Source organism: Mesorhizobium sp. M0778 (assembly GCF_040320105.1).
Taxonomy (GTDB): Bacteria; Pseudomonadota; Alphaproteobacteria; order Rhizobiales; family Rhizobiaceae; genus Mesorhizobium.
The window spans coordinates 57,672-106,419 of sequence record NZ_JAMYPA010000021.1 but is presented as its reverse complement, the minus strand read 5'-3'; the positions used below and the strand labels follow the sequence as shown (position 1 = coordinate 106,419).

The window sequence follows — 48,748 nt, the reverse complement described above, 5'->3', positions numbered from 1 at the left end:
TACTCGCTACTCGCTACTCGCTACTCGCTACTCGCTACTCGCTACTCGCTACTCGCTACTCGCTACTCGCTACTCGCTACTCGCTACTCGCTACTCGCTACTCGCTACTCACTACTCGCTACTCGCTACTCGCTACTCGCTACTCACCATTCACCATTCACCAGTCACCGCCCCACCATGCTCGAAAACTTCAGCTTCCGCACCATCGTCGAATATCTGCCCCTGTTCGGGCAGGGCCTCGTCATGACGGTGTGGCTGTCTGTCCTCTCCTTTGCCGGCGCGCTCGCCGTCGGCATCGTGCTCGCCGCAATGAACCTGCAGCGTGGCCGGCTGTTCCGCGTCCCGGCCAAGGCCTATATCGACGCGGTGCGCGCCACGCCGCTGCTGGCGCAGCTTTACTTCCTCTATTTCGGCCTGCCGCGGCTCGGCTTCGTCCTGCCCGAGCTCGTCGTCGGCATCCTGGCCCTGTCGCTGAACAGCGGCGCCTATGTCGCCGAGATCATCCGCGCCGGCATCCTGTCGATCCCGCGCGGCCAGGTCGAGGCCGGCGTCGCCTCGGGCATGACCTATGTCCAGCGCATGCGCCTGGTCATCCTGCCGCAGGCGTTTAAGGTGACGATCCCGCCGCTGCTCGGCCAGGCGATCGTGCTGGTCAAGGATTCCGCGCTGTTGTCGCTGATCTCGGTCGCCGAATTGACGCGCGCCGGACAATTGCTCGCTTCCGACCGCTTCATGCCGGCCGAAGGCTTTATCACCATCGCCGCCTTCTACCTGCTGCTCTATTACGGGCTGAAGGGACTGGCGGCACTCTCCGGGCGCTGGCTCGGCCTGGCGGGGGCACGGACATGATCTGGCAGCAACTGCAAAGCATCGCCGGCAGCTATCCCCTCGCCTTGCGCGGCCTCGGCATGACCGTGGTGCTGTCGTTGATCAGCCTGGTGCTGGGCACCTTGCTCGGCTTCGGCCTCGGCATCCTGCGCACAGGCGGCAACCGGCTGATCAGCAGCGCGATCGGCGGCTGGGTCGACCTGATCCGCGGCACTCCGTTCCTGGTGCAGATTTTCCTGATCTTCTTCATCCTGCCGGAACTCGGCATCGAGCTCGACGCCTTCACCGCCGGCATCATCGCGCTGACCAATCTGGCCGCCTGCTTCATCTGCGAGATCGTCGTCGCCGGCATCCGCTCGGTGCCGACCGGCCAGGTCGAGGCGGCGCTGGCGTCCGGCCTGTCGCGCTGGCAGCGCATGCGCCAGGTGGTGCTGCCGCAAGCGATGCGCATCGTGCTGCCGCCGCTGGTCGGGCAATATGTGCTGCTGATCAAGGATTCCTCGGTCGTTTCGGCCATCGGGCTCACCGATCTCACCCGCGTCGGGTGGCTGGTGGTGCAGCGTGTGCCGAACGGCCTGCTCGTCTTCTTCCTCGTCGGCCTCGGTTATTTCATCGTCTGCTACCCCCTGATCATGCTGGCCCGACGGCTGGAACAGCGCATGGGCGCGGCCCATGGCGAGGTGCAGATATGACGAACCTCAGCAGCAAGAATGGTGCCGGCATGATCGAATTTCGCGGCGTCAACAAATGGTTCGGCCAGCTCAACGTGCTCAGGGATATCACGTTGAGCGTCGAGCCGCGCGAAGTGGTCGTCGTCTGCGGCCCGAGCGGCTCGGGCAAGAGCACCTTGATCCGCTGCATCAATGGCCTGGAGACGATCCGCGACGGCGACCTGACGGTCGACGGCCAGCGCCTCGGCGACCCCGCCACCAACATGACGCGACTGCGCACCGAGATCGGCTTCGTCTTCCAGTCGTTCAACCTCTATCCGCACAAGACGGCGCTCGAGAACGTCACCCTGGCGCCGATCCATGTCCGCAAGATCCCGCGGACTGAGGCCGAGAAGGCCGGGCGCGAGCTGCTCGCCAAGGTCGGCCTCGCCGACAAGGTCGATGCCTATCCGGCGCAGCTCTCAGGCGGCCAGCAGCAGCGCGTGGCGATCGCGCGCTGCCTCGGCATGCGCCCCAAGATCATGCTGTTCGACGAGCCGACCTCGGCGCTCGACCCCGAGATGATCTCGGAAGTCCTCGACGTCATGGTTGCGGTGGCCGAGGAAGGCATGACCATGATGGTGGTGACGCACGAGATGGGCTTTGCCCGCAAGGTCGCCCAGCGCGTCGTGTTCATGGACGCAGGCGCCATCGTCGAGAGCGGCACGCCGGACGAGTTCTTCTCCAACCCGAAGACCGACCGCAGCCGCGCCTTTCTGAGCAAGATCCTGCGGCATTAGAGTTCAAACTCAACTCAGCTGGCTGTCGTCGATGGCCGAGATGGATGGAAAGCGGCCCTTCGCTGGACGTTCCCTAATACGACAGATGCGCGCCGGGCTTCCTCTTAGGGCGGCCATTGCCGCACTTCCACCAGGCCGCTTCCCTTATGCGGGCATCAAATCGATGACCCGCATGATCGCGACCGCACTGCTCGTGTTCTGGGTGCCTTCTGTCGTAGCGCCATTAGCGCAGGCCCAAACATCGCCCTTCTTGACTGTGAACTTTTGTTTGTTGTGAACGACCGAAAGTTCTCCCTCAGTCATGTGGCAGAGCATGTCGTTCTTCATCATGTTGTCAGCCGTCTTCGCTCCGGGCTGAATGACAACATCGCGCAGCTTCACCGTTGCATAGGCTGGTATGACCGACTTGCGCTCACCAAGCGCTACAACTCTGACGCCGGGTGAGACCTCCTTGCCCTCATCGGGGCCGTAAGTCTGGGCGGATGCTGGTGTCCCCCAAGCGATCAGAGGCGTTGCGGCCAGTGTAAGACCGAGTGCAAGTGTGGATCTACGATTGACGGCTTCCATTGTTTCCTCCCTGTTCAAAAGTTGGTCGGAAAGGTAGGCCAACAATCAAGGATGGGCCGTTGCGGCGAAGAGTCAACTGACCTTCCGAGTTAGTTCAGTCTCGCTCGCGGCTAGCGAGGTTTCACAAACCACCCGGGTCGCCGAGACGGAGAGGGGGAATTGCGCTGACCATGTCATTGCGTGCGACCTTGTCCCGACATTAAAGACATTTCATTCTTGCGAATGCCCTCGCTGCCAAAGACCCCTCTCCGGCCGCTTTGCGGCCACATCTCCCCCCGCTTGGCGGGGGCGAGGAAGCCAAACCTATTGCATATCGGCGTGGGTGCTCAATTCGGCCCTCTTCTCATCCGAGACGACGGCGAGGTCGAGGACCTTCTGCAATTCGGCAGCATGCCGGAACGACGGTTCGGCCTGGACGCCGTTGCGGACTGCATCGATGAAGCGCTGGTAGTTGGTGGGCACCGTTCCGGCGTCCAGAACTTGCCATTTAGCGTTCTCGACGTCTTCGCCGAGGAAGGCATGACCATGATGGTGGTGACGCACGGGATGGGCTTTGCCCGCAAGGTCGCCCAGCGCGTCGTGTTCATGGACGCCGGCGCCATCGTCGAGAGCGGCACCCCGGACGAGTTCTTCTCCAACCCGAAGACCGACCGCAGCCGCGCTTTCCTGAGCAAGATCCTGCGGCATTAGGAGGGCATTAGGACAAAGCGGACCTCAGACGATGCCGTGCTTTCTCAACAGCGCCTGCTCGTCGTCTGATATCCAGCCGAAAACCTTCGGCTCCGCGTCCAATTTCTGCACGAGGTAGTGGACGTCAAAATCTATCGCCACCTTCGATTGATCCCTGCGGGCATAGGTTGCCGTCCAGGCGACATGGGCCACGCAATGATGTTCGTCTATCGGCGAGAGCCTGAGGTTGCGTATCCGCATTTCCTTCGTACCTATCGCGCGATAGTGCGCATAGCCTTGCGCCATGACCTGCTTGAGTTGCCCATCGTTCTTTCCAGTCATGACCCCGGCGGGCGAAGCCGCTATGAAGTCCGAAGCATACAGCGATGCGACTTCATCCATGTCCATGTCGCCGCCGAGGGACTGGTTGAAAAAGCGCTCATATCTCTCGAATAGCTTCCTTACGCTGGTTTCCATCATTTCATCTCCAGGTGAGGCTATGTTGGGTGGGAGCAGGAAACGCTCCGCCGATCTCCGACATCCGCAATGGCCTCAGCCATGATGACTTCGTCCCGGGGGTGGAGCAAGGAGCGAAGCGACGCGGCGCAGACCCTGGGATGACGAATGCGTGGTGCGACCCGATTGTGCACGACTTCGATGCCACCCTTGTCGCCGCAGACGCAACAAGCGAAGCCCTGTTGCTCGGCCCTCGTGATGGCGAGCGCGCGGCTGTCGGAGGCGCGCTCGACCCATTTCAATTTGGGCGATCGGAGCTATAGCCGCGCCCCTAGTCAAGCACGACCACGGCCTCCACCTCGAAGAGCATCGGGTCGATTGCAAGCTTGGGAACGGGAATTAGAGTCTGCGCCGGCAGCGCCTCGCCGAACATCTCCTTGACGTTCTTGGTCAAGACCCCAAGCTTGGACATATCGTGATCGACCACAAAGACCGTGAGCTTGGCGACCTGATCCGGCCTGGCACCGAGCGCATCGAGGGCGGTGCGCAAATTTGCGTAGGCCTGCGCAACCTGGACAGCGAAGTCGGGCGACAAGGCTCCCGTGCTGTCCTGGCCGCCCTGTCCGGAGATGTAGGCCAGCCGGGCTCCGCGGGGCGGGATCACCGCCGTGCTGTAGCCATTCGGCGATGGGTCATAGAGGTTTTGTGGATTGACGATGGTCAGCTTGAGATCATTCGCTGTGGCAGTGGAAACGCCCATGGTCATCACGATTAACCCTCCGATAAGCAGGCGCCTGGCGCGTGGCATGATTTTCTCTTGGCTCTGCCGACTGCGAGCAAGACACCCTCGCGGCCGGCATGATTGATATCGGCGATCGACTCGTACGCCGCACGAGCCAGTCGCATGGTACGTCGTACGAGTCAATCGTTCAGGATCGACATTCGTCGCGTTGCCGGTCAAAATCGACGGCCCGAACAGCGAGGAAGACGGATGGCAGCCAAACGTAGCGGCGCCCGGAGCACGCGATCTCAGCGGACAAGCGGGTCGCTCCAGCCCGTGCAGGAGCCGCGCAGTGAACCGCCTCTCTCGCGGGAACGTATCGTGGCGACCGCGGTAGAACTGCTGGACGCTCAAGGGGTCGACGGATTGACGATGCGTCGGCTGGCCGATCGCCTCGGCTCGGGCGTGATGAGCCTATATTGGCACGTCGACAACAAAGAGGATGTCTTTGATCTGGCGCTCGATTCGGTGCTCGAATATGGCGGACCGCCGCAACTGGTTGAGCCTCGAGACTGGCGCGGAGAAGTCGTCCATATGCTCGAAGACTGGCGCGCCAGCATGCTGCGCCATCCTTGGTCGGCATCGCTGTTGCCGCGCCGGGCGCTCGGCGCGAACATCCTCAGTCGCCTTGAACTGCTGAGCAAGACCTTGTCCAGGGCCGGTGTGGCGGACGCAGATTTGAACGTCGCGATATGGTCGCTGTGGAACTATGTGATGGGCGCCACCATCAGCCGGGCGAACTTCGACCTCTCGTACGACGGCAGAGCCGACACGCAGCAGCGCCTTACAGGGCTCAGCCAACGCTATCCGACGATCGAACGCTCTCGTCTGCTGTTGGATAACGATTGGGATGGTGCTTTCCGGAAAGGCCTCGGCTTCCTGCTCGATGGCCTCTCTCCAAGACAATGAACTCTGCTTTCAGAGTCGTGACTTCCTGCCGTGAATGGCCGAGATGCAAACTCGGTTTTGTTTTGACCCTGACCGCCCCCGCCCCGCCGCGAGGAACCCAGGCCTATTGCGCATCCGCGTGCGTGCTCAATTCAGCCCGCTTCTCATCCGAGACGACGGCGAGGTCGAGGACCTTCTGCAATTCGGCAGCATGCCGGAACGACGGTTCGGCCTGGACGCCGTTGCGCACTGCATCGACGAAGCGCTGGTAGTTGGTCTGCACCGTTCCGGCGTCCAGAACCTGCCATTTGGCGTTCTCGACATCTTCGCCGATGCAGGCTTTCAGCTCTGAGCCGGTCAGATTGTGCACGACTTCGATGCCGCCCTTGTCGCCGTAGATGCGCAGGCGGAGTTCGTTCAAATGGCCGGTTGCCCAGCGGCTGGCATGGACGACGCCGAAAGCGCCATTGCTGAAATCCAGCGACATGGTGAAACTGTCATTAGCGTCGAGCCCGTACTCGCCGATCCGGTTGCCGGGCGCCTTGTCGAAGGATCTCAGCCGGCAGAACACATGGTCGATGTCGAGCGCCGCGCCATAGCTGGCGAAATCGAGGATATGGATGCCGACGTCGCCCAGCACGCCATTGGAGCCGTGGCCGCGCGACAGCCGCCACAACCATTTCGGATCGGTGCGCCAGTCGCCCCAGAACTTGGACACCAGCCAGCTCTGCAGATAGGACGCCTCGACATGCCTGACCGTGCCGATCTCGCCGGCCAGCACCATGGCGCGCGCTCTCTGCAGCGGCGCGACGTTGCGATAGGTCAGGTTGACCATGTTGATGATGCCGGCCCGCTCGGCGGCATTGGCCATCTCACTGGCCTTCTCGAAATTTTCGGCCAGCGGTTTCTCGCACAGCACCGGCTTGCCTGCCGCGATCAGCATCATGGTGGTCGGATGGTGGATGCGATCCGGCGTCACGTTCGCCACCGCGTCGAACTTGCCCCATGCCAGCGCCTCGTCCAACGACGCGAACCGGTTGGGGATACCGTAGATCTCCGAAAACTTGTCGACACGCGTACGGTCGAGATCGACGGCGCCGATCAGTTCGACGCCCTCGATCTTGCCGAACTGCCTGGCGTGCTCCTCCGCCATCCAACCGGTGCCGAGTATCAAGAGGCGCATGATTCTTATCCTTAGGACAGGGCTTTATCTTCTTGTTCGACCATGGATTTGTGGTCTAGCGAAAGCCGGCTTCGCCGGCGGAATGAAGTTTTCCGCCGCGCTCGACGATCGGCTCGAGCGCCTTTTCCGCCGGCACGTTCGGCGCATCGAGGATGGCCGGATTGGAGCCGAGCGGGTTGTGCGCCCATTTCACCGCATTGCGCAGCACCTTGTGGACGTTGGCATCGTGATAGGTCGGATAGGTCTCGTGGCCGGGCCTGAAATAGAAGATGTTGCCGGCGCCGCGGCGATAGGTCAGCCCCGACCGGAACACTTCGCCGCCCTGGAACCACGAGATGAACACGGTCTCGAGCGGCTCCGGCACGGCGAACTGCTCGCCATACATCTCCTCGTTCTCGAGCTCGAAATACTCGCCGATCCCGGCTGCGATCGGGTGGTTGGGGCTGGTCACCCAAAGCCGCTCGCGCTCGCCCGCCTCGCGCCATTTCAGCGTACAGGGCGTGCCCATCAGCTTCTTGAAAATCTTCGAGAAATGGCCGGAATGGAGAACGATCAGCCCCATGCCCTCCCAGACACGGCGCGCCACGCGCTCGACCACTTCGTCGGCGACGGCGCCATGGTCCTTGTGCCCCCACCACAGCAAGACATCGGTCTCGGCCAGACGGTCGGCCGGCAGCCCATGCTCCGGCTGCTCCAGGGTTGCCCACGACACCGAAATCTCGGGGTCGAGCTTCAGCGCATTGGCAATCGTCGCGTGCATGCCCGCGGGATAGATGCCGGCGACCACCTCATTGGTCCGCTCATGGATATTCTCGCCCCAAACGACAGCGCGTATTGTCATGATGTCCTCTTGATTGTTTGAAGCTGGAGCCGCCCGACCGGTCAGTCATAATATCCCCGGCCGGGAATGAAAACCGTTTCGCGGCCGGCTGCTGACAATCTGTTGGAAATCGGGCGGGAAAGTCCACGCGGCAAAACCAGCGATGCCGGCGCTGTTCCCGCCGACATCTCACATGTTTGCGCTGCCTGCGAATAACCTAAGCGCCGCGGCCCTCTTGGGCGACGCGTGTCAGCGGCTTCGACAGCCGCGGCACCACGACAAGGCGCTTGATCTTGCCTTTCTTGTAGGCGGCGAGGAAGCGGGCATAGTCCTTGAAGACGACGCAGCCATTGGATTCGGCGCGGCCGCCGCGCAGCATGTAGGTGTGGGCGAGCAGGCCGTCGCGGCCATATTTGTTGCTGCCGCTGGCAGGGGTGAGACGCAGTGCCTCGACGCCGTGGAAGCGCGATTCCCGCAGCGTCAGATTGTAGGTGTCGGGCGGCGTCGGACCGACATTCTTCTTGTGAACGTAGCGCGGCTGGTCGACCATCGAACCGTATCCCGAATGTGCCTCCAGCCGCGAGCCGTCGGGCATATAGACGGTCTTGGCCGAGATGTCGTAGACGGCGACGCCGCTGCCCATGCCAGGCGTGGTGAACAGGTTCCTGAAGGCCCCGCCGAGTCCGCCGGAAGGCATGTCGGGCTTGGCATAGGCCAGCATGTCGCCGCCCTGCGTCTTCGACCGTTTGCCCGGCTTGCCCGACACCGCCGGCACTGCCGCTTGTGACGAATTGCGAGGCGACAGGCTGCCGGGTTGCGTCTCGACCGGCGGAGCATCGGCCGTCTGGACCTTGCTCGCCCTGGATGCCTGGGTCTTCGATGCCTGGGCCTTGGATGCCTGGGGCGGCTCCGTTTTTGCTGCCTGATCCTTTGGCGTCCGGTCTTTCGGCGCCCGGTCTTTCGAGGCTTGAGTCTGGGGCGCCGGCTGATCGATGACCGCCCGCGGACGCAGCGTCGGCAGCGGAATGCTGTCGGGCATGTCGTCCTGCGGCGGCAGCGAGGCCAACTGGACCTCAGGTTCTTGCGGCTCTTGTGAAGCCGCGGGCTCGCTTGCCATGACGGCTGCCGGGAGCACGTCGATCATCTGCTCCGGCAACGTATTCGCCAGCGCCAGCGCCAGGCGCGACGAGCGTTCGATCTCCGCCACCGCCGGCCCGAAGCGCACCGATGCCGGGCCGTTCGGGTCGGGTATGCGTACCGGCTCGGCGAACCGGGCATCGGCCGGCAGGCTGGCGAGCATGACGGGTGAGCCGGAGGAGGCACGGGCAAAGGCAGCGGCAAGCTTTTGCGGCGACAGCGCGGCTTTGGCCACCACGTCGTCGAAGCTGGATTGCCGCGATGCATCGGCGACAAGCGGCACGGTATTGCGCTTGAGACGCGCCGATTTTCCCTGGTGAACGAAGTTCGACGCCGACCGGAGGCAGTTGGCATCGCATCCGTGCTGCAGCAACTGGGCCGACAGCGCTGCGTTTGCCGCGGCCCATGTCGGGGCCTGCGCCTTTGCAAGGCTGCGGCGAGGATCGGCGAGCGCGATGGTGCGCGGCGCGAGCAGGCTTTGCGGGAGACCGTTGGAAGCGGCGGTGAGCGAGGTTCCCATCGAATAAAGGCCGGCCAAGGTCGCCACCGACCATAAAGCAATGGCTGCGCCGACGGCCGGAACCGCGACCCAGCGCAGGCCGGGCCTCATCGAAGTCAATCCAGTTGCAGGACTGTCACCCCGGGTTTTCGCACTTACAAACGCCATTCAACCACTCTCAATCGGCCGTTGCCGGCTAGCGGATTTCGCAGCCGTGACATTCACAGTTCGCCTGGTGCCCCCAGCACACTTCGCGTCTGTTGCCGATTGATTCAAAAGATGGACAAAGTTGGTTAACCAATCCCTCTACCGACCGCCGATTGGGCGACGGTCACACCGAAAAACGCCCTCCAAAACCTGCATAGTTGGCAAAACTGCCCTCCAATGATGACTTTGCTGCCCGTTTTTGTCGGCCGAGTCAAGAAAGCGAAATGACTAGACCTTGCTGGGCGGAGTCGGCGACGGCTGCCAAAGTGAAGCCAGGCCGACCGAAATCGCGCCGCCGGCAGCCGCCGCCATCAAGCCCCGGCGATCGGTCGAACTGGCGGTTATCGACCTGCCACTTGTCGACCTGCCACTTGGGCGAATGAACGATTAACGTCTGGGAATTCAGGATAGCGGCAAGACGTTTACTGCTCAGCGCTGGAACGGAATATCCAGCACCTCAAGCAAATTCCAGGAAAAGTGTGAAACGGTTTTCCGCCCGGAAAACGATGAACCGTTCAGACCACAGCCATGATTATGTGAGCCTGGATTTTGGCAGCAACCTCGCCGCTGCCATGCCTGTCTGCAATCGCGGCTGCGGCGTAGTCGGTTGCAGCATCCAGTTTTCCCGCCTCCCTGGCCTCGATTTCGTTGCGAAGCAGAGTGCCCTGGCAATAAGCAACGGCCGGAAGACGCGGCGAGGAGGCACGGCTTTGTTCGGCCCTCGTCTCGATCACCACACCGGAAAAACCTGCGTCCTCCAGTTCGCGACGGATCAGTGCCGTATCGTGGTAGCCATGCGGCGTGCGGGCCAGAAAGCGCGGCGGATCGTTCGGAAAAATCCTTGCGAGAGCATTCGTCACATCGTCGGCAAATACATTCTCCTCGATGCGATCCCATACGCTGAATAGGAAATGTCCGCCAGGCTTCAGAACTCGCCGGGCTTCGCGGTAGGCAGATGAGCGGTTGGGAAAGAACATCGCACCGAACTGACAACAAACGAGATCGAAGGTCGCATTTTCAAACGGCAGCGCCAGAGCATCGGCCTGACGCCATTCGATGCGATCATCGGGAGCTTGCCGCGAAGCGGCGTAGTCGAGCATCGGCTGGTTGAGGTCGGTTACGACATAGCTTGCACTGGGGGCCAGTTTTGGCGCCAATGCGCGGGTGACAACCCCGGTGCCCGCGGCGGTTTCCAGAACGGCCTTGGGCGACAAGGACGCGGCCCGTCGTGCAAGATCTGCGGCGAACGGCTCGAAAATCAACGGCACCATATAGCGGTCGTAGTTTTCCGGAATCGAGCCAGCGAACACCTTGTCCGTTTCCAACATTGCTATCCCCCGCCGTCCGTTTGATGGCTCGCCAGCATAGCATGGAATTGTTTGTTATTCGGTCGCATTCGACCGGGAGGCGGTTCGCTCATGGACCCTCCGAAACGGCGTTCTGCAGTTATCTGCAAATGTGCTAACATAGAGTGGCCATGCACATTGGTGCGTCGCCAACATAATGGTAGGATGCGATGAAAACCATAAATCGCAGGTCTGCAATTGCGCTCGGCGTGACGGCGGCCGCGGTAACGCCTTTGTTCACGCTGGCGGCAGCTGCAAAGGTCAAGAAATACGGCCCGAAGGAAGGCAAGGAAATAGCCCCCGGCGTCAGGGTGGTCGAGGTCGGCACCGGCAATTCCGATATCCCCGCCTACAAGAGCATCTCAATTGTCGATGTGGTCTTTCAGCCGGGAGCAGCCGCTCCCGCAATGGTAATGGACAACGACATGGTATGCACCATTGCCGCCGGTGAATTCACGGTCAAGAAAGCCGACAAGCAATTCAAGCTCAAGGAAGGTGACATGTATACCTGCTCCAAGGGCAAGACCGAGGCGGCAGCCAACACCAGCAAGGTGGTCGGCATCCACCGCATCGCCGTCTTGATGCCTGCCTAGCGCATGCCAACGAAAACCGGCCCGCGTCCTCGTCCGGGACGCGGGCCTTTTTGATGATGTTCGTGGCGGTTTCTCTCTCGGTCCGCTTTGCAAGTGTGCGTTTATATTAGAGATCACGCAAGTTTCTGGATGACTGCCGGCCGGTATGCGGCCTGCATTGGCGGATTAGCAATCCGGCAGCGCGCTGAGCGTTTGGCTTCACGAAACGGCTCGGTGCTCTTCCCGGGCAGCCTCCCAGACCTCGCGCGCCGCGTCTGCATTCAGTGCCGCGATTCCCAGCCCGACGATCAGATCCGGCCATGCCGAGCGCCATAGGAAGGCCGTCACCAGTCCGGCCAGTATGATCGCGATGTTGGCGACGGCGTCGTTGCGGGCCGAGAGGAATGCCGCCCTGGTAAGACTGCCGCTGTGGTGGCGGTAGCGCGCCAGCATGTAGGCGCATGACAGGTTGACCGCCAAGGCGCCCAACCCCGCCAGCGTCAGGGCCGTTGGCTGCGGCGGCACCGGCATGTTGAACTTTTCCCACGCGGTCCACAGCGTCGCCAGGCCCGGCACCAAAAGGATAAGTGCCAGCGCCATGCCGACCCGCGAGCGGGCACGCAGCGACCATCCCATGGCGAGCAGTATCAGGAGATTGACCGAGGCATCTTCCAGAAAATCGACGCTGTCGGCGAACAGCGACACCGAGCCGATCGCCAGCGCCACGGCGAATTCAATGCCGAAATAACCGAGGTTCAGCAGCGCGACGACAAGCACCACCCGGCGAAGGCCGTCCGACGTAATGGCTTGCTGCATGGTCTGTCCCGATGTGATGGTGTTGATGCTCTTACCAGCTGCTCTTCCAGCGCAACAGCCGCATGGCATTGGCTGTCACCAGGACCGTCGCCCCGGTGTCGGCGAGAATGGCCGGCCAAAGGCCGGTGATACCGGTGATCGTCGTCACCAGGAACACTGCCTTCAGCCCCAATGCCATTGTAATGTTCTGTTTGATGTTGGCCATGGTTGCTTGGGACAGCCGGATCATGGCGGCGACGTCACCGACGCGCCCATGCAGCACCGCTGCGTCAGCCGTTTCAAGAGCCACGTCCGTGCCGCCGCCCATGGCGATGCCGACATCGGCCGCGGCAAGTGCCGGCGCATCGTTGATGCCATCGCCGACCTTGGCGATCCTGAACCCCTGCCCCTTCAACTCACCGATAATGCGCTGCTTGTCCTCGGGCAGCAATTCGGCGCGCGCCTCGATGCCGAGATGCTTGCCGATGGCAGCCGCGGTGCGCTTGTTGTCACCGGTCAGCATAACTGTTTTGATGCCCGCATCGGTCAGCGCCTTTAGACCCGCCAATGCGTCCGGCCGTGGTTCGTCGCGCATGGCGATGAAGCCGCCAAGAGCGTCGTCGATGACCAGCACCGACACCGATTTTCCTTCATCGTTGAAGGCCGCGATGCGTGCAGCGTGGTCGGCCGGCAGCGGCGCCTTTTCGCCGGCAGCGGCCGGCGAGCCCAGAAACAGGCTCTTGCCGCCGACGCGACCGACGACGCCCTTGCCGCCAATCGCCCTGGCCTCGGCAGCAGGTGGCACCGGAACCTTGTCAGCATTGGCCCTTTGCAGAATGGCCAGGGCCATCGGATGACTGGAACCGGTCTCGAGCGCTGCCGCCAGGGAAAGAATCTCGCATTCACGGACGCCCACTGCAACGACATCGGTGACCTGCGGCTTGCCGAGCGTCAGCGTGCCGGTCTTGTCGAGCGCCACGGCAGTGATGGTGCCGAGCCCTTCCAGCACCGCGCCGCCCTTCATCAGCAGGCCGCGCCGGGCGCCCGCCGAAAGCGACGCCGCAATTGCCGCCGGCACAGAAATGACCAGCGCGCACGGACAGCCGATGAGCAGCAGCGCCAGACCTTTGTAAATCCATTCGTTCCAATCGCCGCCAAGGAGCAGCGGTGGCATGATCGCGACGAGCGCCGCGACGGCGACCACGCCGGGCATGTACCAGCGTGAGAACCGGTCGATGAAACGCTCGGTGGGCGCCTTGCTTTCCTGCGCCTCCTCGACCAGCTTGACGACTCGTGCGATCGTGTTGTCGGCGGCGGCCGCCGTGACCTTGACGCGCAGCACGCCGTCGCCGTTGATAGTGCCGGCGAAAACCTCGTCGCCAACCTTTTTGCCCACCGGGATGCTTTCACCCGAAACAGGCGATTCATCAATGGCGCTGTCACCCTCGGTGATCTCGCCATCAGCCGGAATCCGATCACCGGGCCGCACCAGAATGATGTCCCCCACGGCCAGGCTTTCGGCCGGCACCTCGCGGCTCCTCCCATCCTCTTCGACCAGCGCGGTCTTGGGAACCAGTGTGGTGAGCGCCTGGATGCTAGAACGTGCCTTCCCAGCGGCCACCCCTTCCAGTAATTCGCCGATCAGGAACAGGAAGACCACTGTCGCCGCTTCCTCGCCGGCGCCGATAATGACGGCGCCGGCGGCCGCCACGGTCATCAGCATTTCGATTGTGAACGGAATGCCGGCGAGTGCGGCCATGACCGCCCGGCGCGCGATCGGCACCAAGCCGAGCAGCGTGGCAGCGATGAAGGCCCATGGGCCAGTCGCGGGCCAGGCGTAATGAACCGCGAAAGCCATCGCCAGGGCAACGCCGCTGGCGATGGTCAGGCGGTCCTTGGCGCCGTTCCACCACGGCCCCGACATCGGCGCATCATCGTTGCCGTGCAACCCCGCTAATTTCTTGTCGTGACTGTGCGTTCTGTGGTCATGGTCGGCCAATTGATCGGAGGCCGGCGCTCCAGACTTGGCGGTCAGCGGAGCAACAGCGTAGCCGAGACCGGTGACTTTCCTCTCGATCGCGTCAAGATTGCTTTCGGAAGTATGAAGGACCGTCAGAGTGCCCGCCGAAATGGACACGTTAACATCCTGCACACCAGGCATCCGCCGCACAGCCGTATCGATTTTGCTGGCACAGCTCGCGCAATCCATGCCTTCAACGCGGTAGCGGGTCTGTTGTTTGGTCGCAGCCAAGGTGAACCTCTTGCATCTTCGATCGCGACGCTACATCCTCTAGTGACTAGAGGAACAAGCGAAAAGATGCCAGCAGGTGTGACCATCGGTGAAGCAGCCCGACGCAAGCGGCGTGAAGGTTCCAACCATCCGCTACTATGAGCAGATCGATTTGCTTCCAGCCCCTGCCCGCAGCGAAGCCAATCGCCGGCATTATGAAGCGGCAGATTTGCGCCGGCTCGCCTTCATCAGGCACGCGCGCGAGCTTGGGTTCGAGATCGAGGCCATCAGGACGCTGCTGACGTTGCAGGATAATCCCCACCAGCCCTGTGGAACCGCCGACGCCATCGCCCAAGCCCGTCTGGCCGAGGTCGTCCAGCGAATACGCAGCCTTGCCGCGTTGAAGATCGAGCTGGAGCTGATGGTTGAGGGCTGCCGGCAAGGGAAAGTCTGCGAATGCCGTGTGATCGAGGTGCTGTCAGATCACGATCAATGTGAGCATCCTCATCATTGATTCGCCAGACCAGAGCTCGCACCAGCGCCGATGTCGCAGCATGCCGAGCTTGCAAAAGCCGCGCTTTGCGGTCAACCTGAGCGGATGATGGCACGTCTGTCACCAAAACACCTCCTGACTATGCTGCTCGCGATGGTCGTGACCGCCGGGTTCAGCCTGTCAGCCGCCCAGGCTGCCGTCATGTCGGCGAGGATGGCGATCGACAGCCGCATGATCATGGCCGCAGATGCCGGCACCACCGACGCCGACATGGCCAAGATGGCCGATGCCAAGGGCGGCGACTGCAGCGCTTGCCTCAAGAGCTCGGCCGACAACGACAAACCGATGCAATGTGCGCCGACCTGCGTCGCACCGGTTCTGGCGGTGCTGCCGGAAGCTCTCCCCGTGACGGGACTGCTGCGGGTAGAGCTGCCGCCGGCGCTTCCCGCCGCGTTCCTGCACGGGCGAAGTCTGTTGCCCGAGCCATTCCCTCCAAGACCCAGCGCTCTCGTCTGACGCCGTTTCTGCCGTTTCCGCGGTTGATTGACGGCGTTTGATCGTCCGGTTGCGCGTACTGCGCAACGGACGCGGCAGCAATTCAATCGATGTCGCGATGTTCGCCGTCGGTTACCGCAGGGGTCACAAGGGTGAATTCCGTTTCAAGTCCGTTCATAACGCGCCGCAAATTCCTGCTTGCGGCGGCAAGCATTGCCGCCTCCGCGCCGATCCGCCCCGCACTGGCGCTGGCTACCGGCGAACACCGGATCAGGGTGGCGCCAGGCCAGGCACGGCTCACCGGCCCCGATGGTCCGCGCACTCCGGTATGGGCCTATGATGGCACGGTCCCCGGCCCGACACTGCGCTTGCGCCAGGGGCGGCCCGCTCGCATCATCGTCGAGAACGGACTGGGCGAGGACACCACGGTTCACTGGCACGGCATCCGGCTGCCGAACGCGATGGACGGCGTGCCGGGATTGACCCAACCGCCGATCAGGCCGGGCGAAAATTTCGTGTACGAGTTCACCCCGCCCGATGCCGGCACCTTCTGGTACCATCCGCATGCCGACAGCCTGGTTCAGCTTGGCCGTGGCCTTGCAGGCGCACTGATCGTCGAGGAAGCCGAACCGGTCGCGGTCGACCGCGAGCTTCTATGGCTGCTGCAGGACTGGCGGCTCACCAAGGATGGGCAAATCGCTGCCGGCTTCGGCAACATGATGGATGCGGCGATGTCGGGCCGCGTCGGCAATGTCGTCACCGTCAACGGTGCACCGCCGGCCGACCTGACCGTGAAGGCCGGCGAGCGCGTCAGGTTGCGGCTGGCCAATGCGTCACTCGCTCGCATCATGGCTTTGCGTTTCGAAGGCCACCGTCCGGTCATCGTCGCCATCGACGGCCAGCCCTGCGACCCGCATGAGCCGGAGGGCGGACGCTTGGTGCTTGCGCCCGCCATGCGCATCGATGTCGTGCTCGACATGCAGGGCGACCCGGGCAAGCGCTACGCGGTGATCGATGAGTTCTACGACGGCCTTGCCTACTCCCTGACCGCGCTCGCCTATGACGCCGGAGCACCGCTGCGCGATCATCCTCTCGATGCGCCGCTTCGCCTGCCGGCCAATCCGCTGCCGGCCCCCGACCTGGCCAAGGCCGAACGGCATGAGATCGTCCTGCAGGGCGGCATGATGGGCGGCGGCAAGCTGGCCGGCGTCGGCGGCATGATGAGCATGGCGATGCCCGGCATGAACGGCGCCGCCGCCTGGGCAATCAACGGCATGTCGATGACCGGCGACGGCCACGCGGGCATGGCGCCACAGTTCACGCTGGAACGCGGCGCCACCTGCCGTCTCACCATGCGCAACGAAACCGCATGGTGGCACCCCATGCACGTTCACGGCTTCAGCCTGTCGGTGCTTTCGCGCAACGGCTCGCCGGTACCGCACCGGCAATGGCAGGACACGGTGCTGCTCGCCCCCAAGGACACGATCGAATGCGCCTTCGTTGCCGACAATCCCGGTGACTGGATGCTGCACTGCCATGTCGCCGATCACCAGATGGCCGGCCTGATGACAGTGTTCCGCGTGACCTGAAAGTTTTGTCCAACCAAGGAGAACTGCAATGAAACTGACCTACCGCCTAGCCGCACTGTCCCTGCTGATCGCAACGCCGCTGCCTGCCTTCGCCGCCACGATCAACGCCGTCATGTACAAGAACCCGCAATGCAGCTGCTGCGAATCCTACGCCAACTATCTCGAGCACAACGGCTTCAAGGTCGACATCAAGCCGGTCAACAATCTCTCTCAGATCAGCAGCGATGCCGGCGTGCCGGCCGACCTCGAAGGCTGCCACACGCTGATGGTCGACGGCTATGTCGTCGATGGCCTGGTGCCGGTCGAAATCGTCAAGAAGCTTTTGACCGAACGCCCTGCCATCACCGGCATAACGCTGGCCGGCATGCCGACGGGCGCTCCAGGCATGGGTGGTGAGAAGCAAGGCCCCTTCGTCGTCTACGCCTTCACCAAGGACGGCAAGGCACCCACCGTCTACGCGACCGAGTGAGGCTATTGTGAGCAAACTGGCCATGGTCCTGATTGGCATGCTGCTAGCATTTTCGCTGCCGGTATCAGCCGCCGAGCCGACGCAGAACTTTGTCGTTCACGAGGCGCCCGCCCCCGTACCGGAAATCAGCTTCGAGGATGGCAATGGCAAGCCGAAAACGCTTGCGGATTTCCACGGCAAGGTCGTGCTGCTCAACATCTGGGCGACATGGTGCGCGCCCTGCCGCAAGGAGATGCCGACGCTCGATCGTCTGCAAGCCAAACTGGGCGGTCCGGATTTCGAGGTCGTCGCGCTGTCCATGGACCGTGCCGGTCCTGAGATTGTGAAGAAGTTCTTTGCCGAGATCGGCATCAAGCACCTCGCCCTCAACATCGATGCCTCGGGCAAGGCCATGTTCGCCATCGGCTCCGTCGGCCTTCCGGCAACCCTGCTGATCAATCGCGACGGCAAGGAGATCGGCCGGCTGATTGGGCCGGCCGAATGGGACGCGCCCGACATGGTCGACTTCATCGGCAGCCGCATCGCTGCCGAGTGAGAAAGGAACAGATATGTCCGGGTTGAAGGCTCGCTGCCTTGCATCGGCTTTGAACGAGTGGAGGTGTTTGCTGCTGGGCGCCATTGCCATTGCGGCGCTGACCGTGGGGTTTTCGTATCGGGCGCAAGCCCACTCGCTCGACGAAATCGACACCATGCTTGAGGGCGACGAGAAATATTTCCAAACGATCGACAAGCCGGCGCTTGAATTCACGCTGCGCACCGCCGATGGGCGTGTCGTGCGAACGGCAGATCTGCGCGGCAAGGTGGTCGTCCTCCACTTCATCTACACATCGTGCCCGGATGTATGCCCCCTGCATGCCGAGAAGATCGCCGAGGTCCAGAAAATGGTGAACGGCACGCCGATGAGAGGCCAGGTCAGCTTTGTGACCATCACCACCGACCCCGCCAGGGACACGCCGGACGTGCTGCGCAGCTACGGGCAGACGCACGGGCTCGATCCCGTCAATTGGCTGTTCCTGACCACGACGGCGGATCAGCCGGAGGATGCGACCCGCAGACTGGCGGAGGCCTTCGGCCACAAGTTCACACTGACGGACGATGGTTATCAGATGCACGGCACCGTCACCCATGTGATCGACAAGGAGGGCCGCTGGCGGGCGAATTTCCATGGCCTGAATTTCGCTGCGGTCAATCTCGTCACCTTCGTCAATGCGCTCACCAACAATGTCGAGCGCCCGCACCATGAGCCGGAAACGGGATGGTGGGCGACGATCAAGGGCATGTTCTGAGGCACCATTCACATGCCGGCGGTCCGGCGAAACAGAGGGAAGGAGAACCCTGTGATCCACAAATCCAATTCATGGCGCGGAGCCATCGGCAAAATGGCCCGTGCCTTCGTCCTGGCCGGTGCGACGGCCTGGCTCGCGCTCGGTATCCACGGTCAGGCGATCGCCGCGGGCGAGATGTCCCAGGACCAGTTCGACCAGCGCATCCACGATTATATCCTCGCGCATCCCGAGGTCGTCATGGAGGCGCTGCAGAGCCTCGATGCCCGCCAGCGCGAGGCCGCGGCAAAAGAGGCGAAGGCTGCCCTGGCGGCCAAGGCCGACGATATCTTCCGGGACCCGGCGAGCCCGGTCGGCGGCAACGCCGAAGGCGACGTCATCATGGTCGAGTTCTTTGACTACAACTGCCCCTATTGCCGCCAGGTTGCGCCGATCCTGGCGCAAGCCGTGGCCGACGATCCGCAGCTCAAAATCGTCTACAAGGAATTCCCGATCCTCAGCACGGATTCCGTATTTGCTTCCAAGGCGGCTCTCGCCGCAATGCGCCAGGGCAAGTACATGGCATTCCACAAGGCCTTGTATGCGGTGAAGACGCGGGTGACCGAAGCGGTCGTGCTGAAGGTTGCTGCCGACGTCGGTCTCGATGTGGCTAAGCTGAAGACCGACATGCAGCGGCCCGATATCCAGGCGTCGATCGACCGGAATACGCAACTGGCACAGGCGCTGAAGATCAGTGGAACGCCAAGCTTCGTCGTTGGCGAGCAGATTTTCCCCGGCGCGACCGACCTCGCAACGATGAAGAAACTGATCGAGCAAGCGAGGAACAGCAAATGAGCCGGATATGCCATCCAACCCGACGGCGGTTGTTCTGGGCAGCGCCTTTGGCGTCGCTGCGGTCGTCGGCTTGCTCAAGGGGCCGGATTTGACGATCGCCGCGGAGGATTCCGATCTGGTGCGCCGCTTCAAATATCTCAGCCAGAACGGCAACAGCACGTGTTCGGCCAAGTTCACGGAGTCGATTGCGACCATGCCGGCGATGTCGCGGATCATGGGCTCGTGCTGCAGCCCAATGGAGACAAAGCGCTATGCCGAGCAGGTGAACGGTTTGGCCAGGTACCGCGAGATCGCGATGATCCCGAACGATCCGTACGATATTCCGGCCGGCATCGCACAGAAGATGATGCCCTACTACGATGTGAAACTCTCCGGCGACGAGCAGCAGGCCTATGACTATGCGATGGCCAATTCCAACGAGAAAGGCCCTTGCTGCTGCCAATGCTGGCGCTGGAAAGTGTATGGCGGATTGGCGAAGTTCCTGATCCGCGAGCAAGGTTTCACCGGCAAGCAGGTCGTCGACGTCTGGGATCTCTCGGACGGCTGCGGCGGAGGTATGTGAGACGGAAAGGGCAGGACACTTCCGGTTGGCGGGACAAGGCGACAGGCGGCCGATCGGTTTCCTGGTCGTCTTGACCGAAGTCCCCGGCGAGCTAATTGCCTTCGCAGTCGCCGATGCTTACCGACGAAGGCGGGCCTTCACTGACCGTAAAGGTGATTGCAATGATGAATGGTCCAATGGATACGTGGATGATGGGCGGCATGGCACTCGTCTGGGTCCTGTGTTCGTCGCCCTCTTGCTCGCGATTGCAGCCTTGGTCAAATACCTGCGAACCTGAAGCCGCGGACGCAGTCAGGTATACGACTATGCGATGACAAATTCCGGGGAGAAGGAGCCAGCTGCTGCCAACTGTGGCGGTGGCATGTAAGGCGACCAGGGCAGCACGACGCCGCGTCACTCGTCAGGCAAAGCCGGGAACCCGCTTGGTCTTGCCGCTCAGTTGCGCGCCCAGTGTCAGTGTCTGCGGGAAATTCCGGACGATCGCCGCCATCAAGGTGGCGCTGCCGGGGCGGAGGGCAATTCCGGCGAGGGCCGCGGCAGCGTAGACCCGTGTCGAAAACAGTCTTTTCCAGGCCGCCTCATAGCGTCTGGCAGCGGCCTCGCGTCCCGCTTGGCCGCTTGGCGCGGATGCGAGTTCGCAAGCCAGCAGCCAGCCGGACTGCAGCGCCATCGAGATACCCTCGGCGATAACAGGATGAGACTCTCCGGCTGCATTGCCGACGCGGAAGATGTCCCCTTCGTAGCACGAGCGAATTCCCGGCCGGATCGGACCCGCGGCAAGCCACGGACCGTCGAGGAGAGCCGGCTCCAGAGCGTCCCTCACGCCCCGGCATGAGTCCATGAGGTGGCGGGAGACCGCATCGGCGGCCGGCACATGGCTCCGGTGTTTCGGGTCATGTTGTTTACGCAACCGCGCCAGCATATCGCGCCGAATGCAGCACGAGATCGACAACCGGCCATGATCGGCCGAGACCATGCCGCCATAGCCGCCGGGGAAGGCCAGCAGCGGCATCAAATCCGGCGCCAGCGACGACCCGGTGAAATGCGCCTTGAAGCCGAGCAGGTCCGACGGCCGGTTGGCCTTTGCGAGCTGGCTGGGCAATGGGCCGGGTTCCCACGAGCCGTGTGCGGCGACAATCACCGGCGCGCGCAACATCGCCGTTTCGTCTCCGGCTTGAATTCGTACCCTTTGCATCTCGCCGTCCCGGTCGATTGCGACGGCGCGGCAGGGCTGGAAGATTTCGACACCCGCCGATCGCGCCGTCTGCAAAAGCAGAGAGTCGAGAATGTCCCGGCCGAGTGCCCGGCCGAAGCCGTCTTTTGCAGGAGGCCCAGCTCCTGCACGTGGCATTGCCGCCTCGACGCAGGTTTCGCCGGAAAACAAACCGACGCGGCGGATTTCGGGGCCGGCATCGGTACGCCAGGCATCGCCGATCTCCAGCTGGTCGAAAAGCGCAAGATTGCTTGCCGAGATGTATTCGCCGCAGACCTTGCGGCGCGGGAACTCGGTCTTTTCCACAATGGCCACGGCCCATCCGCACCGGGCCAGCGTGAGCGCGAGGGATGTGCCCGCCGGGCCGGCGCCGATGACGATCGCGTCATGGGTCGACAATCCGGTCATGGCTCGACTCTGGCGCTGGCGCCGACGAAGATGTGGGAAAACAGGCCGGCGCGCCTTTCCTCGACCGGTTTGCCGTTGGCCGCAAGCCAGAGGCCGGAAAGCTCGCTGCCGCGAAAGCCGGCACGCACGCTTTGCGCCGCGTCGTTTCGTGTGACGTCATTGGCGCCGATTGCCGGCAGAAGACGGGTCGCGGCCAGCGCCAGTTTCGCCCGCAGCGGCTCTGTCGCCAGCAGCAACGGGGCTTTTGGCCTGATCAGCGAAAACAGGCGCACGAGCTGCGCATCGTCGAGATGGTGCAGGAACAGATTGACCGTGACGGCGTCGAACGGCGCGCCCTCGATCTTTCCCGCCCAGTCGAAGACATCGGCGGTGATCCCTTCGGCCTTCCATCCCAACCTGTCGAAATCACCGCGCAATTGCGCAGTGACGAGGTCGACGCGGTCGAGCATTACCAGTTCGACCCCAGGCCAATGCCTGGCCATGCGCCGCGCCACCGCCAGCATGAAGGAGCCATCGCCGGCGCCGATCTCCAGAATGCGGCGTGGCGGCTTTGGCACAAACCTCCTGAGCAACGACGTCATGATCGGCACCTGAAACATCAGCATATTGATGCGCCGAAGGTCGCGGCGCGCGGTCAGCGCTCGTGGATCGTCGGCCGCAAGGCCGTCAAGGATTTCCGGCGCAAGCTGCCGATGCTCCAGGCCGCTCATGACACCGTTCGAAAGAGCATGGTTTCGGCCGTCAGCCCGGGTCCGAACGACATGCCGCAGCCGAGCAGGCCGGCAGGCGCCTTCAGCATCTCTTTCATCACGAACATGACGGTCGCCGACGACATGTTCCCGTATTGGCGCAACACCGCGCGCGATGGTTCCAGCGCGGTGGGCTCCAGTTCCAGAGCCCTTTCGACGGCATCGAGCACCGAACGCCCACCCGGGTGCACGGCCCAAAGGTCGATCGCCTCGGTCGGCCGGCCACCGAGGATGGCGGCCTGGTTGCTCCGCAACGCTTCATGAATCGCTGCCGGCACTTGGCCGGAAAGAACCATTTCGAATCCGTGGTCGCGAATATTCCAGCGCATCAGATCCCGCCGCTCCCTCGCCACCAGGCAGTGAAAGCTATCGAGCTCGATGCCGAGCGGCTCGGAAGTGATGAGCGCAGCCGCACAGCCATCGCCCCAGAGGCAGAACGACAGCAGTTTTTCCAGTTCGGTGGTTTGACGCAGGTGCATCGTGCAGAGCTCGATATTGACCAGCAGGACCTTGGCCTGCGGGTCGGAGCGGACGATGTGACGCGCCAGCTTGAGGCCGTTGATCGCCGCGTAGCAACCCATGAAACCGATCATCGTGCGTTCGACCCCGTCCGGCAGCCCGCAACGCGCAACCAGCTCGAGATCGATGCCCGGCGCCGAAAAACCGGTGCAGGTAGTGACGATAAGATGGGTGATGCGGGAAGCGTCGTCGCCAAGTTGCAATCCGTCGATGCCCTTTTGCGCCAGAACAGGTGCGGCATCGTCGAACATCGCCATTCTCATGGCCGTTCCGGGAAACGCGCCCCGAATGAAGGTCCCGGCCAGGTCGGCGGATGGTCCTTCGGGATCGGACGCCGGCGCAAAGCAGGAATAGCGGTGCTCGATGCCGGCAAGATCGGCCATGCGTTCGAAGATCCTCCGGCGATCGGCCGCGAGCATCGAGGCCGCGAAACGCAGGTAGAATTGATGAACCTCGTGCTCCGGCACCGCTGTCGCGATCCGGTTGATATAGGCCTTGACGGGCATGTTCTATCTCCTCGGCGTCTGCACGGCGTAACGTGCCGCCGGAGGGTCCTTGCTGATCGGTACCTGGTGCCGGGCGCCGAGTTTGAGCGCTGTTCGATAAACGTTTCCGAAAACTGATTTCTTCCCGAAGGTTCAGTATGCGCTGTTGGCAGGCAAACGGTTGGAGCCGGCGGGCGGTTGCGTCGGGCATCCAAAATCGCCACATCATGTTGACCTTCCATCTACTGGAAGGTCTATTTCCTCCGATAAAGGAGATTTCCGATATGAACATCGGCGTCGCATCCGAAAAATCCGGCCTGCCGGCCAAGACGATCCGCTACTACGAGGACATCGGGCTCTTGCACCCGGCCCGGACAGACAATGGCTATCGCGATTACTCGACGGCCGATATTCACCGGCTGCGCTTCCTGCAGCGCTCACGAAGCCTGGGGTTTTCGGTCGACGAATGCCGCCAGTTGCTCTCGCTGTACCAAGACAGGGAACGTGACAGCGCTGACGTGAAGGCGATCGCGAAAGCCAAGTTGGTGGAGATCGACAGGAAGATCGCCGAACTGGTCGGATTGCGCGGCTTGCTTCACCATCTGGTCAGTCACTGCCACGGCGACGAGCGGCCGGAGTGCCCGATCATCGACGAGTTGGCGGGACAAGGCGTGGCCCAGTGAGGCTCGCAGCCGCTCTAACAGTGCTGTCGCTTGCCTGCGTCTCTGTCGTGCTCGCTGCCGCCCATTCGAGCCGTGATGCGGTCATCGAGGCTCGCCAGGCCTCGATGAAGGAAATGGCTGCGGCGGCAAAGGCGATCGCCGGGATGTTCGACGGCAAGCGGGCGTATGACGCCGCGGCTTTCCAAGCGGCGGCCGAGGCCATCCGCGCCCGCACCGGCCCTTCCCTCATTGCCGAATTCCCCAGCGCGACATTGGGTGCGCCTTCAGGCGCCAAGCTGGATATCGACCCTGCCCGCGCGGAGTTCGAAGGGCTGGCTCGCCACATCGGGACGCTGGCCAGCGCCCTGGCCTCCGACGCCGAGCGGGTGCCGCCGCGCATTACCGACGACATGAGAATGGGTTCCGGCCCGGCGATGGGCGGTGGCAGCCTGGTTGGCAAGCGACCGGGGACGGCGGAAGCCGATCCCGCCAAATTGCCGGCGGAGCACCTCCTGCATCTCATCTTGCAGGATTGCTCGAGCTGCCACTCGAAGTTCCGGCAAAAGGTCGAGTGATGGCGTCAGCTCCGCAGCTGCTGATCCGCCATGAAATTGCGCCAGCCGCCGAAATGCGAAATCTCTTCTGCATCGGTAAGGCCGGCACTTTCAACGAGGAAGCCTTTCGGCGAAGTTCCGTCGTCGAGCAGAAGCGTCCCGATGCCGAGCGGCGGCGGGATCGCCGCGACGAAGCGACCGAAGGCTTGCGGCGACAGCCGCCAGACTTCGACCTCGATGGCTGTGCCCTTGCCATTGCAGGTGCGCTCGAGCCCCGGTCTCGACACCGACTGGCCGGCGAGTGCGTAAAGCCGGTAGAGCGGCGCCGTTCTCGCAGCCCGGGCGAAAATCGCGCCGAGCTGCTGCAACTGGCCGTTCAGCGCCATCCCCGATAGATGCGCGCCGACCACGGCCAGCTCGATCGTGCCTTCATCCACGTCCACGCGGATATCGCCACGCGGCGGCAGCGGCCAGCCGGTAGCGCCCAGCGCAAGGCCGCTTGCCGCATGGACATCGCGCGCAAGCGACGCCGTCAGATGGTCCTTGCCCGCCGCGGCAAGCAAGGTGACGCTCATCGGCAAACCGTCGCTGCGGGTTCCGGTCGGCACGGCGATGCCGCACATGTCGAGCAGATTGACGAAGTTGGTGTAGGTGCCGAGCCGGCTGTTGGTGACGATAGGGTCAGCCAACACCGCTTCGACTGTGTAATGCGTCGGCGCGGTCGGCACACAGAAAAGATCGACCGAGGCGATAACCGGCGCAAGCTTGGCCTTGTAGGCCTGCAAGGCATAGAGCCCGTTGAAGGCGTCCGCTGCGGAAAGTTTTCGCGCACCGCCGATGATCTGCCGCGTCACCGGATGCATGGCCGCCTCGTTGGCATCCATGAAGTCCCTGATCGCGGTGTAACGCTCGGCCACCCAGGCGCCCTCGTAAAGCAGATTGGCGGTGGCGTAGAAATCGCCGAACGGGATTTCGACCAGCCTGCAGCCCAGCGTCTCCAGCGAGGCAAGAGCGGCCTCGAAGCCCGCCTGCATCGCCTGGTCGCCGAAGAACGTCCGATCGGCCTTGGCCGGCACGCCAACCGTCAGCACCGGTGGGCGCGCGGCAAGCGGTTGGATGCCGAGGTCACGTGAATAGGGATCGGCGTCGTCCTTCGCCGCCGCGACCTCGAACACGCTGTAGGCGTCGTCGACGTTGAGTGCGAAGACGGAGACGCAGTCGAGCGTGCGGCAGGCCGGCACGACGCCGGCGGCCGACAGCGCGCCGACGCTCGGCTTCAGCCCGACGATGTTGTTGAGGCCGGCGGGTATGCGGCCCGAACCGGCGGTGTCGGTGCCGAGCGCGAACGAGACGATGCCACGCGCCGTCGCCACGGCCGAGCCGCATGAGGAGCCGCCCGGCACCAGTGTCGGGTCGATCGCATTCCTCGGGATTGGATAGGGCGTGCGCACGCCGACCAGGCCGGTAGCGAACTGGTCGAGATTGGTCTTGCCGACGACCAGCGCGCCGGCGGCCTTGAGCCGCGCGACGACGGTGGCGTCGTTCGCCGGCAAGTAGGCATATTCCGCGCAGGCCGCCGTGGTCGGCATGCCGGCAACATCGATGTTGTCCTTGACCGCGAACGGAACGCCCCACAGTGGCTTTGCCAACGGATCGAACGGGCCGAGCTTTTCCGCCTCGGCAAGCATCTCCGCCCTGCTCGCCAGATGGATGAAGATGCCCGGGTCATCGGCCGCCGCGAGCCGCGCATGGACCGTATCGATCATATCGCCAATACTGAGGCCGGCCTGATAGGCGGCGTGCAGGCTCGCTATGTCGAAGCGGATGTCGCTCATTCGGCCTCGCCCTGAATGACGACCGGCAGGTTCCACTGGATGAGTACGACGCAGCCGTCTTTTGTCCACACCGAATGCTCGGTTCCAACCGGGTTCAGGATCACACTGCCCGCTGCATAGTCGCCGTTTTCGTCGCTCTGCGAGCCTTCCAGCACGATGATCGTTTCCAGCCCGGCGTGGCGGTGACGCGGCACGCCGGCGCCCGCCCGGTAGTTGAGAATCGCGACCGACGGTTCCGTCGATCCCCCCTTGAGCAGCCAATGCACCGTGATGCCTTCGCGAAAAGGCTCGAATGGCAGATCACGCCAGCCCCCTTGGATGAGGGCCTGGTATGCAATGTTAGGCATTGGAAATTCCCTCGAGCACGTGGTCCGTTGTCGCCGTCCAGCCGACGATCGCGCCCTGCGCCCTGATCATGGCAAGGGCTGCCGTCTTGAACTCCGGAAAATAGCTCTCCGTCGCATCCTCCGCCAGCAGGCATTCATAGCCGCGGTCGTTGGCCTCGCGCATCGTCGTCTGCACGCAGACCTCCGTCGTCACCCCGGCAAAGACCAGTTGCTGTGCGCCGAGCCGCTTGAGGTCATCGCCGAAGCTGGTGGCATAGAACGCGCCCTTGCCGGGTTTTTCGATGACGATCTCGCCAGGCAATGGTGCAAGTTCATCGAGGATCGCCGTTCCCGGTTCGCCGACGATCAGCACGCGACCCATGGGACCGATATCGCCGATGCGGATCGACGGATTGCCGCGATTGCGCTTGGCCGGCGGCAGATCCGAAAAATCTGCCTTGTGGCACTCCATCGTGTGGATCACCGGCAGGCCAGCGGCGCGAAACCCTTCGAGCAGCCTTTTCACCGTGGGCACGATCGCCGTGATCCGGCTGACGTCGTTGCCGAGGCTGGCGCCGAAGCCGCCGGGCTCGGCGAAATCGCGCTGCATGTCGATGACGACCAGCGCCATCGCCTCAGGCTTGAAGGCAAACGGGAACGGCAGCGCCTCGATCTCCGCCATCAATGATGTCCCGCCATGTGCTCGCCGATCGTCTGCACGCTCGCCTGCGCGATCGGCGTCTCGTAGACCAGCGCGCCATCCGACATGACGAAGATGCGGTCCGAGAGCTCAAGCAGCTCGTCGAGGTCCTCCGACATCAAAAGCACTGCAGCACCGGCATTGCGCGCCTTCATGATGCGGGCGCGTATTTCGGCGACGGCGGAGAAGTCGAGGCCGAAGCAGGGGTTCGACACGATGAGCAAATCGACCTCGCCGGTCAGTTCCCGCGCCAGCACCGCGCGCTGCACATTGCCGCCCGACAATGATGAAATCGGCGAAGCGAGCGAGGCCGTCTTGACCTTGAACTGTTCGACAAGACGGGCCGCGTAGTCCCTGATCGCGCTCATCCTGATCCAGTTGACCGGCTTGCCGGCCTCGTTGAGGTCGAAGGTCCGGAAGGCCATGTTTTCGGCCACCGTCATCCGCGGTGCGCAGGCATTGCGCAATGGCTCCTCCGGAATGAAGCGGACATTGAGCGTGCGCGCCTCGCTGCGGCTGGCACCATAGGGCGAGCCTTTCACCAGAACGTCGCCCGCATTGCGTGCCCGCTGTCCGGCAAGGACTTCGAGAAACTCCTTCTGGCCGTTGCCGGAGATGCCGGCGATGCCGACGATCTCGCCGGACTTCACGTCGAGCTCGCCGATGTCGATGCTTTTCAAGCCGGTGCGGTCAGGCGCCTTCAGCGACTTTACCGTCAGCACCTGCCTGGCGCCGGCCGGCACCGGAGCGCGACTGTCGAGTGCTGCAATCGGTTGGTCGCCGATCATCATCGCCGCCATCTGCTTGTGCGAAAGTTCGGAGACCTTTCCGGTTCCGGTCAGCCTGCCCTTGCGCAACACGGTGATGTCGTCGGCAAAGGCCGTCACCTCGTGGAATTTGTGCGAGATCATCAGCACGGTGAGGTCGCCTGTCCTGGTCATGTCGCGCACCAGGCCAAGCACTTCCTGTGCCTCGCCAGGGGTGAGCACCGAAGTCGGCTCGTCGAGCACCAGGAAACTGCGGCCGAGATAGAGCTGCTTGACGATTTCGAGCTTCTGCTTCTCGCCGGCCGCAAGTTCCGCCACCTTGACGTCGAGCGGCAGCTTGAACGGCATCCGCTGCATGAATTGCGCAAGTGCGGCGCGCTCCTTGCGCCAGTCGATGACGCCCGGCACTTTCTCGCGGGAAATGACCAGGTTTTCCGCACCGGTCAGCGACGGGACGAGGGTAAAATGCTGATAGACCATGCCTAGCCCGAGCGCCGAGGCATCCTTCGGGCTGGCTATCGCGACCTCGCGGGCATCGACCAGCATGTCGCCGGCGGTCGGGCGGTAAAAACCCATCATGCATTTGACCAGCGTCGACTTGCCGGCACCGTTTTCGCCGAGCAGCGCATGGAATGATCCCGCTGGCACCTTGATCCAGACATCGTCCAGCGCGGTGAAGGCGCCGAAGCGCATGGTCATGCCGATAGTCTCGACGCCGACGGCTTTCTTGACGATGGTTCCGCTCAAGATCGCCCCCTCACGGCAGCTGCGCGACGAAGGACGCCGAGCTCGACACCGCGCCGAACACGCCGCCCTGCATCTTGATCATCTTGATCGCGGCGAGATGGTTGCCGTAGTCGGTCGCGCCGCAGCAGTCCTCAAGCATCACGCATTCGAAGCCGCGATCATTGGCCTCGCGCATGGTCGTGTGGACGCAGACATCGGTGGTGATGCCGGTCAGCACGATGTTTTCGATGCCGCGCTGGTGCAGGATCAGCTCCAGATCGGTGGCGCAGAACGAGCCCTTGCCCGGCTTGTCGATGATCGGTTCGCCCGCCGCCGGATAGAGGTCGGGGATGATATCCCAGCCTGGTTCGCCGCGCACCAGGATGCGCCCGCAAGGTCCGGGGTCGCCAATGCCGGCATTGATGCGGCGTGAGCGCCAGCGCTTGTTGGCCGGCAGGTCGGCGAGATCGGGCCGGTGGCCCTCGCGCGTGTGGATGATGGTGTAGCCCTGGGCCCGCATGGCTGCAAGCACCGACTTGATCGGCTCGATCGGCGCCCGCACCAGCGAAAGATCGTAGCCCATATGATCGACATAGCCGCCCGGCCCGCAGAAATCGGTCTGCATATCGATGATGATCAGAGCCGTATTGTCCGACCGCAGCTCGCCATTGTAGGGCCATGGATAAGGGTCGGCGTCGATGTAGCGCTGGGTGATCTCGGCTCTGGCGTTCATCGGGAAAACTCCAGTCATTTGGTGATCGACAACTCGCCCGGCGCGCCGGCAAGCGAGCGGCTCGGCGACGAGGTGGCGATCATGATGATGAGCGTGAGGATGTAAGGTGCGGCGTAGAAGAGATAGTAGCCCTGCGTTACCCCGACCGATTGCAACGCCGGGCCTAGCGCCCCGGCGCCGCCGAACAACAGTGCCGCGGCAAAGCAGCCGAGCGGGTTCCAGCGTGCGAAGATGACCAGCGCCACCGCCATCAGCCCCTGCCCCGACGAGATGCGTTCGGTCCAGCTGCCGGGGTAATAGAGCGACAGATAGGCGCCGCCGATGCCGGCGAGCGCGCCGCCGACGCCTGTCGCAAGCAGGCGCACGGTGTTGGGATTGAGGCCCATGGCGCGCGCCGCATCGGAGCTGTCGCCGACGACGCGTACGATCAGGCCGGCGCGGGTGTTACGGAAGGCCCACCACAGGAACAGCGCAAGTGCGGCCCCGATCAGGAACAGCACGTTGACGTTGAGCGCCGCCTGCACCTGCGGAATATTCGACCAGCCACCGAAGGCGATGGCCGGCAGGTCTGGCGCCGAGGGCTGGATGAACGGCTTGCCGAAGAAGAAGGCGAGACCCGAGCCGAACAGCATCAGCGCGATGCCGATGGCGATGTCGTTAACCCCGCGGAATTTGCAGATCCAGCCATGGAACAGCCCGAAGCAAAGACCGGCACCGGCGGCAGCCAGCACGCCGAGCCATGGCGAGCCGGTCACCACTGCTACCGCATAGGCGGTCATTGCGCCGAAGACCAGCGTGCCTTCGAGGCCGAGATTGATGCGGCCGGAGCGCTCGGTGATGGCTTCGCCGAGCGACACGAAGATGAACGGCGTCGAGACGCGGATGGCGCCGCCGAGAATGGCGAGCGGCACGCCCCACAGGCCGATCTCGGTCGCGTCCATCAGGAGCCCCTCTTCCACAGATCGGGATTGAAAACCTTGAAGCGGCCGTAAAAGGTTTCGCTGAACAGGATGACCACGAAGAGCATGCCTTGCAGCACCAGCACGGTGGCGTCGGGCAGGTCCATGCGGCGCTGGATCAGCCCGCCGGAAGCGCCGATGCCGCCGAGCAGGAAAGCGACCGGGATGATGGCGAGCGGATTGTGGCGGGCGAGGAAGGCGACGAGGATGCCGGTATAGCCGTAGCCGGCGGCGAGCGAGGCGTTGGCGCTGCCTTGCACGGCGCCGACTTCCAGCATGCCGGCCAGCCCGGCAAAGCCGCCGGCGAGCCCGGTAAAGCCGACGATCAGCGGGCCGACGGCAAGCCCTTGCACCTGGGCCGCCCTGACATTGCCGCCGGCAATGCGGGCGGCAAACCCCCAGCGCGTCTTTTCGATCAACAGCCAGGACAGGACGCAGGCGACGATGCCGACGACAAGGCCCCAGTGCACGTCCATGCCTGGAATGTTGCCGATGCGGTAGGCATCCGCCAGCGGCTCGGTCGAGGGTTTGTTGAGCGAGGCCGGATCGCGCAGCGGCCCTTCGACCAGATGGTTCATCAGCGCGATGGCGATATAGGCCATCAGCAGGCTGGATATGGTTTCGTTGACGGCGCGGTAGTGGCGGAGTGCGCCGACGGCACCTATCCAGATGCCGCCGGCGACCACGCCCGCCACGCCCATCAACAGGATGACCACGAAAGCCGGCGCGCCATTCGCCGCGACGCCGATGGCGGCGGCGGCAACGCCGCCCAGCACGATCGCGCCTTCGCCGCCGATGACGACGAGGCCGAGCCGAGCCGGCAGCGCCACGCAGAGCGCTGCCAGCAAAAGCGGTGCGGCCCGCGACAGCGAGTTCTGGATCGAGAACCAGGAGCCGAAGCCGCCGCGCCACATCGTCACGTAGAGTTGCACCGGTGATTTGCCGACCAGCGCGATGAACAGGCTGAACAGCGCCATGCCGACGATCAGCGCCGCGAGCGGTATGACGAAGGCTTCCGCCCGCCGTGCCACCCATTCGAGTGCCGCCGGATAATTCCTGGCGCCAAACAGCGCTGGTGCGCTCGCGGTACTGACCGTGTCTGCCATGGCCCCGTCTCCGATCCGGTTCAGGCGGTCGAACCGACCACGCCCTCGACGAGGTAGTCCATGCTTTCCAGCTCGAGCGCGGTCTCGACGAAGGCCTGGCCTTCGGTCGCGACGACGACGCCCTTGTTGCTCTTCAACGGACCCTTGATGACCGAAAATCCGCCTTTCATCATTTCGGCCAGCGTGCCGTCGAACTGCTTGCGGGCGGCCTCGCCGACGGCGGGGCCGAGCGGGCTCATCTTGACGAAACCGTCGGCCAGGCCGCCGCGCGTGAAATTGGGAAGCGGCGTGCCGGCCACCAGATCGTCGACGAACATCTTGTAGACCTTGGCCCAGTTCCATTCCGCGCCGGTCAGGTATTTCTCCGGCGCCAGCGGGCTCTGGTTGGCATGATAGCCGCAGATGAAGGCGCCACGCCCGGCCGCCGTCTCGACCACCACCTTGGGGCTGTCGACATGACAGGTGATGACGTCGGCGCCCTGGTCGACCAGCGCATTGGTGGCCTCCGCCTCCTTGACCGCCAGCGACCACTCGCCGGTGAAGATCACCTGGCAGGTGATGGTCGGGTCGACCGAGCGCGCGCCGAGCAGGAAGGAATTGATGTTGAGCAGCACCTGCGGGATCGGCTTTGCCGCGACGAAGCCGAGCTTCTTGGTTTTGCTGGTGTGGCCGGCGACGACGCCGTTCAGATACTGGCCCATGCCGATATAGCCGAAATAGGAACCGGCATTCATCGGATGCTTGTCCTTGTTCCACATGCCGCCGCAATGGCGGAACTGCACGTCGGGGAATTTCGCGCACATGGCCAGCATATGCGGATCGAAATAGCCGAACGAGGTCGGGAAGATCAGCGACGCACCGTCGAGATTGATCATCGATTCCATCGTCTTCTGCACGTCGACCGTCTCCGGCACGTTCTCCTCTTCGACGACGGAAATGCCTTCGATCCCCTTCAGCGTGGCGGCGCCTTCGGCATGCGCCTGGTTGTAGCCGTAATCGTCCTTTGGCCCGACATAGATGAAGCCGACGGTTGCGGTCGCGGCGAAGGCTCTGCTGATCGGAAACGATGCGGACGCAAGACCGAGCGCCGCTCCGGCGGCGGAAGTCTTGAGCAGGTCGCGGCGGCTAAGCATGAATCGCTCGGTCATGTGAATGCTCCCTCTATGGGGCCTTTGGGGCCGGTTAACACCTCAATGAAAGAAGTGTATGCAATCAGCGTGCCAGTTTCAGGAATGGGATTTATTCAGCAATATCAACGAGTGTGCCGATGTGGCCTGCACAAAGCCGGAGCAATTGCATACACTTTTTGCCTCTAAAACGGCCAATTTGACATGAAGGCTAAAACATAGGCATACAGAGCTGCGGAGGAATCGAAGCCGGTGCGTGGCTTATGGCTGCGCGAAGAGACTGGACGGAGGAGACGTGTCGGCAAAGCGCAATTTGATCAGGTCGGGCACGACCGTCGATCAGATGGTGAGGGCGATCAGCGACCGGATCGTTACCGGTTTCCTGCGTCCCGGCGAAAAACTCGACGAAGCCTCGCTCGCCGCCCGCTTCGACGTCTCACGCACGCCTATCAGGGAAGCGCTCAGCCGGCTCAGCGCCATGGGACTGGTCGAAAGGCGGCCGAACCGCGGCGCCACCGTCGCGGTGATGACGCAGGAGCACCTCGCCTCGATGTTCGAGAGCATGGCCGAGCTTGAAGCGATCTGCGCGCGCTTCTCGGCCGAGCGCATGACGGCCGGCGAGCGCCGCACGCTGGAGGCCGAGCACCGGGCCTCGGCACGCTTCGTGCAGCTCGGTGCCGAAGAAGAGTATGAGATTTTCAACACCGAATTCCACACCCGGCTCTATCGCGGCGCGCACAGCAAGCACATTTATGAGTTGACCGTCATGACCCGCGGCCGGCTGGCGCCGTTCAGGCGCGCGCAATTCATGCTGCCCGGCCGGCTGGCCCAGTCCTGGCAAGAGCATGACGCCATCGTTACCGCAATCATGCGCGGCGACAGTACGGCCGCCGGAACAGCCGCCAAGGACCATGTCTCGATCGTCAGCGAGGCGAGCGCCGTCTTTGCCATCGGCGACCGCCCTAAAGGCAAGGCCGAGCCGTTTCCGACATCGGCCTCCTAGCCTCAATCGACCAGCACGGCCACCACGGCAGCACAGTCGCCGGCCTTGACCAATCCGGGGAAATGCCGCGCCGCCAACAGACCGGACATCTTGGCCCGGATCTCCTGCGGAGCGCCGCCGGTGCGGCCGATCGAATGGATGCGCGCCAGCACCTGGTTTTCTGCCACCGGCTCGCCGAGATCGATCATGGTTTCGATCATCCCGTCGTCCTCGGCGAACGAGAAGCAATCTCCCGATGGCATGTCGAGCCAGCGGGTCGGCTGCATCTCGACCGCGCCGGCGACGATGCCGGCATGGCGCAGCACATTGAGCACGCCGCGACGCGCGATCCGCACCGTTTCCGCGCGCGAAGTTCCGCCGCCGCCGAGCTCGGTGGTGATGAACAGCTTGCCCATCTCTTCGGCGGCAGTGTCGAACATGCCGACCGCGTCGATCTCCAGCATCTTCATCGACCAGGGTGCCGAGAAAGCTTCAACCGCAGCGAACCCCTTCTCTTCCAGCACCTTGTCGGGCCGGATATGGGCGGCGCAGAACGGCACGAAGTCGAGCGTCTTGCCGCCGGAATGGAAATCGAGCGCGATGTCGGTGCGCGGCAGAAGTTCGCGCTGGAAATAATCGGCGATCTTCTCGGTCACCGTACCGTCGGGCCGGCCGGGAAAGCTGCGGTTGAGATTGCCCTTGTCGATCGGCGAGGTGCGCGTGCCGGCGCGGAACGCCGGATAATTCATCGCCGGCACGATGATGACCGTGCCGCTGACCTGCCTCGGATCGAGCGTGCGGGCGAGATCGTAAAGCGCCAGCGGCCCCTCATATTCGTCGCCATGATTACCGCCGGTGAGCAATGCACTCGGCCCGTTGCCGTTGCGGATGACGCAGATCGGGATCATCACCGATCCCCAGGCGGAATCGTCACGGCTGTAAGGCAGGCGCAAGAAACCGTGCTGCACGCCGTCGCGCTCGAAATCGACGCTCGGCGTGATCGGTGATGGGCGAAGGCTGGACATCGGGCTCAATTCTTCACCACCAGCTTGCGCGGCACATTGGCCAGGCACGCGACCCCGGTTTCGGTAATCAGGATGGATTCGGTGATTTCCAAGCCCATCGTCTCCAGCCACAGGCCGGTCATGAAATGGAAGGTCATGCCGGGCTTGAGCTCGGTGCGGTCGCCTGGGCGCAGGCTCATCGTGCGTTCGCCCCAGTCCGGCGGATAGGAAAGCCCGATCGGATAGCCGGTGCGGTTGTCCTTAACGATGCCGTATTTCTTCAGAACCGCGAAGAAGGCGTTGGCGATGTCCTCGCAGGTGTTGCCGGGCTTGGCGGCGGCAAGCCCGGCCTCCATGCCTTCCAGCGTCGCCTTTTCGGCATCGAGGAATTCCTGCGTCGGTTTGCCGAGGAAAACGGTGCGCGACAGCGGACAATGGTAGCGGTTGTAGCAGCCGGCGATCTCGAAGAAAGTGCCCTCGCCCGATTTCATCGGCCTGTCGTCCCAAGTTAGATGCGGTGCCGATGCGTCGGCGCCTGACGGCAGCAGCGGCACGATCGCCGGATAGTCGCCGCCAATGCCGTCGACGCCGCGCGTGCCGGCATCATAGATCTCGGCGACCAGGTCGCATTTGCGCATGCCGACTTCGATCTTGTCGACGATGCGCTGGTGCATCGCTTCGACGATGCGGGCGGCTTTGCGCATGTAGTCGATTTCGGTCGGGCTCTTCACCGCGCGCTGCCAGTTGACCAGTGCCGTGGCATCGACGAAGCGGGCATTGGGCAAGTGCTTCTGCAGCGATGCGAAGGCAGCGGCAGAGAACCAGTAATTGTCCATCTCGACACCGATGCTGAGCTTGCCCCAGCCACGATCGGCGAGCACGCTGGACAGAAAATCCATCGGATGGCGCTCGGTCGACTGCACATAGTTGTCGGCATAGCCGACGATGTTGTCGTGCGCGAGATAGGCGGTGCGCTTGGCGCCGTTGGCGTCCTGGCCGCGCCCGTACCACACCGGCTCGCCCGACGGTGGCACGACGACCGCCTGGTGTACGTAGAACGACCAGCCGTCATAGCCGGTCAGCCAGGCCATGTTGGACGGATCGCTGACAACAAGCAGATCGACGCCCTTGGCCTCCATCGCCTTCCGCGTCTTGGCGAGGCGCTCCGCATATTCGCCGCGCGAGAATTTCAAATTAGGCTGCATTGTTCTTGGTCCTCGTTTGTTGGGCCTTGCGGCCGGTATCAGCTTTCGAAAATCGTACCGGTCTTGGCTGCACGCGCACGGTCGCGGGCGAGCGTGGCGATCGCCGTGTCCTGCACGCCGGTGCCGGTCAGATCGGCAATGGTGATGTCGCTGTCCGAACGCCGGCCATGCCTTTCGCCGGCGATGATGTGGCCAAGCTCGGTGATCTCGGCATCGGCCGCCATCACGCCCGCCACGATGGCATGGTGCAGTTCGCCCAGGCGCCGCGTCTGTTTCGCACTGTCGGCGATGTAGAGGTCGGCCATGCGCAGGATCGCCGGCGCGATCTCGTTCTTGTGCTCCGCGTCCGAGCCCATCGCGGTGATGTGCTGGCCGGCGGAGACGAAGCCGGCCTTGATCAGCGGCTCGGTCGACGGCGTCGTGGTGACGATGATGTCGGCATCGGCCGCAGCCTTTGCCGCGTCCGGCTCGGCGTGAACGGCGATGCCCAGTCTTTCGGACAATGCGTCCGCCGCGGCTTCGGCCTTGGCGGCATCCCTTGCCCAGATCCGAGCCTCGGTGATCGACCGCACCAGCATCAGCGCCTCGAGCTGCAGTCCGGCCTGAACACCGGCGCCGAAGATTGCGGCAACGGAGGAGTCCGGACGCGACAGATGTTTGGCGGCGACCGCGCCGGCCGCCGCCGTGCGGATGTCGGTGAGATAGCCATTGTCGAGCAGCAGCGCCTCGACCAGCCCGGTCTTCGCCGACAGCAGCACCATCATGCCGTTGACGCTAGGCAGGCCGAGCTTCGGATTATCGAAAAAGCCGGGGCTGATCTTGATCGCAAAACCGTCGATGCCCGGCACATAGGCGGTCTTGACATCGACCTCGCCGCGATGCTCGGGAATGTCGAGCCGCAGGATCGGCGGCATCGCCACCGGCAAGGTGGCGAGCGCGCGAAACGCGTTCTCGACACAGGCGACGGCATCGAGATCGAGCTTCACGATCTTGCGCAATTCAGCTTCGGTGAGGATCGTCATCCGGCTCATGCTGCGCTCTCCGCAATTGCTTCGCCGCAAATGATCTTGCGGTGCAGTGTCATGTCGATGTTGCGGCCGGACAGCACGAGCACTGTAGGGCCGTTCGCCCCGACCTTGCCGGCAAGCACAGCCGCAATGCCGACCGCGCCGGCGCCTTCGACGATCTCGCGCTCCTGCTCATAAGCATGGCGGATGCCGGCGGCGATCTCGTCCTCGCTGAGCAGGATCACATCATCGAGCAGATCACGGCACATGGCGAAGGTCAGCCGGTTGTCGAGCCCAATGCCGCCGCCGAGCGAGTCGGCCAGCGTCGGCAGTTCCTCGACCGACACCGGATGCCCGGCGTCGAGGCTTGCCTTCATCGCCGCACCGCGCGCCATCGAAACGCCGATGACCCTCGTTGCTGGGCTGACGCCCTTGACGGCAGCGGCAACGCCAGCCGCCAGCCCACCGCCGGAAAGCGGCACCAACACCAGCGCGGCGTCCGCAACTTGTTCCATGATCTCCAGCCCAAGTGTTCCTTGCCCGGCAACGACCGCAGGATGATCGAAAGGCGGCAGCATGATCAGCCCCTCTTCCGCGACCATCCGTTCGACCTCCCGCTGCGCATCGTCCTGGCTGTTGCCGACGATGCGGATCTCGGCGCCGAGCCGACGGATTTCCTCGAGCTTGTTCTCAGGCACCAGCCGCGACATGCAGATCGTCGCGTGGATGCCTTGCAGTCGAGCGGCATAGGCAAGCGCCCGGCCATGGTTGCCGGTCGAGGCCGCGACGACGCCGCGCGCGCTCTCCTCGTCTGTCAACGAGGCGATAGCGTTCGAGGCACCGCGCAACTTGAAGGCGCCGGTGGTCTGCCGATGTTCGAGCTTGAGATAAACAGGAGCGTGCAAGTGTTGGGAAAGACTCGGGGAAGTGACGGTCGGCGTGCGCTCGACCTTGCCTGCGATGCGCTCGCGTGCGGCGCGGATGTCGGAGAGGCTTATCCTGGACGTGGTCATGGCTCTGCAATCAGTTCAACGGCAGCGTCATCAGGCGGCCGAATTCGGGGCGTGGCTCGTCGTCGCCGCAAAGCCGCAGGCAATTCCAGGCTGTCGCCTGGTTGCTGGTGACGACGGGACGGCCGATGGCTTCTTCCATACCGACAACTGCCAGCGCCGACCGCAGCGCCGTGCAGGACACGAACAGCGCGTCGGCCTGCGGGGCCGTCGCCTCGCGGGCCAGATCGACCAAGGATTTCGGCGCAATCCGCGCCATCTCGCGGTCATCCTCGAAGCCGAGGCAAGTGAAGCTGGCGATCTCGAAACCGTGTGCCGCGAAATAGGCCGCCATTGGCCGGCTCGTCTCGACCGTATAGGGGGTGAGGATGCTGATTGTCCTGGCGCCCAGCGCCTTCAGGCCGCGCACTCCGGCCATCGGCGGCGTCACCACCGGCGCGCCGGGTTTCGCGGCCTTCAGCGCCGCCTCGATTTCGGCATCGCCGATCACGACGGAGGCCGAGGTGCAGGAATAGCAGATCGCATCGAGCGGTTCGTCAGGAAGGATCAGGGCCGCGCCCGCCGTCAGTGACGGCTGCATCTTGCGCAAATTCTCCGGCGTCGTCGGGTTGGCGTAGGGAATACGCGCGACATAGACGCCGATACGATCGCTTGCCACCATGCGGTGAAAATCCGGTTCGCTCGTATGGTCGGTGGCAAGGATAATCAGGCCGACCCGCTTTTCCAGCGGACGTGCATCGAGCGCTGGACGGGCCGAGCGCAGGCGGATATCGGGTGCAGCGCTCATCGTTCGATCCGCCCATAACGGTGTTCCAGCCAGCGCAGCAGCACCACCGAGAACAGGCTGATGGCGAGGAAGAAGGCGCCGACCAAGGTGATCGGTTCGATATACCGATAATAGGTATTGGCGACGCTCTTGGCCTGGTTCATCAGTTCCAGCACGGTGATCGCCGACAGCAGCGGCGTCTCTTTGAACATGGCGATGAAATAATTGGCAAGCGCCGGGATCATCGGCGGGATCGCCTGCGGCATGATGATGTGCGTCCAGGTCTGCGTGGCGTTCAGATTGCAGGCCTTGGCCGCTTCCCATTGGCCGCGCGGCACATTATCGATGCCGGCGCGGTAGACCTCGGCTGTGTAGGTGCCGTAATGCAGCCCGAGACCGATGACGCCCGCCACCAGCGGCGGCAACAGGACGCCGAAATCCGGCAGCACGTAGAAGATGAAATAGAGCTGCACCAATAGCGGCGTGCCGCGGATGAACTCGGCAAGGAAGCCGATCGTGCGCGACAGAGCCCTGTTCGGCGAACGGCGCGCCAACGCGATGCCCAGCCCAACGATGGCCGCCAGCACCGAGCCGAGCAGCGTCGCCAGGATGGTGATCTTCACCCCCTGGATCAGCGTCGGCAGGATCTGCCGGACAAAATCCCAATCCCATTCCATTACAGAGCCCGATCCATCAGACGCGCACCCCGTCGAGGCCGCGCGCCATGCGGCGTTCCAGCGACCGCACGCCCCATGAGATGAGTAGCGCCAGCACGAAATAGATGACGAGAATGGTGCTGAACGGCACCAGCGTGTTGCCGGTCTGCGAGCGCACCACCTGCGCCTGGAAGGTCAGGTCGGCAAGCGAGATCAGCGAGACGACGGCGGTGGCCTTGAGCAATTCAATGGCGTTGTTGCCGAAGGTCGGCAGCATCACCAGCAGTGCCTGTGGCAGGATGATATGGCGCATGGCTTGCCAGCGGCCGAGATTGAGCGCGGTGCAGGCCTCGTATTGTTCGCGGCCGATCGACTTGATGGCGCCGCGCACCACTTCCGCCGCATAGGCCCCTACATTCAGGCCCAGCGCCAGCACGCCGGCCTGCAGCGGCGTCAGCGAGATGCCGGCGAAAGGCAGCACGAAATAGGCCCAGAACAGCTGCACGAAGATCGAGGTGCCGCGGAAGAACTCGATATAGGCGGTGGCCAGCGCGCGTAGCACAAAAAACCGCGACAGCCGCCCCAGCCCGGCAAGAAAGGCCATGATCAAGGCCAGCACCGACCCCATCAGCGTCAGCTCGATGGTGACAAGCGCTCCTTGCAAAATCAGGCCGAAATAGCCGGACCATTGGGTCATTGGTCGAAAGGGCTCCGCATTGAATATTTGGCGAGGCGATCACTTCAGCGTCCTTCTCCCCGTTCACGGGGAGAAGATGCCGGCAGGCAGATGAGGGGCAGAGCCAATCTGTCAAAAGCTGGGCGTCGCCCCTCATCCGGCCCTTCGGGCCACCTTCTCCCCGTCAACGGGGAGAAGGAAGAACGCGCCTACTTCGCCGAGCAGAGCTTGTCGCGGCTCGTCGACATCGCCGCCGCCGCCGAGAAGCCGTAGGGTTCGATGATCTTGGCGAACTCGCCGGACTTCTTCAGTTTCGCCAGCTCGACATCATAGGCATCACGTAGCGCTTCGTCGCCCTTTTTGAAGGCCGCGCCATCGCAATAGACCGGCGCACCGACCACCGGCGCGATGACTTCGAGGTTCGGATCATTGGCTTTCTTGACCAGGTCGTTGATCGACAGCACTGGCAGTGAATAGGCATCGATGCGGCCGTCCTGCAGCATCTTCAGGCCGCTCTGGCCGTCCGGCACGACGATGACGCGCTCGCGCGGCACACCTGCGGTGAGCGCCAGCTTTTCCTCTGTGCCGCCACCGGGTGCGCCGATCGTCGCGCTGGTGTCCTTGGCGACGTCCTCGTAGCTCTTGAAGCCCTTCGGGTTGCCCTTCTTCACCAGCATCGCCTCGGCGTCGCACAGCACCGGTTCCGAATAGGCGACCGCAGCACAACGTTCCGGCTTCATGAACAGGCCGGCGGTGACGACGTCGAAACGGCCGGCCTGCAAGCCGGGGATCATGGCACCATATTCCGAGATAGAGGCGACGATGTCGTTGACGCCAAGGCGTTTGAAGATTTCACGGGCAACGTCAGGCGCCGCACCCGAGACCTTGCCGTCGGCGGCGACCGCCGTATAGGGCGGCTCGTTGGCGATGGCGACGCGGGCAAAGCCTTGCGCCTTGAGCTCTTCGAGCTTGCTGTCATCGGCCGAGCCGGTCGTCGAGGCGGCCAGCACCGCCGTCAGCGCAATACCGGCGACGCCGGCCAAAATGGCAAATTTCTTCATTGTTCCCAACTCCTTGTTTGTCTGTCTTCTTGGCTTGCTTGAGGCGTCGCCGCCTCGCATGGCAGTCAGACCCGATGTCCGGCCGCAATGATCTTCTTCAGGAAACCTTGCGTACGCTCCTGTTTGGGATGGCGGAAAATCTCGTCGGGCTTGCCTTCCTCGACTATTCTGCCGCGATCGAAGAACAGCACCCGGTCGGCGAAGTCATGGGCGAAACCCATCTCGTGGGTGACCAGCAGCATGGTCATGTCGGTCTCGGCGGCGAGCTTGCGCATGACGTTGAGCACCTCGTCGACGAGTTCCGGGTCGAGCGCCGAGGTGACCTCGTCGAACAGCATGATCTTCGGCGACAGCGCCAGCGCCCGGGCAATCGCGACGCGCTGCTTCTGTCCGCCGGAAAGCTGCGCCGGCATCGCTTTGGCCTTGTCGACCATGCCGACCATGTCGAGCAGCTCCATCGCCCGCTTTTCGGCGGCGGCCCGCGGCATGCCTTTGGTCAGCATCGGTGCCAGCGTCACATTGTCGATGACGCATTTGTGCGGAAACAGATTGAACAGTTGGAAGACCATGCCGATCTTCTGGCGCATCTTTGCCAAATGCCGTTCATCCGCCGTCAGCAGCCGGCCGTTACGCTCCATGTGGTACAGCTGCTCGCCGTCGACCTGAATATGGCCGCTGTCGATACGCTCTAGCGTCATCAGTATGCGCAGGATCGTCGTTTTTCCCGAACCCGACGGGCCGATCAGCGCCAGCTTCTCGCCGGGCATGACCTGCATCGAGAGGCCATCCAGCACCTTGAAGGTGCCGAAGCTTTTCGAAATGCCGTCGATCTTGATGATGGGCGCCGACAATGAATTTCCCGTGATGGAGAAGCTGTGCCTTTAACGATGCGGATCGCGGCAAATCATGTCAATCAAGAAAATAATATCATGACGATATTTCGGACTCCGCACAATTCCCCGCCAATTGTTGCCTAGATCGCAAGCAGGAGATGCTCGGGATCGCCGAGCAGAAGCTTGGTGACAACGCCGAGACCGGCACGCAGTTCCCCCTCCGTGGTCGAGCCCAGCGAAATCCGCACGGCTGGATGCCAAGGCATCTGCGAAATGCGAAACGACGTGCCGGGCGCGATCGCCACGCCCTGCAGGCGGGCCTGGGAAACAAAGCCTTCCTCGCCGCGATCATCGGGCAGTTGCAGCCAGACATGCAGCCCGTCGCGATGAGCCCGATAGTCCACTCCGGCGAGCGCCTCGGCGGCGATGTCCAGACGCCGCCGCAAAGCCATCCGCTGCCATCGAACGAGTTCCATCGCGGTGCCGTCGGTCACCCATTTGGTGGCGATCTCGGCCACCAGCGGCGTCGCCATCCAGTTCGAGACGAGGTGGCGGTTGGCAACCGCGGCGACATAACGATCGGGTGCCGCGAGATAGCCGATGCGCAGGCCCGGCACCACGATCTTGGTGAAGGAGGTGACGTAGAGCGTGCGCTCGGGTGCAAACGCCGCGACCGGCGGCGGCCGGTCCTCGACCAGCGGGCCGAGGACGTCGTTTTCGATAATGGCGATGTCATGCCTGCGCGCAACGGCGGCAATCTGTTCGCGCCGGGCGGCGTCCATCAGCGTCGCCGTAGGGTTGATCACCGAGGGCTGCACGAACACCGCGCGGATGTCCGACAGCCGGCAGGCCTCGTCCAGCGCTTCCGGGATCAGCCCATTGTCGTCGATCGGCAAACCCTCGAGGTTGAAACCGAGATAACGCGCCAGCGGGATCAGTGTGTGATGGCCGATCGCCTCGGTGGCGACGGTCGAACCGGGCGGCGCCACGCTCATCAGCGCCACTGTCATCCCTGCGGTGGCGCCGTTGGTCAGGCTGATGTTCTGCGGCGACGCGTCGAGGCCGCAGAAGCGTAGCCACTCGACACCCACCGCGCGGTGGCGCGGGAACACCATGTTCGGCCTGAACGACAGCGCCGAGCTCGACGGCAGGTTTTCGGCGAGCCAGCCCAGCGCCTGCTTCAGCCGCTCCAGATGCATCGGTTCGCAGACCGGCTTCAGGATAGAGAGGTCGATGACCTCACCCAGCCGCTCCGGCAAATAGGGCGGCTCCGGCTCGCGGCGCTGCGTCTGCACGAAGCTGCCGCGGCCGACCTCGCCGGACACCAGCCCGCGGCGGATCAGTTCCTCATAGGCGCGGCTGACCGTCTGCACGGAAAGTTTGAGATCGTCGGCCAGCTGCCGGTGCGTCGGCAACCGGGCGCCATTGGCCAGGCGCCCGTCGTGGATGGCGCGCGCGAACTGGTCGGCGAGCGATTGATAGGCCGGCCGCCGGATAAGAGCGGGATCTGGACGCCAATATGTCATGACTTATTAGAGATCGAAATCAGTGCAATTGACAATCGAAATAATGCGCCGTCATGGTGTCCGGCACTGGAAGTGGACGATCATGGCTGCAGCGAAACTCGATCCGATCGACCTGAAAATCCTCGAGGCCATCCAGCGCGACGGCCGCATCACCAAGCTGGCGCTGGCCGAGAAGGTCGGCCTGTCGCCGACGCCGTGCTGGATGCGGCTGCGCAAGCTGGAAAAGGCCGGCATCGTCTCCGGCTATCACGCCAGGATCGCCATGCGTGCCATCGCGCCGGTCGCCACCGTGCTGATGGAGGTGACGCTGGCCAGCCACCGCCAGGCCGATTTCGACCGTTTCGAGCGCGTCATCCGCGACATCCCCGAGATCGTCGCCTGCTGGTCTGTCGGTGGCGGCGTCGATTACCTGCTGAAGGTGATGGCGCGCGACATCGACGCCTATCAGCGGCTGGTTGACACTCTGCTCGAACGCGAGATCGGCATAGACCGCTATTTCACCTACATCGTCACCAAGACGGTGAAGGAGGAGAGTGTGCTGCCAGTGGCCGATCTGCTGCCCGCATCTTCCTGATACAGGAGAGATCGTCTGCCCGGGCGATGCAATAGAGACAATCTCTCTACCTGCAGGCACCGAAACAGCCTCTCTGTTTGCGCGGCAGAGATAGTCTTGCGGCATCACCCGAACCGGGAGCCCGATGATGTCCGCACATTTTGCCCGCTCGCAGCGCCATGAAGCGCTTGATCGCCTCGCCGACCGACGGCTGCTGCGTGAACTCGCCTATGTCGATGGCCACTGGACGGCAAGCGAGACCGCGGAGAGTTTCGAGGTGACCGATCCGGCCACCGGATCCACCGTCGCTTTCGTTGCCGCGCTCGATGCCCGGCAGACCACATTGGCGATCGATGCGGCATCGCGCGCCTTTCCTGCCTGGCGCACATTGCTGCCGCAGGAACGGTCCAAAATACTGCGAAAGTGGTTCGATCTGATCATCGCTGCCAAAAATGATCTGGCGCTGCTGATGACGCTAGAACAAGGCAAGCCGCTGAAGGAATCGCTCGGCGAGATAGACTACGCCGCCTCTTTTGTCGAATGGTATGCCGAGGAGGCCAAACGCCTCAACGCCGAAAGCGTCACCAGCCATTTGCCAAACGCCGAGATGATGGTGCGGCGCGAGCCGCTCGGCGTCGTCGGCGTGGTCACGCCGTGGAATTTTCCAGCGGCCATGCTGACCCGCAAGGCGGCTGCCGCCCTTGCCGCCGGCTGTACCATCGTCGCGCATCCTTCCTCGGAAACGCCGCTGTCTGCACTGGCGCTGGCCGAGCTTGGCGAACGTGCCGGCCTGCCGGCAGGCGTGTTCAACTTTCTCACCGGCAAGGCTTCGACCATCGTTGGGCGGATGTGCGAAGATCCGCGCGTTCGCGCCATGAGCTTCACCGGCTCGACCGAGGTCGGCAGGTTGATCGCCGCGCAGAGTGCGCCGACGATGAAGCGTCTGGTGATGGAACTCGGCGGTCATGCGCCGCTGATCGTCTTCGCCGACGCCGATCTCGACAAGGCTGTGGCCATCGCGGTCGACGCCAAATTCGCCACCTCCGGCCAGGACTGCCTCGCCGCCAACCGCATCTATGTCCAGCGTCCGCTATACGATCGGTTCTGCGCTGCTTTCGCCAAACGCGTCCAGGCATTGCGGGCCGGCAATGGCCTGGCTGACGACACCGAAATCGGACCCTTGATGCATGAACGCGCCGCCAAGAAGGTCGAGGAGCAGGTGGCCGATGCGCTCGCCAAAGGCGCGCGCTGCCTGACCGGCGGCAAGCGCCATCCGGCCGGGCCGCTGTTTTACCAGCCGACCGTGCTTGCCGACGTTGGAGACGACGCTTTGATCATGCGCGAGGAGACCTTCGGTCCGGTTGCGGCAGTGACGCCTTTCGACAGCGAGGACGAGGTCATCGCCCGCGCCAACGCCACCGAATACGGCCTGGTTGCCTATGTCGTGACTGAGAATGGCGGCAGGCAATTGCGCATGGGTCGCGCGCTCGACTATGGCATGGTCGCCATCAACCGCGTCAAGATCACCGGCGCGCCGATCCCCTTCGGCGGCGTCAAGCAGTCCGGCATCGGCCGCGAGGGCTCGCGTCACGGGCTCGAAGCCTTTACCGATCTCAAATATCTCTGCCTCGACGTTGCGTGAGCCGCGCCCGACACATTTTTCTCAGGAGTAAAAAAATGCTCGACCAGTCAAACGAACTCGCCGCCTGGGATCGCGATCACTTCTTCCATCCCTCGACCCATATGGGCACCCATGCGCGTGGCGAGAGCCCGACGCGTGTGATTGCCGGTGGCGAAGGCGTCACCATCTGGGACAATACCGGTAAGAAGAGCATCGACGCCTTCGCCGGGCTCTACTGCGTCAATGTCGGCTATGGCCGCCAGAAGATCGCCGACGCCATCGCCGCACAGGCCAAGAACCTCGCCTATTACCATGCCTATGTCGGCCACGGCACCGAGGCATCGATCACGCTTTCCAAGATGATCATCGACCGCGCGCCGCAAGGCATGTCGAGGGTCTATTTCGGCCTCTCCGGTTCCGACGCCAACGAAACCAACATCAAGCTGATCTGGTACTACAACAACGTGCTCGGCCGGCCCGAGAAGAAGAAGATCATCTCGCGCTGGCGCGGTTATCACGGCTCCGGCATCATGACCGGATCGCTGACCGGCCTCGACCTTTTCCACAACGCCTTCGACCTGCCGCGTGCGCCGGTCCTGCACACCGAGGCGCCCTACTATTTCCGCCGCGCCGACCGCTCGCTGAGCGAGGAGCAGTTTTCGCAATACTGCGCCGACAAGCTCGAGGAGATGATCCTGGCCGAAGGGCCGGAAACGGTCGCCGCCTTCATCGGCGAGCCGATCCTCGGAACCGGCGGCATCGTGCCGCCGCCGGCCGGCTACTGGGAGAAGATCCAGGCGGTGCTGAAGAAGTACGACGTGCTGCTGGTTGCCGACGAGGTCGTCACCGGCTTCGGCCGGCTGGGCACCATGTTCGGCTCCGACCATTACGGCATCAAGCCCGACCTGATTACCATCGCCAAAGGCCTGACCTCGGCCTATGCGCCGCTCTCCGGAGTCATCGTCTCCGACAAGGTCTGGCAGGTGCTGGTGCAGGGTTCCGACAAGCTCGGCTCGCTCGGCCATGGCTGGACCTATTCGGCGCATCCGATCTGCGTCGCCGCCGGCGTCGCCAACCTGGAACTGATCGACGAGATGGACCTGGTACGGAACGCCGGCGAGACCGGCGCCTATTTCCGCGCCGAGCTGACGAAAGCCGTCGGTGACCACAAAAACGTCGGCGAGGTGCGCGGCGACGGCATGCTGGCGGCAATCGAGTTCGTCGCCGACAAGAACGATCGCGTGTTCTTCGATGCCTCGCAGAAGATCGGTCCGCAGATCGCGACCGCGCTTGCGGCAAGCGGCGTCATCGGCCGCGCCATGCCGCAGGGCGACATTCTCGGTTTTGCGCCGCCGCTCTGCCTGACGCGGGAAGAGGCAGACATCGTCGTCTCCAAGACGGCCGATGCGGTGAAGAGCGTGTTTGCCAACATCTGAAGAACCGACATGCCAACATCTGAAGAACCGACATGAATGCCATGACCAAGACCATCCCCGCCACCATGGCCGCCGTGCAGTTGATCGGGCACGGCGGACCGGAAAAGCTCGTCTACCGCACCGACGTCAAAGTACCCTCGCCCGCCCCGGGTGAGGTGCTGGTCAAGGTCACCGCTTGCGGTATGAACAACACCGATGTCTGGGTGCGACAGGGCGCGTACGGCACTGAGGACGATGCCGCCGCTGTGTCGACCTGGCGTCGACAGGGCAATACGCTGACCTTCCCGCGCATCCAGGGCACCGACACGGTCGGCAACATCGTTGCCGTCGGCGACGGCGTGTCGCCGGCCCGCATCGGCGAGCGGGTGATGGTCGATTTCTCTATCTACAATCGCGACGACGATTCATTGGCCGACATCGACTATATGGGCCATGGCCGCGACGGCGGCTATGCCGAATACCAGACAGTGCCTGCCGAGAACGCCCATGTCGTCGACACCGATCTTAGCGATGTCGAGCTCGCCACTTTCTGCTGCGCCTATCTCACCGGCGAGCAGATGCTGGAACGCGCCGCGTTGAAAGCCGGCGAGCGTGTGCTGGTCACCGGCGCCTCGGGCGGCGTCGGCTCCGGCATCGTGCAGCTGGCGCGGGCGCGCGGCGCCATTCCCTATGCAATTGCCGGCAAGGGCAAGGAACAGGCCGTGCGTGACATCGGCGCCGAGGCGGTGATCACACGTGGCGTTGCCGATCTGCCGGCCGCCGTCAGCACGGCGACCGGGGGCCAGCCGATCGACGTCGTCGCCGATCTGGTCGGCGGCGCGATCTTCAACGACCTCCTGCGCATCTTGAGGCCGGAAGGCCGCTACACCACGGCTGGTGCAATTGCCGGCCCCGTCGTGCAGCTAGATCTGCGCACCATGTATCTGAAACAGCTGCAACTGCATGGCTCGAGCCAGGGCACACGGGCGGATTTCCGCCGCATCGTGCGCTACATCGAGGAGAAGAAGATCCGGCCGCTGGTCGGCGGCGTCTACAAGCTGTCCGATTTCCATCGCGCCCAAGCCGATTTCATCGCCAAGGATTTCGTTGGCAAGCTGGTCGTCGTGCCGGATGCGGTCGGCATCGCTAAATAGCGCAATCAGCTTGGCGATCGGACCTGCTTGACGGCAGCCTCGAGCGATCCTTCAAACGCGTCGATCACCTGGTCGACCTGCGGCTCGGTGATGATCAGCGGCGGGCAGAAAGCCAGCGCATCGCCCATATTGCGCGAGATGACGCCGTTCTGCTGCATGAAGCCGTTGACGAGCCCGCCCAGTTCACCGGTCTTCCCCCACGGCGCCTTGTTCGCCTTGTCGCCGACCAGTTCGACCGCCGCGATCAGGCCGATGCC

General features: G+C 63.5%; 49 protein-coding genes and 4 pseudogenes (1 of these 53 running past the window's edge). 21 read left to right on the top strand and 32 right to left on the bottom strand.

Annotation, left to right across the window (positions count from 1 at the left end; all coding sequences use genetic code 11):
- The 3 genes from NKI22_RS24910 to NKI22_RS24900 form a co-directional block, all read left to right on the top strand.
- Positions 1-849, top strand: an 849-nt coding sequence (locus NKI22_RS24910; RefSeq protein ID WP_352958986.1) for an amino acid ABC transporter permease, incomplete at its 5' end; no start/stop codon positions are given.
- Positions 846-1,520: an amino acid ABC transporter permease gene (locus tag NKI22_RS24905; RefSeq protein WP_352484003.1), complete on the top strand. Its 675-nt coding sequence runs from the start codon at positions 846-848 to the stop codon at positions 1,518-1,520. The genes NKI22_RS24910 and NKI22_RS24905, both read left to right, overlap by 4 nt.
- A gap of 29 nt (positions 1,521-1,549) precedes the next feature.
- Positions 1,550-2,278, top strand: a complete 729-nt coding sequence (locus NKI22_RS24900) for an amino acid ABC transporter ATP-binding protein (protein ID WP_376703691.1) — start codon at positions 1,550-1,552, stop codon at positions 2,276-2,278.
- Between the two features lie 144 nt (positions 2,279-2,422).
- On the opposite strand, the gene NKI22_RS24895 is transcribed toward NKI22_RS24900, so the two are convergent.
- Together NKI22_RS24895 and NKI22_RS24890 are read right to left on the bottom strand one after the other, a co-directional pair.
- Positions 2,423-2,845: a hypothetical protein gene (locus NKI22_RS24895; protein WP_352641025.1), complete on the bottom strand. Its 423-nt coding sequence runs from the start codon at positions 2,843-2,845 to the stop codon at positions 2,423-2,425.
- A gap of 303 nt (positions 2,846-3,148) precedes the next feature.
- Positions 3,149-3,364: pseudogene (locus NKI22_RS24890) on the bottom strand (Gfo/Idh/MocA family protein); the annotation flags it as partial.
- On the opposite strand from NKI22_RS24890, the pseudogene NKI22_RS24885 reads away from it, so the two are divergent.
- A pseudogene (locus NKI22_RS24885) lies at positions 3,338-3,535 on the top strand (polar amino acid ABC transporter ATP-binding protein); the annotation flags it as partial. The pseudogenes NKI22_RS24890 and NKI22_RS24885 overlap by 27 nt on opposite strands.
- Positions 3,536-3,559: 24 nt before the next feature.
- Here NKI22_RS24885 and NKI22_RS24880 read toward each other — a convergent pair.
- Together NKI22_RS24880 and NKI22_RS24875 are read right to left on the bottom strand one after the other, a co-directional pair.
- On the bottom strand, positions 3,560-3,991 hold the full coding sequence (locus NKI22_RS24880) for a DUF6841 family protein (RefSeq protein WP_023720614.1): 432 nt from the start codon (positions 3,989-3,991) through the stop codon (positions 3,560-3,562).
- 310 nt (positions 3,992-4,301) lie between these two features.
- A complete protein-coding gene (locus NKI22_RS24875) occupies positions 4,302-4,778 on the bottom strand; it encodes a RidA family protein (protein ID WP_352639468.1) in 477 nt (158 codons plus the stop codon).
- Positions 4,779-4,961: 183 nt separating this feature from the next.
- On the opposite strand from NKI22_RS24875, the gene NKI22_RS24870 reads away from it, so the two are divergent.
- Positions 4,962-5,660, top strand: coding sequence for a TetR/AcrR family transcriptional regulator (locus NKI22_RS24870; protein WP_352639466.1), 699 nt, complete (start codon positions 4,962-4,964; stop codon positions 5,658-5,660).
- A 103-nt stretch (positions 5,661-5,763) separates the two neighbouring features.
- Here NKI22_RS24870 and NKI22_RS24865 read toward each other — a convergent pair whose 3' ends face one another.
- The 4 genes from NKI22_RS24865 to NKI22_RS24850 all read right to left on the bottom strand — a co-directional run bounded on the left by NKI22_RS24865 (position 5,764) and on the right by NKI22_RS24850 (position 10,813).
- Positions 5,764-6,822, bottom strand: coding sequence for a Gfo/Idh/MocA family protein (locus NKI22_RS24865; protein ID WP_352639464.1), 1,059 nt, complete (start codon positions 6,820-6,822; stop codon positions 5,764-5,766).
- Between the two features lie 55 nt (positions 6,823-6,877).
- Entirely contained in the window at positions 6,878-7,663 is a 786-nt protein-coding gene (locus NKI22_RS24860) for a ThuA domain-containing protein (protein ID WP_352639462.1), read from the bottom strand.
- A gap of 196 nt (positions 7,664-7,859) precedes the next feature.
- A complete protein-coding gene (locus NKI22_RS24855) occupies positions 7,860-9,389 on the bottom strand; it encodes a DUF2778 domain-containing protein (RefSeq protein ID WP_352484007.1) in 1,530 nt (509 codons plus the stop codon).
- A gap of 611 nt (positions 9,390-10,000) precedes the next feature.
- The gene (locus NKI22_RS24850) at positions 10,001-10,813 is read right to left on the bottom strand and encodes a class I SAM-dependent methyltransferase (protein ID WP_352484008.1); all 813 of its coding nucleotides are present in this window, start codon (positions 10,811-10,813) and stop codon (positions 10,001-10,003) included.
- 188 nt (positions 10,814-11,001) lie between these two features.
- Here NKI22_RS24850 and NKI22_RS24845 point away from each other — a divergent pair, with 188 nt between their 5' ends.
- Complete coding sequence (locus NKI22_RS24845; protein ID WP_352484009.1) at positions 11,002-11,424, top strand: hypothetical protein; 423 nt, start codon at positions 11,002-11,004, stop codon at positions 11,422-11,424.
- 198 nt (positions 11,425-11,622) lie between these two features.
- Here the strand turns inward: NKI22_RS24845 and NKI22_RS24840 are convergent, their stop codons facing one another.
- Together NKI22_RS24840 and NKI22_RS24835 are read right to left on the bottom strand one after the other, a co-directional pair.
- Positions 11,623-12,219, bottom strand: a complete 597-nt coding sequence (locus NKI22_RS24840) for a cation efflux transmembrane domain-containing protein (RefSeq protein ID WP_023720625.1) — start codon at positions 12,217-12,219, stop codon at positions 11,623-11,625.
- A 31-nt stretch (positions 12,220-12,250) separates the two neighbouring features.
- On the bottom strand, positions 12,251-14,407 hold the full coding sequence (locus NKI22_RS24835) for a heavy metal translocating P-type ATPase (protein ID WP_502895820.1): 2,157 nt from the start codon (positions 14,405-14,407) through the stop codon (positions 12,251-12,253).
- 108 nt (positions 14,408-14,515) lie between these two features.
- On the opposite strand from NKI22_RS24835, the pseudogene NKI22_RS24830 reads away from it, so the two are divergent.
- From NKI22_RS24830 to NKI22_RS24795, 8 genes and pseudogenes are all read left to right on the top strand, one after another.
- Positions 14,516-14,942: pseudogene (locus tag NKI22_RS24830) on the top strand (MerR family transcriptional regulator).
- Positions 14,943-15,029: 87 nt separating this feature from the next.
- Complete coding sequence (locus NKI22_RS24825) at positions 15,030-15,437, top strand: hypothetical protein (protein ID WP_352639455.1); 408 nt, start codon at positions 15,030-15,032, stop codon at positions 15,435-15,437.
- Between the two features lie 131 nt (positions 15,438-15,568).
- On the top strand, positions 15,569-17,005 hold the full coding sequence (locus tag NKI22_RS24820; RefSeq protein ID WP_352639453.1) for a multicopper oxidase family protein: 1,437 nt from the start codon (positions 15,569-15,571) through the stop codon (positions 17,003-17,005).
- Between the two features lie 28 nt (positions 17,006-17,033).
- On the top strand, positions 17,034-17,474 hold the full coding sequence (locus NKI22_RS24815; RefSeq protein ID WP_023720628.1) for a DUF411 domain-containing protein: 441 nt from the start codon (positions 17,034-17,036) through the stop codon (positions 17,472-17,474).
- Positions 17,475-17,481: 7 nt separating this feature from the next.
- Positions 17,482-18,009: a TlpA family protein disulfide reductase gene (locus tag NKI22_RS24810; RefSeq protein WP_198030522.1), complete on the top strand. Its 528-nt coding sequence runs from the start codon at positions 17,482-17,484 to the stop codon at positions 18,007-18,009.
- A 13-nt stretch (positions 18,010-18,022) separates the two neighbouring features.
- Positions 18,023-18,760 carry an SCO family protein gene (locus NKI22_RS24805; protein WP_352716169.1) on the top strand — a complete coding sequence of 246 codons (738 nt, stop codon included), beginning with the start codon at positions 18,023-18,025 and terminating at the stop codon, positions 18,758-18,760.
- Between the two features lie 51 nt (positions 18,761-18,811).
- On the top strand, positions 18,812-19,591 hold the full coding sequence (locus NKI22_RS24800) for a DsbA family protein (RefSeq protein ID WP_352484015.1): 780 nt from the start codon (positions 18,812-18,814) through the stop codon (positions 19,589-19,591).
- 7 nt (positions 19,592-19,598) lie between these two features.
- Complete coding sequence (locus tag NKI22_RS24795) at positions 19,599-20,153, top strand: hypothetical protein (protein ID WP_352639449.1); 555 nt, start codon at positions 19,599-19,601, stop codon at positions 20,151-20,153.
- Between the two features lie 400 nt (positions 20,154-20,553).
- On the opposite strand, the gene NKI22_RS24790 is transcribed toward NKI22_RS24795, so the two are convergent.
- The 3 genes from NKI22_RS24790 to NKI22_RS24780 are packed head-to-tail and all read right to left on the bottom strand — an operon-like array spanning position 20,554 to position 23,548.
- Positions 20,554-21,774 (bottom strand): NAD(P)/FAD-dependent oxidoreductase, encoded by a 1,221-nt coding sequence (locus NKI22_RS24790; RefSeq protein ID WP_352639447.1) that lies wholly within the window; start codon positions 21,772-21,774, stop codon positions 20,554-20,556.
- Positions 21,771-22,484 (bottom strand): methyltransferase domain-containing protein, encoded by a 714-nt coding sequence (locus NKI22_RS24785; RefSeq protein ID WP_352639446.1) that lies wholly within the window; start codon positions 22,482-22,484, stop codon positions 21,771-21,773. The genes NKI22_RS24790 and NKI22_RS24785 overlap by 4 nt, the downstream gene beginning before the upstream one ends.
- The gene (locus NKI22_RS24780) at positions 22,481-23,548 is read right to left on the bottom strand and encodes a type III polyketide synthase (RefSeq protein ID WP_352494454.1); all 1,068 of its coding nucleotides are present in this window, start codon (positions 23,546-23,548) and stop codon (positions 22,481-22,483) included. Before NKI22_RS24780 ends, NKI22_RS24785 begins: the two co-directional genes overlap by 4 nt.
- A 263-nt stretch (positions 23,549-23,811) precedes the next feature.
- Between NKI22_RS24780 and cueR the strand changes: the two genes are divergently transcribed.
- Both cueR and NKI22_RS24770 read left to right on the top strand, forming a co-directional pair.
- Positions 23,812-24,210 carry a Cu(I)-responsive transcriptional regulator gene (gene cueR / locus NKI22_RS24775; protein ID WP_031194477.1) on the top strand — a complete coding sequence of 133 codons (399 nt, stop codon included), beginning with the start codon at positions 23,812-23,814 and terminating at the stop codon, positions 24,208-24,210.
- On the top strand, positions 24,207-24,764 hold the full coding sequence (locus NKI22_RS24770) for a cytochrome c (protein ID WP_352815172.1): 558 nt from the start codon (positions 24,207-24,209) through the stop codon (positions 24,762-24,764). Before cueR ends, NKI22_RS24770 begins: the two co-directional genes overlap by 4 nt.
- 5 nt (positions 24,765-24,769) lie before the next feature.
- Here NKI22_RS24770 and atzF read toward each other — a convergent pair whose 3' ends face one another.
- Genes atzF through NKI22_RS24730 form a run of 8 tightly spaced genes read right to left on the bottom strand, consistent with a single transcriptional unit; the run spans position 24,770 to position 33,043 of the window.
- Positions 24,770-26,578: an allophanate hydrolase gene (gene atzF / locus NKI22_RS24765; protein ID WP_023720639.1), complete on the bottom strand. Its 1,809-nt coding sequence runs from the start codon at positions 26,576-26,578 to the stop codon at positions 24,770-24,772.
- Positions 26,575-26,925, bottom strand: coding sequence for a cupin domain-containing protein (locus NKI22_RS24760; protein ID WP_023720640.1), 351 nt, complete (start codon positions 26,923-26,925; stop codon positions 26,575-26,577). The genes atzF and NKI22_RS24760 overlap by 4 nt, the downstream gene beginning before the upstream one ends.
- Complete coding sequence (locus tag NKI22_RS24755) at positions 26,918-27,586, bottom strand: cysteine hydrolase family protein (RefSeq protein WP_352815170.1); 669 nt, start codon at positions 27,584-27,586, stop codon at positions 26,918-26,920. Before NKI22_RS24755 ends, NKI22_RS24760 begins: the two co-directional genes overlap by 8 nt.
- Positions 27,586-29,118, bottom strand: a complete 1,533-nt coding sequence (locus tag NKI22_RS24750; protein ID WP_352958983.1) for an ABC transporter ATP-binding protein — start codon at positions 29,116-29,118, stop codon at positions 27,586-27,588. The genes NKI22_RS24755 and NKI22_RS24750 overlap by 1 nt, the downstream gene beginning before the upstream one ends.
- A gap of 10 nt (positions 29,119-29,128) precedes the next feature.
- Positions 29,129-29,830 carry a biuret amidohydrolase gene (biuH, locus tag NKI22_RS24745; protein WP_023720643.1) on the bottom strand — a complete coding sequence of 234 codons (702 nt, stop codon included), beginning with the start codon at positions 29,828-29,830 and terminating at the stop codon, positions 29,129-29,131.
- A 14-nt stretch (positions 29,831-29,844) separates the two neighbouring features.
- Positions 29,845-30,771, bottom strand: coding sequence for an ABC transporter permease (locus NKI22_RS24740; protein WP_023720644.1), 927 nt, complete (start codon positions 30,769-30,771; stop codon positions 29,845-29,847).
- A complete protein-coding gene (locus tag NKI22_RS24735) occupies positions 30,771-31,895 on the bottom strand; it encodes an ABC transporter permease (RefSeq protein ID WP_023720645.1) in 1,125 nt (374 codons plus the stop codon). The genes NKI22_RS24740 and NKI22_RS24735 overlap by 1 nt, the downstream gene beginning before the upstream one ends.
- A 20-nt stretch (positions 31,896-31,915) precedes the next feature.
- Positions 31,916-33,043 carry a BMP family ABC transporter substrate-binding protein gene (locus tag NKI22_RS24730; RefSeq protein WP_352484020.1) on the bottom strand — a complete coding sequence of 376 codons (1,128 nt, stop codon included), beginning with the start codon at positions 33,041-33,043 and terminating at the stop codon, positions 31,916-31,918.
- A 322-nt stretch (positions 33,044-33,365) separates the two neighbouring features.
- Between NKI22_RS24730 and NKI22_RS24725 the strand changes: the two genes are divergently transcribed.
- Positions 33,366-34,025 carry a GntR family transcriptional regulator gene (locus tag NKI22_RS24725; protein WP_352494540.1) on the top strand — a complete coding sequence of 220 codons (660 nt, stop codon included), beginning with the start codon at positions 33,366-33,368 and terminating at the stop codon, positions 34,023-34,025.
- A 2-nt stretch (positions 34,026-34,027) separates the two neighbouring features.
- Here NKI22_RS24725 and doeB read toward each other — a convergent pair whose 3' ends face one another.
- The 10 genes from doeB to ehuR form a co-directional block, all read right to left on the bottom strand.
- Complete coding sequence (doeB, locus tag NKI22_RS24720) at positions 34,028-35,029, bottom strand: N(2)-acetyl-L-2,4-diaminobutanoate deacetylase DoeB (RefSeq protein ID WP_352494460.1); 1,002 nt, start codon at positions 35,027-35,029, stop codon at positions 34,028-34,030.
- A gap of 5 nt (positions 35,030-35,034) precedes the next feature.
- Complete coding sequence (doeA, locus tag NKI22_RS24715; RefSeq protein WP_031194479.1) at positions 35,035-36,213, bottom strand: ectoine hydrolase DoeA; 1,179 nt, start codon at positions 36,211-36,213, stop codon at positions 35,035-35,037.
- Between the two features lie 38 nt (positions 36,214-36,251).
- Positions 36,252-37,244 (bottom strand): cyclodeaminase, encoded by a 993-nt coding sequence (locus tag NKI22_RS24710; protein WP_031194480.1) that lies wholly within the window; start codon positions 37,242-37,244, stop codon positions 36,252-36,254.
- A complete protein-coding gene (gene eutB / locus NKI22_RS24705) occupies positions 37,241-38,233 on the bottom strand; it encodes a hydroxyectoine utilization dehydratase EutB (RefSeq protein WP_352958980.1) in 993 nt (330 codons plus the stop codon). Before eutB ends, NKI22_RS24710 begins: the two co-directional genes overlap by 4 nt.
- 10 nt (positions 38,234-38,243) lie before the next feature.
- On the bottom strand, positions 38,244-39,017 hold the full coding sequence (gene eutA, locus NKI22_RS24700; RefSeq protein ID WP_352639437.1) for an ectoine utilization protein EutA: 774 nt from the start codon (positions 39,015-39,017) through the stop codon (positions 38,244-38,246).
- The gene (gene ehuD / locus NKI22_RS24695) at positions 39,014-39,673 is read right to left on the bottom strand and encodes an ectoine/hydroxyectoine ABC transporter permease subunit EhuD (RefSeq protein ID WP_023720653.1); all 660 of its coding nucleotides are present in this window, start codon (positions 39,671-39,673) and stop codon (positions 39,014-39,016) included. Before ehuD ends, eutA begins: the two co-directional genes overlap by 4 nt.
- A gap of 16 nt (positions 39,674-39,689) precedes the next feature.
- Positions 39,690-40,349 (bottom strand): ectoine/hydroxyectoine ABC transporter permease subunit EhuC, encoded by a 660-nt coding sequence (gene ehuC / locus NKI22_RS24690; RefSeq protein ID WP_023720654.1) that lies wholly within the window; start codon positions 40,347-40,349, stop codon positions 39,690-39,692.
- A 188-nt stretch (positions 40,350-40,537) separates the two neighbouring features.
- Positions 40,538-41,389 carry an ectoine/hydroxyectoine ABC transporter substrate-binding protein EhuB gene (gene ehuB, locus NKI22_RS24685; RefSeq protein WP_352484026.1) on the bottom strand — a complete coding sequence of 284 codons (852 nt, stop codon included), beginning with the start codon at positions 41,387-41,389 and terminating at the stop codon, positions 40,538-40,540.
- Between the two features lie 65 nt (positions 41,390-41,454).
- Entirely contained in the window at positions 41,455-42,240 is a 786-nt protein-coding gene (ehuA, locus tag NKI22_RS24680) for an ectoine/hydroxyectoine ABC transporter ATP-binding protein EhuA (RefSeq protein ID WP_352524912.1), read from the bottom strand.
- 122 nt (positions 42,241-42,362) lie between these two features.
- Positions 42,363-43,748, bottom strand: a complete 1,386-nt coding sequence (gene ehuR, locus NKI22_RS24675; RefSeq protein WP_352788103.1) for a MocR-like ectoine utilization transcription factor EhuR — start codon at positions 43,746-43,748, stop codon at positions 42,363-42,365.
- Between the two features lie 82 nt (positions 43,749-43,830).
- Between ehuR and NKI22_RS24670 the strand changes: the two genes are divergently transcribed.
- The 4 genes from NKI22_RS24670 (at position 43,831) to NKI22_RS24655 (ending at position 48,491) form a co-directional block, all read left to right on the top strand.
- Positions 43,831-44,322: an Lrp/AsnC family transcriptional regulator gene (locus tag NKI22_RS24670; RefSeq protein WP_352548887.1), complete on the top strand. Its 492-nt coding sequence runs from the start codon at positions 43,831-43,833 to the stop codon at positions 44,320-44,322.
- Positions 44,323-44,449: 127 nt separating this feature from the next.
- Complete coding sequence (locus NKI22_RS24665; protein WP_352815167.1) at positions 44,450-45,943, top strand: NAD-dependent succinate-semialdehyde dehydrogenase; 1,494 nt, start codon at positions 44,450-44,452, stop codon at positions 45,941-45,943.
- 35 nt (positions 45,944-45,978) lie between these two features.
- Positions 45,979-47,358 (top strand): aspartate aminotransferase family protein, encoded by a 1,380-nt coding sequence (locus NKI22_RS24660; RefSeq protein ID WP_352815165.1) that lies wholly within the window; start codon positions 45,979-45,981, stop codon positions 47,356-47,358.
- A gap of 32 nt (positions 47,359-47,390) precedes the next feature.
- Positions 47,391-48,491: an alcohol dehydrogenase family protein gene (locus NKI22_RS24655; RefSeq protein ID WP_352815163.1), complete on the top strand. Its 1,101-nt coding sequence runs from the start codon at positions 47,391-47,393 to the stop codon at positions 48,489-48,491.
- Between the two features lie 5 nt (positions 48,492-48,496).
- Here NKI22_RS24655 and NKI22_RS24650 read toward each other — a convergent pair.
- Positions 48,497-48,748: pseudogene (locus tag NKI22_RS24650) on the bottom strand (aspartate aminotransferase family protein); it runs 1,124 nt beyond the window's last position.

Excerpts from the sequence above, each read along its gene's own strand:
- NKI22_RS24905 (WP_352484003.1), top strand. The coding sequence starts at position 846 with ATGATCTGGCAGCAACTGCAAAGCATCGCCGGCAGCTATCCCCTCGCC.
- NKI22_RS24900 (WP_376703691.1), top strand. The coding sequence starts at position 1,550 with ATGATCGAATTTCGCGGCGTCAACAAATGGTTCGGCCAGCTCAACGTG.
- NKI22_RS24895 (WP_352641025.1), bottom strand. The coding sequence starts at position 2,845 with ATGGAAGCCGTCAATCGTAGATCCACACTTGCACTCGGTCTTACACTG.
- NKI22_RS24880 (WP_023720614.1), bottom strand. The coding sequence starts at position 3,991 with ATGGAAACCAGCGTAAGGAAGCTATTCGAGAGATATGAGCGCTTTTTC.
- NKI22_RS24875 (WP_352639468.1), bottom strand. The coding sequence starts at position 4,778 with ATGCCACGCGCCAGGCGCCTGCTTATCGGAGGGTTAATCGTGATGACC.
- NKI22_RS24870 (WP_352639466.1), top strand. The coding sequence starts at position 4,962 with ATGGCAGCCAAACGTAGCGGCGCCCGGAGCACGCGATCTCAGCGGACA.
- NKI22_RS24865 (WP_352639464.1), bottom strand. The coding sequence starts at position 6,822 with ATGCGCCTCTTGATACTCGGCACCGGTTGGATGGCGGAGGAGCACGCC.
- NKI22_RS24860 (WP_352639462.1), bottom strand. The coding sequence starts at position 7,663 with ATGACAATACGCGCTGTCGTTTGGGGCGAGAATATCCATGAGCGGACC.
- NKI22_RS24855 (WP_352484007.1), bottom strand. The coding sequence starts at position 9,389 with ATGAGGCCCGGCCTGCGCTGGGTCGCGGTTCCGGCCGTCGGCGCAGCC.
- NKI22_RS24850 (WP_352484008.1), bottom strand. The coding sequence starts at position 10,813 with ATGTTGGAAACGGACAAGGTGTTCGCTGGCTCGATTCCGGAAAACTAC.
- NKI22_RS24845 (WP_352484009.1), top strand. The coding sequence starts at position 11,002 with ATGAAAACCATAAATCGCAGGTCTGCAATTGCGCTCGGCGTGACGGCG.
- NKI22_RS24840 (WP_023720625.1), bottom strand. The coding sequence starts at position 12,219 with ATGCAGCAAGCCATTACGTCGGACGGCCTTCGCCGGGTGGTGCTTGTC.
- NKI22_RS24835 (WP_502895820.1), bottom strand. The coding sequence starts at position 14,407 with ATGGATTGCGCGAGCTGTGCCAGCAAAATCGATACGGCTGTGCGGCGG.
- NKI22_RS24825 (WP_352639455.1), top strand. The coding sequence starts at position 15,030 with ATGGCACGTCTGTCACCAAAACACCTCCTGACTATGCTGCTCGCGATG.
- NKI22_RS24815 (WP_023720628.1), top strand. The coding sequence starts at position 17,034 with ATGAAACTGACCTACCGCCTAGCCGCACTGTCCCTGCTGATCGCAACG.
- NKI22_RS24805 (WP_352716169.1), top strand. The coding sequence starts at position 18,023 with ATGTCCGGGTTGAAGGCTCGCTGCCTTGCATCGGCTTTGAACGAGTGG.
- NKI22_RS24795 (WP_352639449.1), top strand. The coding sequence starts at position 19,599 with ATGCCATCCAACCCGACGGCGGTTGTTCTGGGCAGCGCCTTTGGCGTC.
- NKI22_RS24790 (WP_352639447.1), bottom strand. The coding sequence starts at position 21,774 with ATGACCGGATTGTCGACCCATGACGCGATCGTCATCGGCGCCGGCCCG.
- NKI22_RS24785 (WP_352639446.1), bottom strand. The coding sequence starts at position 22,484 with ATGAGCGGCCTGGAGCATCGGCAGCTTGCGCCGGAAATCCTTGACGGC.
- NKI22_RS24780 (WP_352494454.1), bottom strand. The coding sequence starts at position 23,548 with ATGCCCGTCAAGGCCTATATCAACCGGATCGCGACAGCGGTGCCGGAG.
- cueR (WP_031194477.1), top strand. The coding sequence starts at position 23,812 with ATGAACATCGGCGTCGCATCCGAAAAATCCGGCCTGCCGGCCAAGACG.
- atzF (WP_023720639.1), bottom strand. The coding sequence starts at position 26,578 with ATGAGCGACATCCGCTTCGACATAGCGAGCCTGCACGCCGCCTATCAG.
- NKI22_RS24760 (WP_023720640.1), bottom strand. The coding sequence starts at position 26,925 with ATGCCTAACATTGCATACCAGGCCCTCATCCAAGGGGGCTGGCGTGAT.
- NKI22_RS24755 (WP_352815170.1), bottom strand. The coding sequence starts at position 27,586 with ATGGCGGAGATCGAGGCGCTGCCGTTCCCGTTTGCCTTCAAGCCTGAG.
- biuH (WP_023720643.1), bottom strand. The coding sequence starts at position 29,830 with ATGAACGCCAGAGCCGAGATCACCCAGCGCTACATCGACGCCGACCCT.
- NKI22_RS24740 (WP_023720644.1), bottom strand. The coding sequence starts at position 30,771 with ATGGACGCGACCGAGATCGGCCTGTGGGGCGTGCCGCTCGCCATTCTC.
- NKI22_RS24735 (WP_023720645.1), bottom strand. The coding sequence starts at position 31,895 with ATGGCAGACACGGTCAGTACCGCGAGCGCACCAGCGCTGTTTGGCGCC.
- NKI22_RS24730 (WP_352484020.1), bottom strand. The coding sequence starts at position 33,043 with ATGACCGAGCGATTCATGCTTAGCCGCCGCGACCTGCTCAAGACTTCC.
- NKI22_RS24725 (WP_352494540.1), top strand. The coding sequence starts at position 33,366 with ATGGTGAGGGCGATCAGCGACCGGATCGTTACCGGTTTCCTGCGTCCC.
- doeB (WP_352494460.1), bottom strand. The coding sequence starts at position 35,029 with ATGTCCAGCCTTCGCCCATCACCGATCACGCCGAGCGTCGATTTCGAG.
- doeA (WP_031194479.1), bottom strand. The coding sequence starts at position 36,213 with ATGCAGCCTAATTTGAAATTCTCGCGCGGCGAATATGCGGAGCGCCTC.
- NKI22_RS24710 (WP_031194480.1), bottom strand. The coding sequence starts at position 37,244 with ATGAGCCGGATGACGATCCTCACCGAAGCTGAATTGCGCAAGATCGTG.
- eutB (WP_352958980.1), bottom strand. The coding sequence starts at position 38,233 with ATGACCACGTCCAGGATAAGCCTCTCCGACATCCGCGCCGCACGCGAG.
- eutA (WP_352639437.1), bottom strand. The coding sequence starts at position 39,017 with ATGAGCGCTGCACCCGATATCCGCCTGCGCTCGGCCCGTCCAGCGCTC.
- ehuD (WP_023720653.1), bottom strand. The coding sequence starts at position 39,673 with ATGGAATGGGATTGGGATTTTGTCCGGCAGATCCTGCCGACGCTGATC.
- ehuC (WP_023720654.1), bottom strand. The coding sequence starts at position 40,349 with ATGACCCAATGGTCCGGCTATTTCGGCCTGATTTTGCAAGGAGCGCTT.
- ehuB (WP_352484026.1), bottom strand. The coding sequence starts at position 41,389 with ATGAAGAAATTTGCCATTTTGGCCGGCGTCGCCGGTATTGCGCTGACG.
- ehuR (WP_352788103.1), bottom strand. The coding sequence starts at position 43,748 with ATGACATATTGGCGTCCAGATCCCGCTCTTATCCGGCGGCCGGCCTAT.
- NKI22_RS24670 (WP_352548887.1), top strand. The coding sequence starts at position 43,831 with ATGGCTGCAGCGAAACTCGATCCGATCGACCTGAAAATCCTCGAGGCC.
- NKI22_RS24665 (WP_352815167.1), top strand. The coding sequence starts at position 44,450 with ATGTCCGCACATTTTGCCCGCTCGCAGCGCCATGAAGCGCTTGATCGC.
- NKI22_RS24660 (WP_352815165.1), top strand. The coding sequence starts at position 45,979 with ATGCTCGACCAGTCAAACGAACTCGCCGCCTGGGATCGCGATCACTTC.
- NKI22_RS24655 (WP_352815163.1), top strand. The coding sequence starts at position 47,391 with ATGAATGCCATGACCAAGACCATCCCCGCCACCATGGCCGCCGTGCAG.